General features: G+C 73.0%; 51 protein-coding genes, 1 pseudogene and 2 riboswitches (2 of these 54 running past the window's edge). Of the genes and pseudogenes, 23 read left to right on the top strand and 29 right to left on the bottom strand.

What is annotated here, in order from left to right:
* Nucleotides 1-1170: the 3' portion of an MFS transporter gene (locus ACFYE3_RS00540; protein WP_387605819.1), read on the top strand. 228 nt of this gene lie to the left of the window's left edge; 1170 of the gene's 1398 nt are visible here — the last part of the coding sequence; the start codon falls outside the window, past its left edge; its stop codon occupies nt 1168-1170.
* Nucleotides 1171-1393: 223 nt separating this feature from the next.
* Here ACFYE3_RS00540 and ACFYE3_RS00545 read toward each other — a convergent pair whose 3' ends face one another.
* Genes ACFYE3_RS00545 through ACFYE3_RS00555 form a run of 3 tightly spaced genes read right to left on the bottom strand, consistent with a single transcriptional unit; the run spans nt 1394 to nt 5194 of the window.
* Nucleotides 1394-2596 carry a M20 family metallopeptidase gene (locus ACFYE3_RS00545; protein ID WP_387605816.1) on the bottom strand — a complete coding sequence of 401 codons (1203 nt, stop codon included), beginning with the start codon at nt 2594-2596 and terminating at the stop codon, nt 1394-1396.
* Nucleotides 2597-2631: 35 nt separating this feature from the next.
* On the bottom strand, nt 2632-3924 hold the full coding sequence (locus ACFYE3_RS00550) for an aminotransferase-like domain-containing protein (RefSeq protein WP_387605814.1): 1293 nt from the start codon (nt 3922-3924) through the stop codon (nt 2632-2634).
* A gap of 7 nt (nt 3925-3931) precedes the next feature.
* A complete protein-coding gene (locus ACFYE3_RS00555; RefSeq protein ID WP_387605812.1) occupies nt 3932-5194 on the bottom strand; it encodes a M24 family metallopeptidase in 1263 nt (420 codons plus the stop codon).
* 135 nt (nt 5195-5329) lie between these two features.
* Between ACFYE3_RS00555 and ald the strand changes: the two genes are divergently transcribed.
* Entirely contained in the window at nt 5330-6424 is a 1095-nt protein-coding gene (ald, locus tag ACFYE3_RS00560; RefSeq protein WP_387605809.1) for an alanine dehydrogenase, read from the top strand.
* A 25-nt stretch (nt 6425-6449) separates the two neighbouring features.
* Here the strand turns inward: ald and ACFYE3_RS00565 are convergent, their stop codons facing one another.
* A complete protein-coding gene (locus ACFYE3_RS00565) occupies nt 6450-6950 on the bottom strand; it encodes a MarR family winged helix-turn-helix transcriptional regulator (protein ID WP_387605807.1) in 501 nt (166 codons plus the stop codon).
* 73 nt (nt 6951-7023) lie between these two features.
* Between ACFYE3_RS00565 and ACFYE3_RS00570 the strand changes: the two genes are divergently transcribed.
* A complete protein-coding gene (locus ACFYE3_RS00570) occupies nt 7024-8970 on the top strand; it encodes an ABC transporter ATP-binding protein (RefSeq protein WP_387605804.1) in 1947 nt (648 codons plus the stop codon).
* A 73-nt stretch (nt 8971-9043) separates the two neighbouring features.
* Here ACFYE3_RS00570 and metE read toward each other — a convergent pair whose 3' ends face one another.
* Together metE and ACFYE3_RS00580 are read right to left on the bottom strand one after the other, a co-directional pair.
* Complete coding sequence (metE, locus tag ACFYE3_RS00575) at nt 9044-11449, bottom strand: 5-methyltetrahydropteroyltriglutamate--homocysteine S-methyltransferase (protein WP_387605801.1); 2406 nt, start codon at nt 11447-11449, stop codon at nt 9044-9046.
* 56 nt (nt 11450-11505) lie between these two features.
* On the bottom strand, nt 11506-12432 hold the full coding sequence (locus ACFYE3_RS00580) for a methylenetetrahydrofolate reductase (protein ID WP_387605798.1): 927 nt from the start codon (nt 12430-12432) through the stop codon (nt 11506-11508).
* A 71-nt stretch (nt 12433-12503) separates the two neighbouring features.
* Nucleotides 12504-12610, bottom strand: a riboswitch (SAM riboswitch).
* A gap of 207 nt (nt 12611-12817) precedes the next feature.
* Here ACFYE3_RS00580 and ACFYE3_RS00585 point away from each other — a divergent pair.
* The 6 genes from ACFYE3_RS00585 to ACFYE3_RS00610 all read left to right on the top strand — a co-directional run bounded on the left by ACFYE3_RS00585 (nt 12818) and on the right by ACFYE3_RS00610 (nt 17071).
* Entirely contained in the window at nt 12818-13810 is a 993-nt protein-coding gene (locus tag ACFYE3_RS00585; protein ID WP_387605797.1) for a glycosyltransferase, read from the top strand.
* 65 nt (nt 13811-13875) lie between these two features.
* Nucleotides 13876-15216, top strand: coding sequence for a hypothetical protein (locus ACFYE3_RS00590; RefSeq protein WP_387605795.1), 1341 nt, complete (start codon nt 13876-13878; stop codon nt 15214-15216).
* Nucleotides 15217-15262: 46 nt separating this feature from the next.
* The gene (locus ACFYE3_RS00595; RefSeq protein WP_368822143.1) at nt 15263-15619 is read left to right on the top strand and encodes an ArsR/SmtB family transcription factor; all 357 of its coding nucleotides are present in this window, start codon (nt 15263-15265) and stop codon (nt 15617-15619) included.
* Nucleotides 15620-15622: 3 nt separating this feature from the next.
* On the top strand, nt 15623-16105 hold the full coding sequence (locus tag ACFYE3_RS00600; RefSeq protein ID WP_387605792.1) for an SRPBCC family protein: 483 nt from the start codon (nt 15623-15625) through the stop codon (nt 16103-16105).
* Between the two features lie 40 nt (nt 16106-16145).
* Nucleotides 16146-16643, top strand: coding sequence for an SRPBCC family protein (locus ACFYE3_RS00605; protein WP_387605790.1), 498 nt, complete (start codon nt 16146-16148; stop codon nt 16641-16643).
* A 2-nt stretch (nt 16644-16645) separates the two neighbouring features.
* The gene (locus tag ACFYE3_RS00610) at nt 16646-17071 is read left to right on the top strand and encodes a VOC family protein (protein WP_387605789.1); all 426 of its coding nucleotides are present in this window, start codon (nt 16646-16648) and stop codon (nt 17069-17071) included.
* 57 nt (nt 17072-17128) lie between these two features.
* Here the strand turns inward: ACFYE3_RS00610 and ACFYE3_RS00615 are convergent, their stop codons facing one another.
* On the bottom strand, nt 17129-18532 hold the full coding sequence (locus ACFYE3_RS00615; protein ID WP_387605786.1) for an amino acid permease: 1404 nt from the start codon (nt 18530-18532) through the stop codon (nt 17129-17131).
* Nucleotides 18533-18773: 241 nt separating this feature from the next.
* Between ACFYE3_RS00615 and ACFYE3_RS00620 the strand changes: the two genes are divergently transcribed.
* A complete protein-coding gene (locus ACFYE3_RS00620; protein WP_387605785.1) occupies nt 18774-20060 on the top strand; it encodes an adenylosuccinate synthase in 1287 nt (428 codons plus the stop codon).
* A 105-nt stretch (nt 20061-20165) separates the two neighbouring features.
* On the opposite strand, the gene ACFYE3_RS00625 is transcribed toward ACFYE3_RS00620, so the two are convergent.
* Both ACFYE3_RS00625 and ACFYE3_RS00630 read right to left on the bottom strand, forming a co-directional pair.
* Nucleotides 20166-20534 (bottom strand): DUF202 domain-containing protein, encoded by a 369-nt coding sequence (locus ACFYE3_RS00625; protein ID WP_387605783.1) that lies wholly within the window; start codon nt 20532-20534, stop codon nt 20166-20168.
* A gap of 1 nt (nt 20535) precedes the next feature.
* Nucleotides 20536-20922, bottom strand: coding sequence for a YidH family protein (locus tag ACFYE3_RS00630; protein WP_387605781.1), 387 nt, complete (start codon nt 20920-20922; stop codon nt 20536-20538).
* A 126-nt stretch (nt 20923-21048) separates the two neighbouring features.
* Here ACFYE3_RS00630 and ACFYE3_RS00635 point away from each other — a divergent pair, with 126 nt between their 5' ends.
* From ACFYE3_RS00635 to ACFYE3_RS00645, 3 genes are read left to right on the top strand one after another with little or no spacing between them, the layout of a single operon-like run.
* Entirely contained in the window at nt 21049-21855 is an 807-nt protein-coding gene (locus ACFYE3_RS00635; RefSeq protein WP_387605779.1) for a carbon-nitrogen hydrolase family protein, read from the top strand.
* Between the two features lies 1 nt (nt 21856).
* Nucleotides 21857-23404, top strand: a complete 1548-nt coding sequence (locus ACFYE3_RS00640; RefSeq protein WP_387605777.1) for a DUF2142 domain-containing protein — start codon at nt 21857-21859, stop codon at nt 23402-23404.
* 25 nt (nt 23405-23429) lie between these two features.
* The gene (locus tag ACFYE3_RS00645) at nt 23430-23795 is read left to right on the top strand and encodes a hypothetical protein (protein WP_387605774.1); all 366 of its coding nucleotides are present in this window, start codon (nt 23430-23432) and stop codon (nt 23793-23795) included.
* Nucleotides 23796-23837: 42 nt separating this feature from the next.
* Here ACFYE3_RS00645 and ACFYE3_RS00650 read toward each other — a convergent pair whose 3' ends face one another.
* The 7 genes from ACFYE3_RS00650 to paaA form a co-directional block, all read right to left on the bottom strand.
* A complete protein-coding gene (locus ACFYE3_RS00650) occupies nt 23838-25820 on the bottom strand; it encodes a M13 family metallopeptidase (RefSeq protein ID WP_387605772.1) in 1983 nt (660 codons plus the stop codon).
* Between the two features lie 124 nt (nt 25821-25944).
* Nucleotides 25945-26721: an enoyl-CoA hydratase/isomerase family protein gene (locus tag ACFYE3_RS00655; protein ID WP_387605769.1), complete on the bottom strand. Its 777-nt coding sequence runs from the start codon at nt 26719-26721 to the stop codon at nt 25945-25947.
* A gap of 126 nt (nt 26722-26847) precedes the next feature.
* Nucleotides 26848-28008 carry a 1,2-phenylacetyl-CoA epoxidase subunit PaaE gene (gene paaE / locus ACFYE3_RS00660; protein ID WP_387605768.1) on the bottom strand — a complete coding sequence of 387 codons (1161 nt, stop codon included), beginning with the start codon at nt 28006-28008 and terminating at the stop codon, nt 26848-26850.
* Nucleotides 28008-28553 carry a 1,2-phenylacetyl-CoA epoxidase subunit PaaD gene (gene paaD, locus ACFYE3_RS00665; RefSeq protein ID WP_387605767.1) on the bottom strand — a complete coding sequence of 182 codons (546 nt, stop codon included), beginning with the start codon at nt 28551-28553 and terminating at the stop codon, nt 28008-28010. The genes paaE and paaD overlap by 1 nt, the downstream gene beginning before the upstream one ends.
* 7 nt (nt 28554-28560) lie before the next feature.
* Complete coding sequence (gene paaC / locus ACFYE3_RS00670; protein WP_387605765.1) at nt 28561-29388, bottom strand: 1,2-phenylacetyl-CoA epoxidase subunit PaaC; 828 nt, start codon at nt 29386-29388, stop codon at nt 28561-28563.
* On the bottom strand, nt 29385-29702 hold the full coding sequence (gene paaB, locus ACFYE3_RS00675) for a 1,2-phenylacetyl-CoA epoxidase subunit PaaB (protein WP_017833090.1): 318 nt from the start codon (nt 29700-29702) through the stop codon (nt 29385-29387). Before paaB ends, paaC begins: the two co-directional genes overlap by 4 nt.
* A 2-nt stretch (nt 29703-29704) precedes the next feature.
* Entirely contained in the window at nt 29705-30721 is a 1017-nt protein-coding gene (gene paaA, locus ACFYE3_RS00680) for a 1,2-phenylacetyl-CoA epoxidase subunit PaaA (RefSeq protein WP_387605762.1), read from the bottom strand.
* A 211-nt stretch (nt 30722-30932) separates the two neighbouring features.
* Between paaA and paaI the strand changes: the two are divergent.
* The 3 genes and pseudogenes from paaI to ACFYE3_RS00695 all read left to right on the top strand — a co-directional run.
* Nucleotides 30933-31328, top strand: a pseudogene (gene paaI / locus ACFYE3_RS00685) (hydroxyphenylacetyl-CoA thioesterase PaaI); the annotation flags it as partial.
* Between the two features lie 109 nt (nt 31329-31437).
* Entirely contained in the window at nt 31438-32781 is a 1344-nt protein-coding gene (locus ACFYE3_RS00690; RefSeq protein WP_387605759.1) for a phenylacetate--CoA ligase family protein, read from the top strand.
* Nucleotides 32782-32886: 105 nt separating this feature from the next.
* The gene (locus ACFYE3_RS00695; protein WP_387605757.1) at nt 32887-33510 is read left to right on the top strand and encodes a TetR/AcrR family transcriptional regulator; all 624 of its coding nucleotides are present in this window, start codon (nt 32887-32889) and stop codon (nt 33508-33510) included.
* Between the two features lie 251 nt (nt 33511-33761).
* Here ACFYE3_RS00695 and paaZ read toward each other — a convergent pair whose 3' ends face one another.
* On the bottom strand, nt 33762-35852 hold the full coding sequence (paaZ, locus tag ACFYE3_RS00700; protein WP_387605754.1) for a phenylacetic acid degradation bifunctional protein PaaZ: 2091 nt from the start codon (nt 35850-35852) through the stop codon (nt 33762-33764).
* Nucleotides 35853-36005: 153 nt separating this feature from the next.
* Here paaZ and ACFYE3_RS00705 point away from each other — a divergent pair, with 153 nt between their 5' ends.
* Nucleotides 36006-36443, top strand: coding sequence for a hotdog fold thioesterase (locus ACFYE3_RS00705; protein WP_387605752.1), 438 nt, complete (start codon nt 36006-36008; stop codon nt 36441-36443).
* A gap of 24 nt (nt 36444-36467) precedes the next feature.
* Here the strand turns inward: ACFYE3_RS00705 and ACFYE3_RS00710 are convergent, their stop codons facing one another.
* From ACFYE3_RS00710 to ACFYE3_RS00725, 4 genes are all read right to left on the bottom strand, one after another.
* Nucleotides 36468-37178, bottom strand: coding sequence for a tyrosine-protein phosphatase (locus tag ACFYE3_RS00710; RefSeq protein WP_387605750.1), 711 nt, complete (start codon nt 37176-37178; stop codon nt 36468-36470).
* A gap of 144 nt (nt 37179-37322) precedes the next feature.
* On the bottom strand, nt 37323-38192 hold the full coding sequence (locus ACFYE3_RS00715) for a 3-hydroxyacyl-CoA dehydrogenase family protein (protein ID WP_387605749.1): 870 nt from the start codon (nt 38190-38192) through the stop codon (nt 37323-37325).
* Between the two features lie 13 nt (nt 38193-38205).
* Nucleotides 38206-38991 (bottom strand): enoyl-CoA hydratase/isomerase family protein, encoded by a 786-nt coding sequence (locus ACFYE3_RS00720; RefSeq protein WP_387605746.1) that lies wholly within the window; start codon nt 38989-38991, stop codon nt 38206-38208.
* The gene (locus ACFYE3_RS00725; protein ID WP_387605744.1) at nt 38991-40199 is read right to left on the bottom strand and encodes a thiolase family protein; all 1209 of its coding nucleotides are present in this window, start codon (nt 40197-40199) and stop codon (nt 38991-38993) included. The genes ACFYE3_RS00720 and ACFYE3_RS00725 overlap by 1 nt, the downstream gene beginning before the upstream one ends.
* 359 nt (nt 40200-40558) lie before the next feature.
* Between ACFYE3_RS00725 and ACFYE3_RS00730 the strand changes: the two genes are divergently transcribed.
* Nucleotides 40559-40939 carry a DUF1622 domain-containing protein gene (locus ACFYE3_RS00730; RefSeq protein ID WP_387605741.1) on the top strand — a complete coding sequence of 127 codons (381 nt, stop codon included), beginning with the start codon at nt 40559-40561 and terminating at the stop codon, nt 40937-40939.
* Between the two features lie 24 nt (nt 40940-40963).
* Here ACFYE3_RS00730 and ACFYE3_RS00735 read toward each other — a convergent pair whose 3' ends face one another.
* Both ACFYE3_RS00735 and ACFYE3_RS00740 read right to left on the bottom strand, forming a co-directional pair.
* Complete coding sequence (locus ACFYE3_RS00735; protein ID WP_387605740.1) at nt 40964-41236, bottom strand: hypothetical protein; 273 nt, start codon at nt 41234-41236, stop codon at nt 40964-40966.
* Nucleotides 41237-41345: 109 nt separating this feature from the next.
* Nucleotides 41346-42659 carry a condensation domain-containing protein gene (locus tag ACFYE3_RS00740; protein WP_387605738.1) on the bottom strand — a complete coding sequence of 438 codons (1314 nt, stop codon included), beginning with the start codon at nt 42657-42659 and terminating at the stop codon, nt 41346-41348.
* 88 nt (nt 42660-42747) lie between these two features.
* Between ACFYE3_RS00740 and ACFYE3_RS00750 the strand changes: the two genes are divergently transcribed.
* Nucleotides 42748-43551, top strand: coding sequence for an alpha/beta fold hydrolase (locus ACFYE3_RS00750; RefSeq protein WP_449274652.1), 804 nt, complete (start codon nt 42748-42750; stop codon nt 43549-43551).
* 51 nt (nt 43552-43602) lie between these two features.
* Here ACFYE3_RS00750 and ACFYE3_RS00755 read toward each other — a convergent pair whose 3' ends face one another.
* The 4 genes from ACFYE3_RS00755 to ACFYE3_RS00770 form a co-directional block, all read right to left on the bottom strand.
* The gene (locus tag ACFYE3_RS00755; protein ID WP_387605736.1) at nt 43603-45267 is read right to left on the bottom strand and encodes a thiamine pyrophosphate-binding protein; all 1665 of its coding nucleotides are present in this window, start codon (nt 45265-45267) and stop codon (nt 43603-43605) included.
* Between the two features lie 139 nt (nt 45268-45406).
* A complete protein-coding gene (locus tag ACFYE3_RS00760; RefSeq protein WP_387605734.1) occupies nt 45407-46816 on the bottom strand; it encodes an MFS transporter in 1410 nt (469 codons plus the stop codon).
* A gap of 323 nt (nt 46817-47139) precedes the next feature.
* Entirely contained in the window at nt 47140-48357 is a 1218-nt protein-coding gene (locus ACFYE3_RS00765) for a cobalamin-independent methionine synthase II family protein (RefSeq protein ID WP_387605732.1), read from the bottom strand.
* Nucleotides 48358-48397: 40 nt separating this feature from the next.
* Nucleotides 48398-49600 (bottom strand): cobalamin-independent methionine synthase II family protein, encoded by a 1203-nt coding sequence (locus ACFYE3_RS00770; protein ID WP_387605731.1) that lies wholly within the window; start codon nt 49598-49600, stop codon nt 48398-48400.
* A gap of 13 nt (nt 49601-49613) precedes the next feature.
* A riboswitch (SAM riboswitch) is annotated at nt 49614-49716 on the bottom strand.
* A 171-nt stretch (nt 49717-49887) separates the two neighbouring features.
* On the opposite strand from ACFYE3_RS00770, the gene ACFYE3_RS00775 reads away from it, so the two are divergent.
* A complete protein-coding gene (locus ACFYE3_RS00775) occupies nt 49888-50643 on the top strand; it encodes a 3-hydroxybutyrate dehydrogenase (RefSeq protein ID WP_387605729.1) in 756 nt (251 codons plus the stop codon).
* Between the two features lie 61 nt (nt 50644-50704).
* Here ACFYE3_RS00775 and ACFYE3_RS00780 read toward each other — a convergent pair whose 3' ends face one another.
* The gene (locus tag ACFYE3_RS00780; RefSeq protein ID WP_387605727.1) at nt 50705-51481 is read right to left on the bottom strand and encodes an IclR family transcriptional regulator; all 777 of its coding nucleotides are present in this window, start codon (nt 51479-51481) and stop codon (nt 50705-50707) included.
* Between the two features lie 142 nt (nt 51482-51623).
* Between ACFYE3_RS00780 and ACFYE3_RS00785 the strand changes: the two genes are divergently transcribed.
* The 3 genes from ACFYE3_RS00785 to ACFYE3_RS00795 are packed head-to-tail and all read left to right on the top strand — an operon-like array spanning nt 51624 to nt 54252.
* The gene (locus tag ACFYE3_RS00785) at nt 51624-52367 is read left to right on the top strand and encodes a CoA transferase subunit A (RefSeq protein WP_387605725.1); all 744 of its coding nucleotides are present in this window, start codon (nt 51624-51626) and stop codon (nt 52365-52367) included.
* On the top strand, nt 52364-53065 hold the full coding sequence (locus tag ACFYE3_RS00790; RefSeq protein ID WP_387605723.1) for a CoA transferase subunit B: 702 nt from the start codon (nt 52364-52366) through the stop codon (nt 53063-53065). The genes ACFYE3_RS00785 and ACFYE3_RS00790 overlap by 4 nt, the downstream gene beginning before the upstream one ends.
* A complete protein-coding gene (locus ACFYE3_RS00795) occupies nt 53062-54252 on the top strand; it encodes an acetyl-CoA C-acetyltransferase (RefSeq protein WP_387605720.1) in 1191 nt (396 codons plus the stop codon). The genes ACFYE3_RS00790 and ACFYE3_RS00795 overlap by 4 nt, the downstream gene beginning before the upstream one ends.
* 160 nt (nt 54253-54412) lie before the next feature.
* Here the strand turns inward: ACFYE3_RS00795 and ACFYE3_RS00800 are convergent, their stop codons facing one another.
* A protein-coding gene (locus tag ACFYE3_RS00800; RefSeq protein WP_387605718.1) for a hypothetical protein crosses the window boundary here: on the bottom strand, nt 54413-54922 show its 3' portion. Its footprint extends 93 nt past the window's final position; the window shows 510 of its 603 coding nt (coding positions 94-603); its start codon lies beyond the right edge, outside the window; its stop codon occupies nt 54413-54415.

The raw sequence follows: 54922 nt of genomic DNA on the forward strand, positions 1-54922 counted from the left end.
AGCACCTTCGCGTTCTCGTTCCTCGTCCGGCCGCTGGGCGGCCTGTTCTGGGGGCCGCTCGGGGACCGCCTCGGCCGCAAGCGGATCCTCGCGCTCACGATCATCCTCATGGCCGGCGCCACCTTCTGCATCGGCCTGATCCCCTCGGTCGAGACCATCGGGATCGCGGCCCCGATCCTGCTGATCCTGCTCCGCGCCGTGCAGGGCTTCTCCACCGGTGGCGAGTACGGCGGCGCCGCGACCTTCATGGCCGAATACGCCCCGGACAAGAAGCGCGGCTTCCTCGGCAGCTTCCTGGAGTTCGGCACGCTGGGCGGCTTCGCCCTCGGCTCGCTCATCGTCCTGTCGGGCGAGGTGGTGCTGGGCAACGACGCCATGAACGAGTGGGGTTGGCGCATTCCGTTCCTGCTCGCCGGGCCCATGGGTCTGGTCGGTCTCTACCTCCGGTCCAGGCTGGCGGACTCGCCCGTCTTCCTGGAGCTGGAGGAGGCCGGCCACGCCGAGTCCTCCGCCGGGACGGCGCTCAAGGACCTGCTCACCCAGTACTGGCGGCCCATGCTCACGATGACGGGTCTGGTGATCGCGCTCAACGTGGTGAACTACACCCTGCTGAGCTACATGCCGACCTACCTGGAGGGGCAGACCGGCATGGACTCCCGGACCGTGCTGACCATCATGTTCGTCGCACAGTTCGCGATGATGCTCGTCATCCCCTTCGCCGGGGCGCTGTCCGACCGGGTGGGGCGCAAACCCATGTGGTACTTCTCGCTGATCGGACTGTTCGTCCTGGCCATCCCCATGTACACGATCATGGCCAACGGGTTCTGGTGGGCCCTGATCGGCTTCGCGGTGCTCGGTCTGCTCTACATCCCGCAGCTGGCCACCATCTCCGCGACCTTCCCGGCCATGTTCCCCACCCACGTGCGCTACGCCGGCTTCGCGATCACCTACAACCTCGCCACCGCGGTCTTCGGCGGCACCGCCCCGCTCGCCAACGAAGCGCTCATCGAGGCCACCGGCACCCCGCTGGTCCCGGCGTTCTACATGATGGCAGCCTGCGTCGTCGGGCTCATCGCGGTCCGCACCATGAAGGAGACGGTCGGCGCGTCCCTGCGCGGCACCGAGATCCCGGAGACGAGGCCGCAGGACATCGTCCGCGCCCGTTCCTGACCTTCCCGCCGGAAGACCCCCGCACCTCGCTCGGAGGTGCGGGGGTCTCTGCCGTGTCCGTCCACGGGCCGCGACCACCACCGGCACGGGACCGGACGCACCATCGACACGGGACGACGGTCCCGGAGCCCGGAACGGCCTCTGCAGGATCTCGAGACGTGGTGCGGCGGCCGTGGGCGTCCGGGCGACGTCGTCGTCCCCCGGACGCCGGAGGGACCTGCGGTCAGGCGCCGAGGAGCCGCAGAGCGGTGAGGGCGTAGGCGCGCGCGGCGAGGACCAGCTCGTCCACCCCCACGGACTCGTCGATCTGGTGGGCCTGGTCGTTGAGGCCGCCGGGGCCCATGACCACCGTGGGCACGCCGTGGTCCCGGGCGATGAAGCCGCCGTCGCAGGCCGCGGTCCAACCGCCCACCGACGCGGGGCCGCCGAGGTCGGCGACGGCGCCGTGCACGGCGGTGACCAGGGGGTGGTCGAGGTCCGTGCGGAACCCCGGCATGGCCATGGTGACCTCGACGTCCACGGAGATGCCGTCCCCCGTGATGCCGGCCGCGTCCACGGCCGCCACCAGGTCCGCGGCGAGCCGGTGCGGGTCCTCGTCGGGCATCAACCGGCGGTCGAGCCACACCCGGCAGGACGGGGCGACCATCGAGGTGGTGCGCCCGCCCTCGATCCGCCCGACGTTCCAGGTGCCGGCGCCCAGCAGCGGATCGAGGTCCTGCTGCCGGCGGTCGTGGTCGGCGCGGACGAGCTCGAGCACCCGGGCCGCGGCGTCGATGGCGTTGCGTCCGTCCGCGGGCCGCCCGGAGTGCGCCGGCACCCCGGTGACCTCGAGCTCCAGGTAGGCGTCGCCACGACACGCCACCACCGTCTGGAGGTCGGTGGGCTCGGCGACCACGCAACCGCGGAAGCCCCGGCCGAGTCCCCGCCGCGTCAGGTGCCGGATCCCGAGGCCCAGGTCCTCCTCGTCCACGGTGCAGGCCAGCCGCACGGGGCCGAGCAGTTCCGCACCTGAGCGGCGCAGGGCGTCCATGGCCACCAGCACGGCCGCGAGCCCGCCCTTCATGTCGGTGGCCCCCCGTCCGTGCACCCGACCGTCCTCCACCACGGAGCGGAACGGCTCCCGGGTCCAGCCGGGCCCGGCGGGCACCACGTCGGAGTGCCCGAGGAAGAGCAGACCGGGCCCGGTCCCGACGGGCCCGCCGGGGACCAGCTCCACGTCCACGTTCGGCCGGCCCGGGGCGGCCGGGTCGGTGCGGACCTCGAATCCGCGGGCCCGGCCGGCCTGTTCCAGGACCTGTACGGTGTGCTCCTCGGTTCCGCCGGGATTCTCCCCGCCGGCGTCGACCAGGGCGCGGGTCAGTGCCACGACCCCGTCCGGGTCGATGAGGTCGAGAACGGCGTGCTCGAGCTCCTGCGCAGCCTGCATGACTCCTCCGGACCGGGCTGTGCCCGCGTCGTCGTTCAGCGGTCGAGCTCCGCGCGGGCGGTGTCCAGGGCGCGCGCCAGACGCTGCAGCCCCACCTCCGTGCGCTCCGGCGAGGTCGAGGCGAAGCAGAGGCGGAAGGCGTCCTCGAACCGGCCCGAGGGGGACAGCGCCGCGCCGGGGATGAAGGCGACGCCCTCGGCGAGGGCGATCTCGAACAGCCGCGAGGTGGAGACCCTGGCGTCCTCGCCCTGCAGCGTCACCCAGAGGAAGAAGCCGCCCTCGGGATCCGTGGTGGTCACGCGGGGGCCCAGGTGCCGGGCGATCGAGGCGTCCATGGCCTCTTTGCGGCGGCGGTACTCGGTGCGCAGACCGGCCAGGTGGTCGTCGTAGCCGCCCTGGAGTAAGAAGCGCTCCACGATGTGCTGGCCGGGCACGTTCGTGCAGGTGTCCATGGCCTGCTTGCCGGCGATCAGGAGCCGGCGCAGCTTCGGGTCCGCGTCCACCCACCCCACCCGCAGACCGGGGGCGAGGACCTTGGAGAAGGTTCGCACCGAGAACACGAGCGGATCGTCCGGGCTGATCTCGCGGAAGCCGGGGACATCCTGGCCGGCGAAGCGCAGGCCCCCGTACGGGTCGTCGTCGAGGATCACCGATCCCCACCGGTGGGCCAGCTCCAGGATGCGGACCCTGCGGGCCTCGCTGAGGGTGGTGCCGGAGGGGTTCTGGAAGTTCGGGATGGTGTAGATGACCCGCGGGATCCTGCCGGACTCGGCCACCAGGGTCTCCAGGGCGTCCACGTCCATGCCGTCCCGGTCCACCGGGACCTCGAGGATGTCCGCGCCGTAGCTGAGGGCGGTGCCCGAGCCGTTGGTGTACGTGGGACTCTCGACCACCACGAGGTCTCCGGGGTCCACGAACAGCTTGAACGCCAGGTCGAGGCCCTGCATGCCCCCGGAGGTGATCACGAGGCGCTCGGGTCGGGTCGGCTCCGGGGTGGTGGAGTGGTGCTCCACGACCGTCTCGATCAGCCCGGGCTCGCCCTCGGTGGCCCCGTAGGTGAAGGAACAGTCGTCGAGCACCTCGGCGGCGATGCGGCGGAACTCGGCAGTGGGGATCACCTCGGCGGCGGGGGCGCCCATCGCGAAGCGGACGATGTCGTGGGCCTGGGCGGCCAGCAGGGAGGTGGAGGAGTCGATGACGGAGCCGACGAGTCCGTCGGCACGCCGTGCCAGGGGCAGCAGGCCCTGGGCCGGGTCCCCGCTGATCCCCCGGGTGGGCTTGACGGCGAGGTTCTCGACGCTGGTGAGGGGAGTGGTGGTCGTCGTCATGGGTTTCTCACTTCCTGATGAGTGCTCGGGGGAACGAGGTGAAGGACTCCACCCCGGTGCGCGTGACGCGGATGGACTCGGAGACCTCGTATCCGTACCCGGTCATCCACATCCCGCAGATGACGTGGAAGGTCATGTTCTCGGCCAGCACGGACTCGTCCTCGGTGCGGATGCTGATGGTGCGCTCACCCCAGTCGGGCGGGTAGCCGATGCCGATGGAGTAGCCGAGCCGGCTGTGCTTCTCGAGTCCGTGCTCGGCCAGTGACCAGTTCCAGGCGCTGGCCAGCTCCCGGACCGGCACACCTTCGGCCACGGTGTCGAGGACGGCCTGCAGACCCCCGGCCACGGCCGCCTCCAGGCGCAGCAGCTCGTCCGAGGGCGGGCCCAGCATCACCGTGCGGGCCAGAGGGACGTGGTAGCGGCGGTGCGCGCCGGCCAGTTCCACGACCACGGCGTCGCCCTCCCGGAGGACGCGGTCGGACCACGTCAGGTGGGGGGTGTCGGCGGAGGCGCCCGTCGGCAGCATGGGCACGATCGCTGGGAAGTCGCCCCACGCGTCGCCGACTCCTTCGGCCTGGGCCCGGGCGATCTGGGCCGCCACCCGGTTCTGGGGCACGCCGGGTTCGATCGCGTCGATCGCGGCCTGCATCGCCGCCGTGGTGACCCGGGCCGCGGTGCGCATGTACTGGATCTCGGCGTCCGACTTCACGGCACGCGCCCAGTTCACGAGTTCGAACGAGTCGACGAGCGTCCACTCCGGCAGCGCGTTGACCAGTGATCGGTACCCCTTGGGGGAGAAGAAGTGGGAGTCCATCTCGAGACCGACGCACCCGCGGGCGGCCGGGGCGATCCGGCCGCGCCGGCGCAGGGCGAACGCGACCCAGTCGAAGGGGTGCAGGTGTGGGCGGTGCACGTACCGTTCCGGGTAGCCGACGATCTGGTCGGACGGCAGCCACGACGTCCGGAAGGCGCCGTTGGCGTCCATCTCCCGCAGGAAGAGCAGCATGTCCCCCTCGTCCGGCACGAAGAGCATCTGTGGGGTGTAGAAGGACCAGGCGTCGTAGCCGGTGAGGTAGAAGATGTTCGCCGGATCCGTCACGACCAGCGCGCTGAGGCCCTGGTAACCCATCTTCCGGCGCACGGCCTGCAGGCGGCGGTCGTACTCCGCGGGGGAGAACAGCGCGGGGCGCACGTCCGGGGTCGCGGAGCACGCAGCGAGGCGGGGGTCCACCGGGTCGGCGGGCTGGGTGTTCGGCAACGAAGTGGTCATCCTTCATCATGGAAAGCGAATTGCAGATTGTCAACAATACGCCGGGGGCGTACGGTGGCGGCATGAGCCGCGCGCGGCGGCGATGACGCCGCGGTGCCGCCCGGGGCCCGCGGCCACGAGAGGAGAGCACAGACCATGCGCGTCGCAGTTCCCAGAGAGATCAAGCCGGCCGAGCGGCGGGTGGGTCTCGTGCCCGCCGGGGTGACCCAGCTCGTGCGGGACGGCCACGACGTGTTCGTGGAGACCGGCGCGGGGGAGGGCTCCGGGTTCGACGACGACGCCTACACCGCCGCGGGGGGACAGGTGGTCGACCGGTCCACCGTGTGGGAGCGGGCGGAGCTGCTGGTCAAGGTGAAGGAGCCGGTGGCCGAGGAGTACGGATTCCTGCGCTCCGACCTCACGCTCTTCGCCTACCTGCACCTGGCCGCCGACCGGCCGCTGACCGAGGCGCTGCTCGGGGCGGGCACCACCGCCGTGGCGTTCGAGACCGTGCGCGCCGGCCGGATCCTGCCCCTGCTCCAGCCCATGTCCGAGATCGCGGGCCGGCTCGCCGCCCAGTCCGCCGCCCACCACCTGCAGTCCAACGCCGGCGGCCCCGGGCTGCTGATGGGCGGGGTCCCCGGCGTCGCCGCGGCCAAGGTCGTGGTGGTCGGCGGCGGGACCGTGAGCACCCAGGCCGCCCTCATGGCCTCGGGCCTGATGGCCGACGTCACGGTGCTGGACGCCAACGGCGCGCGGATCCGCGAGCTCACCGACCTGCTCGGGCACCGGGCCCGCGTGCTGATGAGCGACGAGCACGTGCTCGAGGAGGAGATCTCCGGGGCGGACGTGGTGATCGGGGCGGTGCTCGTCCCGGGGGCGGCGGCGCCCAAGCTCGTGCGCCGCGAGCACCTCGGGGTGCTGCACGACCACGCCCTGCTCGTGGACGTCGCCATCGACCAGGGCGGGTGCTTCGAGACCTCCCACCCGACCACCTACGACGACCCGACGTTCGAGGTGGACGGCATCACCCACTACTGCGTGGCGAACATGCCCGGAGCGGTGCCGCGCACCGCGACCCGGGCCCTCGCCAACGCCACCACGCCCTATCTGCGGCGCCTGGCCCGCGGCCCGGAGCGGGCCCTGGCCGCCGATCCGGAGTTCGCGGCCGGGCTCAACACGGCCGCCGGCAGCATTCGGCACGCCGGGGTGGCGGAGGCCTTCCCGGACCTGCCGGCGCAGCTGGACTGAGTCCCGGCGGACGTCCCGCCGGGACTCAGTCCGGCGCGGGGCCGTCCGTCGTGAGCATGCGGAGCAGCCGCTCCAGCTCGACCCGGTCCGCCGGGTCCAGCCGCGAGAAGTACTCGTCGGACTCCCGGCGCCGGTCCTCCCGCACCTGCTCGCGCAGGGCGGCGCCCCGGGGCGTCAGTGCCACCAGCGTGGCGCGCCGGTCGGAGGGGTCCGGCACCCGCTCCACGAGCCCCTTCCGCTCGAGCAGGTCCACCACCTCCGTGGCGGACCGGGGGGCGATGCGCAGGGCGTCGGCGAGGTCCTTCACGCGCAGGCTGCCGGACCCGCCGCCGTGGCGGCAGTTCCCGGCGGGGCCGTGCCGGTGCCCTGTCCCGCCCGGGCACCCCGCGAGGGCGTCGAGCGCCCGGAACTGGTGCGGGGTCAGCCCGAAGGGGGCGAGCTGCTCCGCCCAGCGGCGGCGCAGCCGGCGGAAGACGGCGTGCAGGAGGTCCCCCAGCCGGGCCGGATCGGGATCGTCGTAGGGCATGGCGCCATCCTATCCCCATTGCGGGCTACCTCATAGAGAGGTAACCTCCTTGATAGTTCCCGAGGAGGATCCCATGGCGACGACCTATCGCACCGCACGCGTCCGCACCCCGGCGCACGACGGCGGAGGCACCCCGGCCGGCGGACCCGGCGTCCTGCCCGGTGCCGGCGCCGGCGGCGGCGGCGGCGGAGGAGGGGCCCGCGCCGCCCGCCCCGACCCCGCGGACCGGAAGCAGCTCGCCCGGCACCCCGTCGGCCCGCGCCGGATCGCGGCGCTGTTCGCCCCGCACCGCGGCACGATCGCGCTCGTCGTCGTGCTCATCACGGCGTCCTCGGTGGTCAACCTGGCCCAGCCGTTCCTGGTCCGCGGCGTCATCGACGACGCCCTGCCGAACGGCGACACCCGACTGCTGCTGGTGCTGACCGCCTCGATGGTGGGGGTCGCGGCGCTGACCGCCGTGATCGGCGTGGTCCAGACCTGGATGGCCACCACCATGGGGCAGCGGGTCATGCACGCGCTGCGCGTGCAGCTCTTCACCCACCTGCAGGCCCAATCCCTGGGGTTCTTCACCCGGACCCGGGGCGGGGAGGTGCAGTCGCGGCTCACGCACGACATCGCCGGGATGCAGTCCGTGGTCACCAGCTCCGCCACGGGCGTGGCGTCCAACCTCACCACCGCCGTGGCGACGGCCGTGGCCATGGTGGCGCTGTCCCCGGCGATGAGCCTCGTCTCCCTGCTGGTGCTGCCGCCGGCCGTCTGGCTCTCCCGCCGCGTGGCGCTGATCCGCCGGGACGTGACCGACGAGCGCCAGCGGGAGCTCGCCGCGCTCCACACCCAGGTCGAGGAGGGCCTGTCCGTCTCGGGGGTCCGGCTCGCCAAGACCCTGGGCACCACCGCGCGGGACGCGTCCCGCTTCACCGAGCGCTCCGACCGGCTCGTGGGCCTGGAGCTGCGCAGCCAGCTGGCCGGGCGCTGGCGGATGGCCACCATGCAGATCGTCTTCGCCGCGATCCCCGCCGTGATCTACCTGGCCGCCGGCTTCCCGGCCACGAGCGGCGGGATGACCATCGGCACCCTGGTGGCCTTCACCGCCCTGCAGGGAGCCATCTTCCGGCCCGTGATGGGCCTGCTGAACATCGGCGTGCAGTGGGTGTCCGCGCTGGCCTTCTTCAGCAGGATCTTCGAGTACCTCGACCTGGAGCCGCAGCTCGTCCCGCCCGCCGCGCCCGTCCGGCTGGACCCGGCCGGCGTGCGCGGGGAGGTCCGGTTCGAGGGCGTGCGCTACGCCTACGACGACGGGGCCGACGTGCTGCGCGACCTCGACCTGGTGCTGCCGGCGGGCACCACCACGGCGGTGGTCGGGCCCACCGGCTCGGGGAAGAGCACCCTCGGCTCCCTGCTGCCGCGGCTCAACGACGTCACGCAGGGGCGGGTGACGATCGACGGCGTCGACGTGCGGGAGATCGATCCGGCGGACCTCGCCCGGATCGTGGGCGTCGTCTCCCAGGAGACCTACCTGGTGCACGCCACGGTGCGCGCGAACCTCCTGCTCGCCGATCCGGACGCCTCCGACGCCGCACTGTGGCGCGCCCTGGGCACCGCGCGCATCGCCGACACCGTCGCCGGGCTGCCGGAGGGGCTGGACACCGTGGTCGGCGCCCGCGGCCACCGCTTCTCCGGCGGGGAGCAGCAGCGCCTGGCCATCGCCCGGACCGTGCTGCGCAACCCGCCCGTGCTGGTCCTCGACGAGGCCACCAGCGCGCTGGACAACACCACCGAGGCGCAGGTCCAGGAGGCCCTCGACCGGCTGGCCGCCGACCGCACGACCCTGACCATCGCCCACCGGCTCTCCACGGTCGAGGACGCCGACCAGGTGGTGGTGCTCGAGGGCGGCCGCGTCGTCGAGCGGGGCGCGCCGGGGCGGCTGCGCGCGGCCGGCGGCCCGTTCGCCCTGCTGGCCGCGCGGACCGGCCGGGAGGACGTCGCCGGCCGGCGCACCGGGTCCTCCGTCGCCTCCTGACCCGAGGGAGCCCGCACGACCACGACAAGGCGTGGTCGTGCGGGCTCCCGCGGATCGGTCGGTGCGGTCCGGGTCAGCCGCGCGTGCCGTGCTGGACGATCAGCGGCCGCCCGGTGGGCTGTGCCACGCGCTCGCGCGCGGTCCGGGCCGCCGCCACGAGGTGCTCCAGCGACGCCGTCGTCTCCGCGTAGCCGCGGGTCTTCAGGCCGCAGTCCGGGTTGACCCACAGGGTCCGCGCCGGGACGTGCTCGAGGGCCCGCTCGAGCAGCTGCTCGATCTCCTCCTGGGAGGGCACGCGCGGGGAGTGGATGTCCCACACGCCGGGCCCGATGCCCCGGGAGAAGCCGGCGGCCTCGAGATCGGTCAGCACCTCCATCCGGGACCGGGCGGCCTCGATGCTCGTCACGTCGGCGTCGAGGCCGTCGATCGCCCCGACCACCTCGCCGAACTCCGAGTAGCACAGGTGGGTGTGGATCTGGGTCTCGTCCCGCACCCCCGAGGTGGCCAGGCGGAACGCGTCCACCGACCAGCCGAGGTAGGCCGGCTGCTCCGCGCGGCGCAGCGGCAGGAGCTCCCGCAGCGCCGGCTCGTCCACCTGGATGATCCCGATCCCGGCGGCCTCGAGGTCCGCGACCTCGTCGCGCAGCGCGAGCGCCACCTGGTTCGCCGTCTCCCCGAGCGGCTGGTCGTCGCGCACGAAGGACCACGCCAGGATCGTCACCGGGCCCGTGAGCATGCCCTTGACCGGCCGGTCGGTGAGGGACTGGGCGTGGCCGATCCACGGCACCGTGAACGCCTCGCCGCGCAGGCCCTCGCCCTCCCGGCTGACGTCGCCCCACAGGATCGACGGGCGGGTGCAGCGGGAGCCGTAGGACTGCACCCAGCCGTGCACGGTGGTCGCGAAGCCGTCGAGGTGCTCGGCGAAGTACTGGACCATGTCGTTGCGCTCCGGCTCGCCGTGCACCAGCACGTCCAGGCCCAGCTCCTCCTGCAGTCGCACGACCCGCTCGATCTCCTCCCGCAGGAAGGCGTCGTACTCGGCGTCCGTGAGGGCGCCCGCGCGGTGCCGGGCGCGGGCCGCACGGACCTCGGCGGTCTGCGGGAAGGAGCCGATCGTGGTGGTGGGCAGCGGGGGCAGCGGTCCGGACGCCGTGAAGGACCGGCCCTCCTGCGCGGCCCGGCGGACCTCCGCCGCCGTCCGCCCGATGTCCGCGGCGGTCAGCGACCCGGAGCGCTCGCGGACGGCCGCGTCGCGGACCCCCGCCGCGTCCTGCCGGGTGCGGCGGGCCTCGGCCGCGTCGGCCAGCTCCTGCGCGACCGACTCCGTCCCGGCGGCGAGACCGCGGGCCAGGGTGACGATCTCGCCGACCTTCTGGTCGGCGAACGCGAGCCAGCTCCGCAGCTGCGGGTCCAGCCGGGTCTCCTCGGCCACGTCGTGCGGGACGTGGAACAGGGACGTGGAGGAGGCCACGGACACCTGGGCGCCCCCGCGGGCCAGCTCCCCGAGCTGGTCGAGCCGGCCGGCGAGGTCGGCCCGCCACACGTTGTGCCCGTCCACGGCGCCGGCCACGAGCACGGCGGAGTCCTCGCCCTGGAAGAACTCGAGCTCCTCGGGCGTGGGGGCCGCGCCCCTGACGAGGTCGAGGTGCAGGGCCTCCACCCCGGAGCAGGCCAGGGGGTGCAGCAGCGGCCCGGGGGAGCCGTAGGAGGTGGTGACGAACAGCTGCGGGCGCGCCGTCACGGCGGTCAGGGCCGTGTAGGCGTCCCACACGGACACGGCGAGCTGCTCGGCGGGGACGTGCTGGTCCGCCACGAGGGCCGGCTCCTCCAGCTGCACCCAGTCCGCGCCGGCCGCGGCGAGCTCGCCCAGCAGCTGCGCGTACACGGGCAGCAGCTCGGGGAGCCGCTGCAGCGGGTCGAAGCCGGCGGGGGCGTCGTCGTCGGCCTTGGCGAGGAGGAGGAAGGACACCGGGCCCACGAGGACCGGGCGGACGGTGAAGCCGTGCGCGGCGGCGCGGCGGACGTCGGCCACGAGCCGGTCGGCGGTGGCGCGGAACGGGGTCTCCGGGCCGATCTCGGGCACGAGGTAGTGGTAGTTGGTGTCGAACCACTTGGTCAGCTCGAGCGGAGCGCGCCCGGCGTCACCGCGGGCGAGCACGAAGCTCGCGTCGAGGTCGAGCCGGCCCTCGGCGTCGGCGAGGTCGGCGAAGCGGGACGGGACCGCCCCGAGGGCCACGGTGGTGTCCAGCACCTGGTCGTAGAGGGGGAACGCCGCGGGCAGCGACGAGTCCTGGGCGCCGAGGCCCAGCTCCACGAGCCGGCGGTGGGTCGCGAGCTGCAGGTCGGCGGCCGTCGACTCGAGCTCCTCGCGGCTCGAGCGCCCGGCCCAGTAGGCCTCGAGGGCCGTCTTCAGCTCGCGGCGGCGGCCGATCCGGGGGTAGCCGGTGATGGTGGCGGCGGGGAACGGGACAGTGGTCATGGTGATCTCCTGAAAAGGGGTCGAGAGGTCGTGCGGAACGGTGGGGCAGTGCGTGCTCAGGCGGGGAGCAGCAGGTCGTCGAGCGGGACGGGCACGTGCGGGACGCGCGGGAGCTCCACGTGCTCCAGCAGGTCGAGCGCGGCCCGGTGCTCGTTGAACGTGTAGAGGTGGATTCCGGGGGCACCGGCGTCCAGGGCGGCGCGGGCCAGCCGCGCCGCGAAGGCCACGCCGGCGCGGTGCCGCTCGGTGGGACCGGGCGCGTCCTCCAGCGCCGCGGCCAGGCCCGGGTGGGGCGCCAGGCCGGCCAGCCGGCACAGCGTGCGCAGCCGCCGCGGGTCGGAGACCGGCATGATCCCCGGGACGATCGGGATGGTCACCCCGGCCGCGCGCGCCGCCGCGACGAGGCGCTCGTAGCGCTGCGGGCGGAAGTAGACCTGCGTGATCGCGAAGTCCGCCCCGGAGCGCTGCTTGGCCAGCAGCACCTCGACGTCGTGCCGGAACGAGGGCGACTCCGGGTGCCGGGTCGGGTAGGCGGCCACGCCCACGGCGAGCCGGCCGGCCGCCAGGGCCGCGGTGTGGCGCTGCTCGACCTCCCGCACGAGCTCCACGAGCTCGCCGGCGTACCGGAGCTCGCCCGGCTCGGCCCCCGGCTCCCGGTCCCCGCGCAGGGCCAGGACGCCCCGGACGCCGCGGCGGACCAGCGCGGCCACGGTCTGCTCCAGCTCGGCCCGGGTGCTGCCGACGCACGTCAGGTGCGCCAGGGGCCGCAGGCTCGTGCGGGCCAGGAGGTGGTCGAGCAGGGCGAGCGAGCTGTCCCGGCGCTGCTCGTCCCCGCTGTACGTCACCGAGACGTGGTCGGGCCGAGTGGGCTCGAGCTCCTCGATGGTCCGCAGCAGCGTGTCGGCGCTCGCCGCGCTGCGCGGTGGATACAGCTCGTAGGACAGGGACGGCGGCGCCGGCCGGGGGATCGGGGGTGGTGTCACGTTCTTCCTCCAAGGGTCACCCCGAGGGAGGGCGGCAACCGTCCCGGGGTGGACCCGGGAGGGAAGCGACAGCTCCATCGGTCCTGGCGGGAGCACCGTTCCGCGCACCCCGTGGCGGGGGCGCGGATGGTTGCTGCGGCGTCGACGAGCCAGGTCTCTCGGCCGCTCTGGATAGATGCAGGACCCATTCCAGCGGCTGCCCCGCCGTGCTGCCAAGTGCGGGCGCCCAGAAGACGCCGGTGCGCCGACTGTGACGACCGGGACGTCACAGGACGCAACACGGACGCACGGCGACGCACCGGCGGGGGACCACGGTCCTGCGCCCCGCGCCCACTCGCCATAATGGACGAGCCACCCCCGCCCCCGACCGCAGGAACGAGTGCCCATGCTCTCCACCCCCCGCATCGTCGCCGTCGTGCCCTGCCACAACGAGGAGACGGCCGTCGCGCGGGTCGTGACCGACCTGCACGCCGCGGTGCCCGGCATCGAGGTGCACGTCTACGACAACTGCTCGACCGACGGCACCGCCGAGGCCGCCCGGCGTGCGGGGGCGCACGTGCGGCGCGAGGACGAGAAGGGCAAGGGCAACGTGGTCCGGCGGGCCTTCGCGGACCTGGACGCCGACGTCTACGTGCTCATCGACGGCGACGACACCTACGACGTGGCCGACGTCCCCCTCCTGATCGAGACGCTGCTCGCCGGACCCTACGACCACGTGGTGGGCGTGCGCCGGCAGGTCACCAGCACCGCCTACCGGTCGGGGCACGAGTCCGGCAACAGGTTCTTCAACGCGCTCGTCACCTTCGCCTTCCGCCGGAGGGTCTCCGACATGTTCAGCGGCTACCGGGTCTTCTCGCGCCGCTTCGTCAAGTCCTTCCCCGGTCTCTCCCGCGGGTTCGAGATCGAGACGGAGCTGACCGTGCACGCCGTCAACGCGCGGATGCCGCAGACCGAGGTCGCCGTCGGCTTCCGTGACCGGGCGGAGGGGAGCGAGAGCAAGCTGCGGACCTACCACGACGGCTTCCGGATCCTGGGCGTCTTCGGGCAGCTGCTCTTCCACGAGCGCCCGTTCTTCGTCACCGGCGCCGTCTCGCTGGCGCTGTTCCTGCTGGGCCTGGTACTCGGCCTCCCCGTGGTCGCGGAGTTCGCCGGCACCGGACTCGTCCCGCGCTTCCCGACGGCGTTCCTGGCCGCCTCCCTGATGATCCTGTCCGGGGTGTTCCTGCTGATGGGCGTGCTGCTCAGCGGCCAGGCGAAGATCCGCCGGGAGACCTCCCGGCTGTTCTACCTGCGGCAGCCGGCTCCCCCCTGGAACGGCGGGGACGGCCAGGACCGGACCGGGTCCGGCGGCACGGAGCGCCGGCGGCAGCTCCCGTGAGCGCGGGACGGGAGTGGCCGCGGTCGCGACTGCTCCCTCTGCTGCCCTGGGCACAGGGGCTGGGGATGCTCCTGGTCCTGCAGTTCGCCCTGTTCGGGCTGCTGACGGCGGGCCAGGCGGTGCCGGACCGGCCCATCGTCGAGAACCTGCTGGCGGCGGTCGAGGACGGCACCTACGGCCCCCACGGGACGATCGACCGGATGGGCGGCCCCGCCGACACCTTCACCGAGTGCGTCGTGGCGGGCACGGGCCTGGGCGCGTCCCCGGAGGAGTCGGCGTTCAGCCGTGCCGTCCGGATGCCCCGGCTCGCCACCTGCGGCGGCGGCCCGGAGCAGCTGCGGGCCCTCTCCGAGGGGGCCGTGCTCACCGACAACGACTACTACAAGTACTGGGCCGGCTACACCGTGCTCACCCGTCCCGTGCTGGCGCTGACCGGTCTCGAGGGCCTGCGGATCGTCTCGGGCACCCTCATGGTGCTCGCCCTGGGCGGGGCGTTCCTCGCGGTCCGCGCGCGGACGTCCACCGCCGTGGCGCTGGCCCTGGTCCTGCCCTACCTGGTGGGGACCAACCTGCTGTCCACGCCCTCGACGTCCTTCAGCCAGTCGATCTCCATCGCCTTCATCTTCCTGTCGGTGGTCCTCGCCGCGCTCGGGGCGGGGCGCTCGCCCCGGACGGCGTACGCGGGAGTGGCGCTGGGCGCGGCGCTGTTCTGCTTCGTGGACCTCCTCACGACCCCCGCGGTGCCCTGGGCGATGTCCGCGTTCGTGGTCGGCGCGGCGGTCTGGTGCCGCACCGGGGCCCTGCGGGAGACCGCCACTGCGGTGCTGGTGAGCGGTCTGGTCTGGCCTGTGGCCTTCGCCGTCACCTGGCTCGCGCGCTGGGTCGTCGCCGGCGCCTTCCTGGGCGTCCCGGAGACCTTGGAGGTGGTCCGCCGCAACGTGGGGATCCGGACCGGAGGCGACCACACGGGGGTCTCCGAGGCGTTCGGCGCGGGCGTGCGCCGCAACCTCACCTACTGGTGGGAGGTCGTGCCCACCTCCGGGCTCGTGCTGACCGGCTGCCTGCTCGCGGCGGGCGTGGGCCTCGTCCTGGCGCTGCGCCGGGGAGGGCCCGCCCGGTGGGGGGCCGCCGCGGTCCTCGCCCTGCCCGCCCTGGCCGTGCCCTTCTGGTACACGGTGCTCAGCAACCACTCCCAGATCCACGCGTTCTTCGTCAACCGCGGGGTGGCGGCCGCGCTGGCCGTCCTCACCGCCGCCTGCCTGGCCGCGGCCGTGCGGCCGCGCGCGGGAACCGGGGCGTCGCGGGCCGGGTCGCCGCAGCCCTCCGAGGAGCGCGCAGCACCTGGGGAGGCCTCCGCCCGTCACGATCCGGTCACGGACCTTGCCGGGGCGGCGCGGGAGTCCTAGCCTTTAACAACCAACAGGTTGATCAAGGATTTAGTTGACAAATACCGTGGACCCCGGCGACGACGACCTCCTCGACAAGGCCTTCCTGGCACTCGCCGACCCGGTCCGCCGCCGCATCGTCGCCCGGCTCAGCCGCGGACCGGCCACGGTCACCGAACTGGCGGAACCCTTCGCGATCTCCCTGCAGGCGGTCTCGAAGCACATCCAGGTCCTCGAGCAGGCGCAGCTCGTCACGCGCACCCGTGACGCCCAGCGCCGGCCCGTCCACCTCGACCCCGCACGGCTCGAGGCGCTCACCACGTGGATCGACCGGTACCGGCTGGTCCGGGAGGAGCAGTTCCGCCGCCTCGACGCCGTGCTCGACACCCGAGCCGCGGACCGCGGCGAGCACACCCAGGACTGAACCATGGGACACCCACTGCACCTGACCGTTCCCGACGGCCTGCCGTTCATCGACTTCGAGCGCGAGTTCGACCACCCCGTGGCCGACGTCTTCCGCGCCCACGCCGATCCCGCCCTGCTGCGCGAGTGGCTCGGCCCGCGCGGCACGCACGTGGAGGTCGACTCCTACGACTTCCGCACCGGCGGCGTCTACGAGTACCACCACACCGGCCCGGACGGCGTCTCCTACGCGTTCCGCGGCATCCTGCACACCGTGCGCGAGAACGAGCTCGTCGTCCAGACCTTCGAGTTCGGGGGCTACCCGGACGTGGTCGACCTCGAGTTCCTGCGCTTCGAGGACCTCGGGGACGGACGGTGCCGGCTGGTCGGCCACGCCGTCTACCCCACCCAGGAGGCCCGCGACGGCACGGCCGGTTCGGGCATGGAGACCGGCATGTCCGACGGCTACGAGCGGCTCGAGGAGCTGCTCACCGCCCGGGTCCGCTGAGCAGTCCACCACCGAGGAACACTCCACCGAGGAGCACGTCATGGCCAACACCCTGCACGTCACGGCGCCCGAGGGCGTCCCCTGCGTCGACTACGCCCGTGAGTTCGACGCCCCTGCCGCCGAGGTCTTCCGCGCCCACGCGGACCCGGAGCTGTACCGGCAGTGGATCGGACCGCGCGGGCTCGAGACCCGGATCGACGGCTTCGACTGCCGCAGCGGCGGGTCCTACCGGTTCGTCCAGCGCGGCGCGGAGGGCGGTGACGAGTACGCCTTCCGCGGCGTCTTCCACACCGTCCGGCAGGACGCCCTCATCGTCCAGACGTTCGAGTTCGAGGGCTGGCCGGACCTGGTCACGCTCGAGTACTCGACGTTCGAGGACCTGCCCGGCGGGCGCTCCCGGCTCACGGGACGATCGGTCCACCCGTCCGTCGAGTCGCGCGAGCAGTACCTGGCCACCGGCATGGAGTCCGGGATGGCCCAGGGCTACGACCGGCTGGAGGAGCTGCTGACCGGGCGGCCCGCGCAGGACGGGGCCTGACCGTGGACTGGACGCTCGAAGTGGTCCTGCTGCCGGTCGCGGACATCGACCGCGCGATCGCGTTCTACCGGGACGGTGTCGGCTTCCGCCTCGACCACCGCACGGCCACGGAGCAGATGGACATCGCCCAGCTCACCCCGCCCGGGTCGGGGTGCTCCATCGTGGTCGGCAACCTCCCCGCCCACCGGGAGATGGCCCCCGGGTCGCTGCGCGGGCTGCAGCTGGTCGTCCCCGACGCCGGGGCGGCGCGCGAGGAGCTGCTCGCCCGCGGCGTGGAGGCGGGCGAGATCACCGTGGTGGACGAGCGGGACGGCGGCACGCTCTTCGGGTTCAGCGACCCGGACGGCAACACGTGGGTCGTGCAGCAGCTGCGGGCCCGGGCCGAGCAGCCGCTGATCCCACGGCAGCGCCCGGCGCCCGGGCCCTGACCCACCACGATGCCCCTGGCCCACGGCGATCTTCCCGGCCGGCCGGGAGGCCCGTGCTCAGCCGCGGGGGAGGTGCTCCGCCCGCCGGCCGAGGGTCCGCGCGGCGAGCGCGATGAGCAGCACCAGCCCGGCCGTGAGCAGGAGCTGGCCCCGCACGGCGTCGTCGAGCACCCCGAGCAGGACGATCCCGGCGAGGAGCGCCAGCGCCAGGTAGGACAGCCACGGGAAGGCCCACATCCGCAGCGGCAGCGCGGTGCCGTCCCGGTCCGCGCGGCGGCGCAGGACGATCTGCGAGACCAGCGCGAGTCCCCAGACGACCAGGCACGTGGCGCCCACGGTGTTGAGCATCCACAGCAGCACGGTCTCCGGCCACCGGTAGTTGAGCACCACCGCGGCGAAACCGAAGGCCACGGAGACGACCACCGCGGTCCGGGGCACCCCGCGGTCGGAGACGTCGGCGAAGGCCTGCGGCGCCGAGCCGCGGCGGGCCAGCGACCAGAGCATCCGGGACGCGCCGTAGATGTTCGCGTTGAGGGCCGAGAGCAGCGCCAGGACGATGACCACGGCCATCACCACGTCGGCGCCGGGCACCCCGGCGGTCTCCAGCACGGCCACGAACGGGCTGACCGAGAGCTGCTCGTCGTTCCACGGCAGGACCAGGACCATGACGGTCACGGCGCCCACGTAGAAGACGAGGATCCGGACCAGGATGGTGCGCACGGCGCGGGCCACGTTGCGCTGCGGGTCCTCGGTCTCCGCCGCGGCGATGGTCACGAGCTCCGTGCCGCCGAACGCGAAGACCACCACGAGCAGCGCGGCGGCCACCCCGGTCGGGCCGTTGGGCAGGAAGCCGCCGTGGGCGGTGAGGTTCCCGAGCCCCGGGGAGGGCGCGTCGGACAGGCCCAGCAGCACGGCGACCCCGACCGCCAGGAAGGCCAGCACCGCGAGGACCTTCATCAGCGCGAACCAGAACTCGGTCTCGCCGAGCGTGCGCACCTTCACCAGGTTGACCGCCGTGAACACCACCATGAACAGCAGCGCCAGCACCCACTGCTCCGTCACGGGCCACCGCTCCGTGAGGAGCTGGGCGGCGGCCGTGGCCTCCGCCGCGACCACCACCACGATCTGCGCCCACCACAGCCAGCCGAGGGTGCGGCCCACGGTGCGGCCCATGGCCTTCTCGGCGTAGGTCGAGAACGCGCCGGGGGACGGGTCCGCGGCGGCCATCTCGCCCAGCGCCCGCATCAAGAGCACCAGCAGCAGGCACGCCACCAGGAAGGACAGCAGCACCGCCGGCCCGGCGGTGCGGATCGCGGCGCCCGTGCCGATGAACAGGCCGGTGCCGATCGCGCTGCCGAGGGCCATCATCACGAGGTGACGGGCCGTGAGGTGGGTGCCCGGGACGGCCGCGGGCGCGGAGGACGGGGACCCGGTCGGGGTCCACGTGGAAGGGGAGCTCATGAGCACCGAGGGTATCGGACCGCGGCGGTCCCCGGACGGGGCGGCGAGTGCCTGCCCCGGGTCACGGGCCGCTAGACTTGCACGGTACGAGCCCCTGGGTCTCCTCCTGCCGGCGCCGCGCCTCCTCGGGCGTGCGGACGGGAGCGGGCCGACGCAGGGGCGTTGTCGTGCCCGGCCGGTGCGCGCCTCCGCCGGGTCCCGCGGGAGAAGTCCCGCTTCATCCAGGCAGGAGAGTCGTTCAATGCCAGCAATCGTGATCGTCGGCGCCCAGTGGGGCGACGAGGGCAAGGGCAAGGCCACCGACCTGCTGGGAGGCCGCGTGGACTACGTGGTCAAGCCCAACGGCGGCAACAACGCCGGGCACACCGTGGTGGTGGGCGGAGACAAGTTCGAGCTCAAGCTCCTGCCGGCGGGCATCCTGAGCCCCAACGCCGTCCCCGTGATCGGCAACGGCGTCGTCGTCAATCCCCAGGCCCTCTTCGAGGAGATCGACGGTCTCGAGGCGCGGGGCGCGGACACCTCCCGGCTGCGGGTCTCCGCGAACGCCCACCTGGTGGCCCCGTACCACCAGACCATGGACCAGGTCTCGGAGCGCTTCCTCGGCAAGCGGGCGATCGGCACCACGGGCCGCGGCATCGGCCCCGCCTACATGGACAAGGTCGGCCGGCTCGGCATCCGCGTCCAGGACGTCCTGGACGAGTCGATCCTGCGGCAGAAGATCGAAGGGGCCCTGCGGCAGAAGAACGAGCTGCTCGTGAAGCTCTACAACCGCCGGGACATCGACGTCGAGGAGGTCGTGCAGTACTTCCTGGGCTACGCCGACCGGCTCGCCCCGATGATCGTGGACTCCACCTACCTGCTCAACCAGGCGCTCGACGAGGACAAGGTGGTCCTCATGGAGGGCGGCCAGGCAACCTTCCTCGACGTGGACCACGGCACCTACCCGTTCGTGACGTCCTCCAACCCCACGGCGGGCGGCGCGTCCGTGGGCTCGGGCATCGGGCCGACCCGCATCACCCGGGCGATCGGCATCATCAAGGCCTACACCACCCGCGTGGGCGCCGGGCCGTTCCCCACCGAGCTCTTCGACGAGATGGGCGAGCAGCTGCGCACCACCGGCGGCGAGTTCGGCGTGAACACCGGCCGTCCCCGCCGCACCGGCTGGTACGACGCCGTGATGGCCCGCCACGCCTCCCGGATCAACGGCTTCACCGACTACTTCCTCACCAAGCTCGACGTCCTCACCGGCATCGAGCAGATCCCGGTGTGCGTGGCCTACGACGTCGACGGCGTCCGGCACGACGAGATGCCGATGACCCAGACCGAGTTCCACCACGCCAGGCCGATCTTCGAGCACTTCGACGGGTGGGAGGAGAACATCACCGGCTGCCGCACCCTGGAGGACCTGCCGGCGAACGCCCGGGCCTACGTCGAGGCGCTCGAGTCGATGAGCGGCACCCGGATGTCCGCGATCGGCGTGGGCCCGGACCGCGACGACACCATCGTGGTGCGCGACCTCATCAACTGACCCCTCTCCTCCTCCGCTCCTCGTCCGCGAGGGTGCACGTGCCGGCGACCGGCGCGCCTCGAGGACACGTGGTCGTTGCAACCTCGCGGGCTGGGGAGGTGGGGCTCAGACGAGGATCAGCACCACCCAGATGCCGAGGCCGCCGAGGGCGAGCACCGCGCCCGACGTGGCCAGCACGGCGCCGACCTCCGGCTCGGTGCCCTCCTCGACGATGCCGCGGGCGCTGCGGACGTAGCGGGGCCGCTGCGTGAGGTAGATCGCCGCCGCCGTGAGGACGGCCAGGCCGAACATCACCAGCACGAACGGCCCGTGGTGCGGCAGCCAGCGCAGGAAGACCGCGGAGACCACCACGAAGGACATCAGGGTCCGGCCCCACGCCATCGTGGTCCGCTCCGGCTGCAGCCCGGGGTCCCCGTGCGGCGGCCGCGGGGGAGCCGGCGGCCCCGGCGGGGGGCCGGGCCGCGGGCGCGGCATCTCAGCCCTGCAGGACGACGACGACGAGCACTCCCGCCGCGATCGCCCCGCCCACCGCGAGCACCGGTGCGATCAGGGGCAGGGGCAGCGGGGCCTGGCGCCGCATGCTCCGCTCCACCCCGATCCAGCGGAACGTGGCGCCCGCGCTGAGGAGCATGCTCAGCACCAGCAGGACGATCGCGAGGAACTTCCGCACGCCGTCGTCGAACAGGTCCGCGGTGAACGCCTCGATGGCGATCCCGCCGGCCAGGAACGCGAGCGCGGTCCGGATCCAGGCGAGGAACGTGCGCTCGTTGGCCAGCGTGAACCGGGGATCGGGAGCGACCCCGCCGCCGAGCACGCGCTCGGACAGCCGGCGTCGCCCCGGCGTCTCGGACTGCTCGCCCATCGCCTGCCCTTCGCTCGCGCGGTCGTCCCACGACCCATCCTGTCACGGGCAGCGCCGCGAGCGAGGGGGCACGGGCCGGTCGCGGATACAGTGGGAGCTCCAGCCGCGACCCCGAGGAGGACACCCGTGAAGATCGCCGTCGGACAGTTCGCACCCACCGCCGACACGGCCGAGAACCTGCGGACCATGCGCCGGCTGGCCGAGCAGGCCGCGGCCGGCGCGGTGCAGCTGGTGGTGTTCCCGGAGGAGGCCATGTTCTCCGAGCAGCTCCTCGGGGAGGACTTCGAGGACCTGGTGCTGCGCGGCTGGTCGGGTTTCGTCCAGCAGCTGTCCTTCCTGGCCGCGGAGACGGGTGTCGCGGTGATCGCGGGCGGCTACGAGGGCTCCGCCGACGGACGCCCCTACAACACGCTCGTGGCCGTGGACGCGCAGGGCGCGATCCTCGGCACCTACCGCAAGCTCCACCTCTACGACGCTTTCAGCCACCGGGAGTCCGACCGGATCCGCCCGGGGGACAAGGGCGTCACGGTGGTGCGGATCGGGGAGCTCGCGGTCGGCATGATCACCTGCTACGACCTGCGCTTCCCCGAGATCTGCCGCGCCGTGGTCGACGCCGGCGCGGAGCTGCTCACCGTGCCCGCCGCCTGGTTCGCGGGTGAGCACAAGGTGGACCACTGGCAGGCGCTGCTCAAGGCCCGCGCCATCGAGAACACCGTCTGGGTCGCGGCCGCGGACACCTGCTCCGAGCACACGGTGGGCCGCTCCGCGGTCCTCGACCCGCTCGGCGTGGTGGTCGCCGAGGCCGGGGAGGACGAGACCGTGCTGACCGCCGACGTCACGCGTGAGCGCATCGCCGAGGTCCGGGAGACCGTGCCCGTGCTCGCCAACCGCCGCTTCGGCGCCGCGGAGCTGCTGCCCGCGGACGAGGGCTGAGGTGGCCACCGCTGTCCTGGCGCCCGACCGGGCCCCCGAGGACGTCCTCGGCCCGAGCCCCCGCCCGGGTCTGCGCCCCCGCACCGTGGTGGCCCTGTTCACGGGCCTGTCCCTGCTCTTCGGGGCGGTCTTCGCCGCCGTGGTGCCGGCGGCATGGGGCCCGGACGAGAGCTCCCACTTCAAGCGCGCCTACCAGGTCTCCCAGGGAGGTCTCGCCCCCGAACGGCTCCCGGACGACGGCCCCTACCCGGTCTACGGCGGGTCCGTCCCCGTCGCCGCGGCGGAGCTGATGACCGGCCACGGCGGGCCGCCCAGGACCAAGGAGCGCGGCTCCGACCCCCTGTTCGTCCCGTCCGAGGCCCGTGACCGGGCGCTCGCGGCGCCGCTGGGGGACGAGCACGTGCAGACCTCGTTCTCCAACACCGCGGCGTACTCGCCCGTGCCCTACCTGCCCTCGGCCCTCGGGGCGCGCATCGCCACCGCCGCGGACCTCGGCGTGGGCAGCACCTGGGCCCTGATGCGGGTCCTGCAGGTTCTCTCCTACACGGCGGTGGTCGCCGTGGGGCTCTGGGCCCTGCGCCGCACCCGCTTCCTGTGGGCGGGGTTCTGCGTGGCCCTGGTGCCCACCGCGCTCTACCAGTCGGCGGTGATCTCCGCCGACTCCGTCACCAACGCCGTGGTGTTCACGTTCATCGCACTCGTGCTGCGGGCCACGGTGCTGAACCGCTCCGAGGAGCCGCTCTCCCGGTTCGAGCTGGGAGCGGTGCTCGTGGGCGCGTGCGTCCTGCCGCTGATGAAACCCACCTATGTCATCCTCTCCCTGCTGCTGCTGGCGGTCCCGCTGCGGCGGTATCCGCTGCCCCGCCGCGCCGACGGGCGGCCGGTGGCCGCCGCGCTGGTGCTCACCGCCTGCCTGCTGCTGACCCTGCTGGGCTTCGCGGTGTGGATGTCGCTGGCCGCCGGCACGACCGAGGCGATGGGCATCCTCCGCGGCCCGGAGGAGCGGCACATGGTGCGCCCCGACGACCAGCTGGCCTTCGTGCTCAGCGAGCCGGTCGCCGTCCTGGGCGTGGCGGCGCGGACGATCCTGACCCTGGACTGGCAGTACGCGGCGGGCGTCGTGGGGCAGATGGGCTACGGGCCGGGCGGGAACATCAACGGACCGTTCGTGGGCGCGGTGTGCTGGTTCGTCGCCGTGGGCGCGGCCTTCCTCCACGGGCCCCGCGGCCGGGCGTCGCGCCGGGTCGTCGTCTGGTTCGCGGTGGTGCTGCTGCTCAACGTCGCGGCCATCTTCGGGACGCTGTACCTGAGCTTCGCCCCCGTGCAGTCCGGGATCGTCAACGGGGTGCAGGGCCGCTACTTCGTCCCGCTCGCCCTGCTGCTGCTGGGGACGCTCGTCCCGCTGGTGAGCGCACGACTCCCCACCACCCCGCAGGCGTTGCGCAGGGTGGACACGACCGTGCTCGTGCTCGTGCCGCTCTCGGCCGCGCTGGCCGTGGCCGGCTACGCCACCGTGGTCCACGTCACGGGCCACTACGCGCTGCCCTGACCGATCACCGACCCTGGAGGACCCCGTGGACGACCGATCCGACGACACCCCGCGCCCGGGCGGCCCCTCCGGACCGCCCCCGGGCCCCACAGCGCCGTGGGACCCGGGGGCGTGGCAGCCGGTCCCGCCGTGGCTCGCGGACCGGTACGCCAGAGGCCGCAGCCATGCCGAGACCGCGCTGATCCTCGGCATCCTCGGGGTGGTGCTGCTGCCGGTGCTGGCGCCGTTCGCGATCTGGCAGGCGCGCGAGGCCGAGAAGCTGGGCGTCCCGGCGACGGCCGGCCGGGTGCTCGGCTGGGTGGGCACCGTGCTGCTCGGGGTCTTCCTGGTGTTCCTCGTGCTGTGGCTGGTGGCCGCCGCGTTCCTCCTCGGCTCCGGCGGGGGCGGCTGAGCCCGGTGGCCGGGACCTGCCCCCGGCCACCGGGCGCCGAGGTCACCAGATGCTGACGCGCTCCACCTCGGGCAGCCACAGCGCGTCCGACTCCACGACCTCGAACGCCTCGTAGAAGGCGGGGACGTTGCGGACCACCTGGTTCGCCCGGAACTCGTTGGGGGAGTGCGGGTCGGTGGCGATGCGGTGGCGCAGCGCCTCGTCACGGGACTTCTGCTGCCACACGTAGGCCCAGGACAGGAAGAGCCGCTGCTCGGGGCTGTAGCCGTCGATCAGCTCCCCGGGGCCGAAGGCGCTGCCGGTCTCCCGGGACATCCGCCACGCCTTGTGGGCGATGGTGAGTCCGCCCAGGTCCCCGATGTTCTCGCCCAGGGTGAGCTCGCCGTTGACGTGCGTGCCCTCGTCCTCCAGCTGCTCCGGGACCAGGCGGTCGTACTGGCGCACCAGCTCCGCCGTGCGCTCCTCGAAGGCCTGCCGGTCGGCGTCGGTCCACCAGTTGCGCAGCCGGCCGTCGCCGTCGCACGTCGAGCCCTTGTCGTCGAAGCCGTGGCCGATCTCGTGGCCGATCACGGAGCCGATCGCGCCGTAGTTCACGGCGTCGTCGGCGTCCTCGTCGAAGAACGGGGGCTGCAGGATCGCGGCCGGGAAGACGATCTCGTTGCGCAGCGGGTGGTAGTAGGCGTTGACCGTCTGCGGGGTCATGAGCCACTCGTGCTTCTCCACCGGGTGGCCGGCCTTGCGGACCAGCTCGGCGAGCCGGAACTCCGTGGTGCGGATCCGGTTGCCCACGAGGTCCTCGGGGCTGATCCGCAGGGAGGAGTAGTCCTTCCACTGCTCCGGGTAGCCGATCTTCGGGGTGAACTGGGAGAGCTTCTTCAGCGCCTCCTGGCGGGTCTGCTCCGTCATCCAGTCCAGGCCCGTGATCGAGACGCGGTAGGCCTCCAGGAGGTTGGCCACGAGCTCGTCCATCCGCTCCTTGGCGGTGGGGGAGAAGTGCGCCGCGACGTAGAGCTCGCCCACGGCCTCGCCGAGGACCCCGTTGACGAGCTCGACCCCGCGCTTCCAGCGGTCCTTGAGCCGCGGGGTCCCCGAGAGCACGGTGCCGTAGAACGCGAAGTCCTCCTCGACGAACGCGGAGGACAGGTAGGAGGCGCGCGCGGAGACCAGGTGCCAGCGGGCCCAGGAACGCCACGCCGGCAGCAGGTCGTCGACGAGCAGCTCCTCGACCCCGGTGAAGAAGGACGGCTGGGCGTTGACCACGGTGCGCAGCGCCGTCCCGGGCAGCTCCGCGCCCTCGGCCAGGAGCCTCCAGTCGAGGACCGTGCCGGAGGCCGCGAGCTCCTCGAAGCTCATGGGGTTGTACATCTTGGTGAGATCGCGGACCGTGACCTTGTCCCAGTGCCGGGAGGCGATCCGCGTCTCGAGCTCCACCACCGCGCGGGCCTGCTCCTCGGCGTCCTCGAACCCGGCCAGGGACAGCATGGTCCGCACGTGTTCCAGGTACTTCCCGCGGATCGCGGCGTGCTGGTCGTCCCGGTAGTACTCCTCGTCGGGCAGGCCCAGCCCCGACTGCCCCACGAACACGAGCTGGCGCTCGGGGTCGCCCGGGTCGGCGTCGACGTCCACGCCGACGAGCCCGCCCGCACCGCGCCGGATCATCCGGCCCAGGTGGCGGACCAGCCCGGGCACGTCCGCCACGGCGTCGACCTCCGCGAGGTCGGGGGCGAGGGGGGTGGCGCCGAGCGCCTCGATCCGCTCCTCGTCCATGAAGGACGCGTAGAGGTTCGCGATCTTGGACTCGACCGCCTCGGGGTCCCCGGCCCGGGCCCGGGTGATGAGCTCGCGCACGGCGGCCTCCGCCTGGTCCCGCAGCTCGATGAACGCGCCCACGGACGGCTTGTCGTCGGGGATCTCGGTCCGGCGCTGCCACGTGCCGTTGACGTGGCGGTAGAGGTCGTCCTGGGGGCGGACGGAGCGGTCGAAGCCGGAGAGGTCGAACACCGAAGAGGTCACCGTAGATGTCATGCCCACCACGTTAACCGGCTCCGGGGGGAGCGGGCAGGCTGTTCCCCGACCGCTTAACCCCGCTCGCCCCGCGGCCGTGCCGGGCTCGTCCCGGGGCCGTCCCCGGTGGGGCCGTCCTCCCGGGTCAGCCCCGGCCGCCGGTGAACCGCGGCGGGCGCTTCTGCTGGAACGCGGCGAAGCCCTCGGCGTAGTCGGCGCTGCGGCACAGCTCGCCCTGCACCCGGTTCTCGTTCTCCACGGACTCCCAGAGCCCCAGGCGCTCGTCGCGGATCTGGGCCACGAGCTCGCGGGAGGCGAGGAACGCGCCCGTCGCCCCCTCCGCCACGGCCGCGGCCTTGGCCCGGGTGAGCTCGAGCAGCTCGTCGGCGGGCACCGAGCGGCTGAACAGCCCGGAGCGCACGGCCTCCTGTCCGCTCATCAGCTCGGCCGTGTAGATGAGGTCCAGGGTCCGGTGGGCGCCGAGCCGCTCGGTGAACAGGGCGTGCCCGCCCGAGTCGAGGGTCGCCCCCAGACTGGCGAACGGGGAACCGATCTTCGCGCTGTCCGCGACGTAGACCACGTCCGTGGCGATTGCGAGGCCGAGCCCCACGCCCAGGCACGGGCCCTGCACGGCGGCGAACGTCGGGGCCGGGAACCGGGTCATGGCGCGCAGCAGCGGGGTGACCTTCCCGGCCAGGTAGCCGTGGGCGTCGTCGGTCGCGGGATCCACAGCGGAGATGTCGCGGCCGGCGCAGAAGCCGCGGCCCTCGCCGCGCAGCACGAGGGCCCGGACGCCGGCCCTCCCGGCCTCGGCGTAGGCGTCGCCCAGCTCGGCGAGCGCGGCCTCGTCCAGGGCGTTCATCCTCCCGGGCGCGTTCAGCACCACTTCGGCCACGGATCCGTCGATGGTCAGGTCGATCACTGCTGCTCCTCGGTGAGGTCGGGGACTGGGAGGTCGGGACCCGGTGCGGGGACCGCGGTCGGGGCCCGGGTCGGGACGGCCCGGGGCCCGGCACCGCTCAGGTGCCGGGCCCCGGGACCGCGCGGCTCAGGCGTCGAAGTCGACGACGAGCTGCCCGGAGGTGGGACGGGTCTGGCAGGTGAGCACGTAGCCCTTCTCGATCTCGTCCTTCTCGAGGGCGTAGTTCTCCTCCATCACGAACTCCCCGGAGACGACCTTCGCGCGGCAGGTGCCGCACACCCCGCCGGCGCACGCGAACGGGACGTCGGGGCGGACCCGCAGGGCCGCGTTGAGGACCGTCTCCTGGGCGTTCTTCGGGGACTCGATCGAGGAGGAGAGCCCGTCCAGGTTGAACGTGATGTCGTAGCTCTCGCCCGAGGGGTCCGCCGGGACCACGCGTCCCTGCTGGCCCTGGGGTGCCTCGGGGCGGCCGGTGCTGAACAGCTCGAAGCGGATCCTGTCCTCCGGCACGCCGCGCTCCGCGAGGGTGTCCCGGCACAGCTGGACGAGCTCGAAGGGCCCGCACAGGAACCACTCGTCCGTCCGGTCCACCTGGAGCACCTCGTCCAGGATGTCCTTGAGCTTGTCGGCGTCGATCCGCCCGGACATCAGCGGGCTGATCCGCTGCTCGCGGGAGAGCACGTGGTGGATCGCCAGGCGGGACGGGTACTTGTCCTTGAGGTCCCCGAGCTCCTCGGCGAACATCACCTCCATGGCGGAGCGGTTGGCGTAGACGAGGTCGAACGTGGAGGACTCCGAGGCGCGCAGCACGGCCTTGGCGATCGCCATGATCGGGGTGATCCCGGAGCCCGCGGCGAAGGCCACGAGGTGCACCGACGCGTTCTTCGCGACCTCCTCGGCGGCGAGCCTCTCGGGGTCGTTCATGCTCGTGAGCCCGAGCTTGGAGGTGAACGCGCCCTGCGGGTTCATGACGTCGAGCGTGTCGCCGGCCTTCAGGGACTCGTTGGCCCACGTGGAGAAGACCCCGCCGAGGTCCTGCTTGATCGCCACCCGGATCTCGCCCGGCCGGGGCTCCGCGCAGATCGAGTAGGACCGGCGGACCTCCTGCCCGTCGATGTGTGCGCGCAGCGCCACGTACTGCCCGGGCAGGTAGTCGTAGTCGTCCACGAGCTCCGGGGGCACCGCGAAGGCGACCTCCACGGAGTCCGCGGTGAGCTTGCGGACCTGGGAGACCTCGAGGGTGTTGAACGTGGCTCGGCGCCGGGCCGGGGCGGTGATCTCGGTCATCAGTGCACCTTGAAGTAGTCGAAGGGTTCCAGGCACTCGTTGCAGACGTGGAGCGCCTTGCAGGCGGTGGACCCGAAGCGGGTCAGCTCGCGGGTGTTCAGGGAGTGGCAGCGCGGGCACTTGACGGTGAGCCCCAGCCGGACGGGACCGGCAGCGGCCCGGCCGCTGGGCGGGGCGATGCCGTACTCGTCGAGCTTGCGCTTGCCCTCGTCGCTCATCCAGTCCGTGGTCCACGCGAGCTGCAGCACGAGGTCGACCCGCACGTCGTCGTAGCCCTGCGCGTTGAGCGCCCGGGTGACGTCCGTGGTGATGGTCTCCATCGCGGGGCACCCGGAGTAGGTCGGGGTGATGACGACGACGGCGCGCCCGCCCTCGACCCGGGCGTCCCGCAGGATGCCGAGGTCGGCGATGGAGAGCACGGGGACCTCCGGGTCGTTCACCGTGGCGGCGACGTCCCAGACGCGGCCGGCGGCCTCGTCCCGGGGCCGCAGCTCCCGGCCGGTCACCTGCGTGGTGCCCGCCTGCTCGGAGTCGGTCATCGCCATCGCCTCTTCACCAGGTGGCGCCGGGGTGCTGGCGGGCCAGCACCTGCATCTCGGCGAGGATGTGGCCGCGCTGCTCGCTGAACTGCCCCGAGCGGTCCCCGCCGTAGGCGCCCAGGACCTTGGGAACGGACAGCCCCGCCTCGTCGAGGATCGCCGTGATCCGCCGGTCGAAGTCGGCGCGCAGGGAGGACGGGCGCACGGCGGCGTCCCCCAGGGACTCGACGAGCTCGTCGTCGTGGAACAGCTCGTCCACGTAGGGCCACATGTAGTACAGGCCGGCCTGGACGCGGCGCTTGGACTCCTCCGTGCCGAGGCCCAGGCGCAGGATCCACTGGCTCGCGTGGTCCTGGTGGTACTCGACCTCCTTGAGGGCCTTGTCCGCGATGGCGGCGAGCGTCGGGTCGGTGGAGCGGACCAGGCGGCGGTAGAGCTCGTACTGGTAGTAGGAGAAGATCAGCTGCCGGGCGATGGTCTGCCCGAAGTCGCCGTTCTCCTGCTCCACGAGGCGGCAGGAGCGGAACTGCTCCTCGTCGCGGAAGTAGGCGAGGTCGTCCTCGGTCTTCCCCCACGCGGTGCCCGCGTAGGTGAGGAGGAAGCGGGCGTGCCCGAGCAGGTCCAGGGCGATGTTCGCCAGCGCGATGTCCTCCTCGAGCTCCGGGGCCCGGGCGATCCACCAGCCGAGGCGCTGGGCGAGCATCAGGGCGTCGTCGCCCAGGGACAGGGCGTAGCGGGCCACGTCCTCGGGGGCCTTCGCGCCGCCGGCCTGGATGTCCTCCGCGGTGATCGCGTCGCCCGCGCTGATCCTGGTGGCGGACTCGTGGGATGCGTAGCTCACAGGTGCTTCACCCCTTCGCTCTTGGTGTAGTACGTGGCGTGGCGGTAGCTCTTGCCCTGCGCGGACTCGAAGAACCCGCCCTTGGAGTCGGGGTCCGAGGCGGTGATGGCCGCGGAGGGCACGACCCACACGGAGGTCCCCTCGTTGCGGCGGGTGTAGAGGTCCCGGGCGTTGCGCACGGCCATCGTGGCGTCCGGGGCGTGCAGGGACCCGGCGTGGACGTGGGAGAGTCCGCGCGAGGACCGCACGAACACCTCCCACAGGGGCCACTCGTCCGAGGGCGCGCCGATCGGGCTCACGGTGTTCTCGCTCATGCTCAGGCTCCGATGAGTTCGGCGGAGGCGCGCTCCGCGGCGGTCTTGCGGGCGTAGGCGGCGGCGGCCTCGCGGACCCAGGCGCCGTCCTCGTGCGCCGTGCGGCGGCGCTGCATGCGCTGGAGGTTGCACGGGCCCCGGCCGCCGACGACGGCCTTGAACTCGTCCCAGTCCAGCGGTCCGTAGTCGTAGTGGCCGCGATCCTCGTTCCACTTGAGGTCCGGGTCCGGCAGCGTCAGGTCCAGCGCCGCGGCCTGCTCCACGATCATGTCCACGAAGCGCTGGCGCAGCTCGTCGTTGGAGAAGCGCTTGATGTTCCACGCCATGGACTGCTTCGAGTTGGGCGAGTCGTCGTCCGGGGGGCCGAACATCTGCAGGGAGGGGCCGTAGAAGCGGTTCACGGCGTCCTGGGCCATCTGCTTCTGGGCGGGCGTGCCGTGGGAGAGCTCGTAGAGGATCTCCCAGCCCTGGCGCTGGTGGAAGGACTCCTCCTTGCAGATCCGGACCATGGCCCGGCCGTAGGGGCCGTAGGAGGCCCGGCACAGCGGGACCTGGTTGGCGATCGCCGCGCCGTCCACGAGCCAGCCGATGGCGCCCATGTCGGCCCAGGTGCGCGCGGGGTAGTTGAAGATCGAGGAGTACTTGGCCCGGCCGTCCAGCAGCTGCTGGTTGAGCTCGGAGCGGGGGGTGCCCAGGGTCTCGGCGGCGGAGTAGAGGTACAGTCCGTGGCCGGCCTCGTCCTGCACCTTGGCCATGAGGATGGCCTTGCGCTTGAGGGACGGCGCCCGGGAGATCCAGTTGCCCTCCGGCTGCATGCCGATGATCTCGGAGTGGGCGTGCTGCGAGACCTGGCGGACCAGCGTCTTGCGGTAGGCCGCGGGCATCCAGTCGCGCGGCTCGACCCGGGAGTCCTCGGCGATGATGCGGTCGAAGTGCTCCTCGCCCGCGCGGTCCAGTTCGGCCTGCTCGGCCGCGTCCGCGGCGGGCACGGCGTGGAGGCCGGTGTTCTGCGTAGTCATGGTGTCCCTCTTCCGACGAGATGGTGCCGCGGGGCGGGAGGGCCGCACGCGACTAACTGACCGTTCGTTCAGAATATAAGTCCACGGGGACGGCGTCAACAGCTCGTCCCCAGGGGCTGTCCGGAGATCCTTCGAGGCGGCGCGGGTTGACACGGGCGGCGGAGTGGGATTGTCTACTGAACATTCGGTCGTGAACTGTGAGGAGAGTTACATGTCCCAGGGCCATCCGATCCTCGCGGGGGACCACACCTCGCGATGGATGGGCATCACCGTGGACCGTGCCGACTACGGCCACGCCCAGATCCGCATGACGCTGCGGGAGGAGATGCTCAACGGGTTCGGCATCGCCCACGGCGGCATGGTCTTCGCCTTCGCGGACACCTGCTTCGCCCTCGCCTGCAACGACCCCGCCGGTGACGGCAGCACCATCACGGTGGCCGCAGGGGTGGACATCAACTTCCTCGCCTCGGCCCGCCGCGGGCAGGAGCTCACCGCCGTGGGGACCGTGCGCGCCCAGGCGGGACGCAGCGGTGTCTACGACATCCAGGTCCTGGCCGACGGCCGGCTCATCGCCGAGTTCCGGGGCCGCAGCCGCACGATCCCGAACCCCGCCCGCCGCGCGGCGCCGCCCGCGGAGCGGCCGGCCGGCGATCCGGCCGCGCAGCCCGTCCTGCAGTCCGCCCCGCCGTCCGCCCCGCAGCCCGAGGAAGTCTGACATGACCGAGTGCTCCGTCCCCAGCCCCTACACCCCCGCACCCGCCCCCGCGGACCGGTCGCAGCCGGACCCCGAGGAGACGATGAGCCGGGACCAGGTCGAGTCCCTGCAGGTCGAGCGGCTGCGCTGGACCCTGCACCACGCCTACGAGAACGTTCCCGCCTACACCGAGCTCTTCGACGGCCACGGAGTGCACCCCGGCGACTTCAAGGAGCTCGAGGACCTCCGGCTCTTCCCGTACACGGACAAGGAGTTCCTGCGGAAGGCGTACCCGTTCAAGTCCCTCGCGGTGCCGATGAGCGAGATCCGGCGGATCCACGCCTCCTCCGGCACCACCGGGCAGCCCACCGTGGTGGCCTACACCCAGAGCGACATCGACACCTGGGCGGGCCTCGTGGCCCGCTGCTTCCGGATCTCGGGCGTGCGGCCCGGCGACAAGGTGCACAACGCCTACGGCTACGGGCTGTTCACGGGCGGGCTCGGCGCCCACTACGGCGCCGAGCGCCTGGGCTGCGCCGTCATCCCGATGTCCGGCGGACAGACCGAGAAGCAGGTCCAGATGATCCGGGACTTCGAGCCCGAGGCCATCCTCTCGACCCCCACCTACCTGCTGACCATCGCCGACGGCTTCAAGAAGCTCGGCCTGGACCCGCGCGAGACGTCGCTGCGCACCGCGGTGCTCGGGGCGGAGCCCTGGACCGAGCAGATGCGCCGCGAGATCGAGACGGCCTTCGACGTGGACGCGTGCGACATCTACGGACTCTCGGAGGTCATGGGCCCCGGTGTGGCCGGGGAGTCCGCCGCCTCCAAGGACGGCTCCCACATCTGGGAGGACCACTTCCGCCCCGAGATCATCGACCCGTTCACGGACGAGGTCCAGGAGACCGGCCGGCCCGGTGAGCTCGTGTTCACGGCGCTCACCAAGGAGGCCCTGCCGATCATCCGCTACCGCACCCACGACCTGACCCGCCTGCTGCCCGGCACGGACCGGCCCGGGCACCGGCGGATGGGCCGGATCACGGGCCGCTCCGACGACATGATCATCCTGCGCGGGGTCAACCTGTTCCCCTCCCAGATCGAGGAGCTCGCCCTGCAGGTGCCGGAGCTGAGCCCGCACTTCACGCTCGAGATCACCCGCCCGCACCGGATGGACCAGATGACCATCAACATCGAGCGGCGCGAGCAGGTGACCGTCGAGGCCGCCGAGGCCGGCGGCCAGAAGCTCCTGCACGCCATCAAGACGAAGATCGGCTCCTCCGCCTCGATCCGGATCGCCGAGCCGGGAACCCTCGCCCGCTCCTCCGGCAAGCTGCGCCGCGTCTACGACCACCGCAAGGACGCGTGACGTCCGCGCGCCGACCCGTGCCGCGACCGGCCCCCGAGACCGCTCGGGGGCTCGTCGCGTCATAAGATCGTTGTCCTGCCCGTCCCCATCGAGATCGAGGTCCCCATGACGCACGCACCGGCGCCCGCTCCTCCGGACAGCGCGGCCCCGCGCCGTGGCCGGCCCGGCTACGACCGCGAGACGCTGCTCGACGTGTGCGTGGAGGTCTTCAACGTCCACGGCTACGACGCCACGTCGATGGGCACTCTCTCCAAGCACCTGGGGATCTCCAAGTCCGCGATCTACCACCACGTGGAGTCCAAGGAGGAGATCCTCGAGCAGGCGCTGAACCGGGCCCTCGACGCGCTCGAGGAGGTCCTGGCCACCGCCGAACGGACGGAGGCCCCGGCGGTCGAGCGGCTCGAGCAGGTGATCCGCGGGACCGTGCACGTGCTCGTGGAGCAGATGCCGTACGTGACCCTGCTGCTGCGGCTGCGGGGCAACTCGGAGGTCGAGACGCAGGCGCTCGAGCGCCGCCGCACGGTCACCCGCCGGGTCGGCGCGCTCATCGAGCAGGCCCAGGAGGAGGGCGACCTGCGCCGCGACCTCAGCGCCCGCTCCGCCTCGCGGCTGCTCCTGGGCATGATCAACTCCATCGTCGACTGGTACCGGCCGGACCCGGACAAGACCGACGACGGGCTGGCCGACACCGTGGTCGCCCTCGCCTTCTCGGGGCTGCGGGCCCCCTGACCCGTCGGCCGGCCGTTCCGCCGAGTCCCGGCGGTCCCTCCCCCCGATGTCCGCCGAGTCCCCAGGTTCCCTGCAGCCTCTCTGCCGAGTCCCCACGATGCACGCAATCCCCCACGCCGGCGCGTGGGGGATTGCGTGCATCGTGGGGACTCGGCAGCCCGGAGCCTGCCCCGGGTGGGGACTCGGCAGCCCGGAGCCTGCCCCGGGTGGGGACTCGGCGGTCCGGGGCGGGTCCCGCCCGGGTCAGCCGCTCAGGCGGTGGGCCAGGTCTTCGCGACCAGGGTCAGCACGTCGTAAGTCGCGACGATCTCGTCGTGCTGGTTGTGCAGGATCGCGTCCCAGCAGACCTCGCCGTACTCGTCGGTCACCCGCGGGGTGATCTGCTTGGCGGTGAGGGTCACGCGGATGTGGTCGTCGTAGGTCACCGGCGTGATGAAGCGCAGGTTCTCCAGCCCGTAGTTCGCCAGGACGGGGCCGGGGGCCGGCTCCACGAACAGCCCGGCCGCCCAGGAGACGAGCAGGTAGCCGTGGGCCACCCGGCGCGGGAAGAACGGGTTGGCCGTGGCGGCCTCCTCGTCGGTGTGTGCGTAGAAGGTGTCGCCGGTCTTCTCGGCGAACTCGGTGATGTCCTCGAGGGTCACGGTGCGCAGCTCGGAGGCGAACTGGTCGCCGATCCGCAGGGTCTCCAGGGACTTGCGGAACGGGTGCTCGCCGGTGCCGTTCTCGACCGCCTCACGGGTCACGGTGTTCGCCGCGGCGCCCCGGTGCCACACGCCGGTCACGGCCGTGAGGATGTCCGGGGGGCCCTGGATGGCCGTGCGCTGCATGTAGTGCTTGACGCCGCGCACGCCGCCCAGCTCCTCGCCGCCGCCGGCGCGGCCGGGGCCGCCGTGGACCAGGTGCGGCATGGGGGAGCCGTGGCCGGTCGAGGTCCTGGCGTCCTGGCGGTTGAGGAAGTGCACCCGCCCGTGGTGCGAGCCGATGCCCGCCGTGAACCGGGCGGCGGTCGCGCCGTCGTTCGTGCACACGGTCGCCACGAGCGAGCCGCCGCCGAGCGCGGCGAGCCGCACGGCGTCGTCGACGTCGGTGTAGCCCAGCACGGAGGTCACGGGGCCGAAGGCCTCGACGAAGTGCACCTCCGGGGTGTCCGGGTCGTCGAAGGACAGCACCGTGACGGGGAAGAACGCGCCCGCCCCGGTGTCCGCGTCACCGACGGACGCGTCCGGGCCGCCCAGTCGGACGGTGCCGCCGGCGGCGACCAGGCGCTCCACGGCCTTGCGCACCTCGCTCTGCTGCTCCTTGGAGGCCAGGGCGCCCATGGTGACGCCCTCGGTGCGGGGGTCGCCGATGACCACGCGCTGCTGCACGCGCTCGGCGACGGCCGCCACGACGTCCTCCACGCGGTCCTGCGGGACGATGACGCGGCGGATGGCCGTGCACTTCTGCCCGGCCTTGGACGTGATCTCGACGAACACCGCCTTCACGAACGCCTCGAACTCCGGGGTCTCCGGGGTGGCGTCGGGGCCCAGGATCGCCGCGTTGAGGGAGTCCGTCTCGGCGGTGAAGCGCACTCCTCCGTTGATGACGTTGTCGTGGTGGCGCAGCGACTGCGCGGTGCCGGCGGAGCCGGTGAAGGCCACGTGGTCGCGGTAGTCCAGGTGGTCGAGCAGGTCCCGGGCGGAGCCGGAGACCAGCTGGAGGGAGCCCTCGGGGAGGATGCCGGAGTCGAGCATGAGACGCACGCAGGCGGCCGTGACGTAGCCGGTCGGCGTGGCCGGCTTGACCAGGGTCGGCATGCCGGCGATGAAGGCGGGGGCGAACTTCTCGAGCATGCCCCACACCGGGAAGTTGAACGCGTTGATCTGCACGGCGACGCCGGGCATGCGGGTGTAGATGTGCTCGCCCAGGAAGGACCCGTCCTTGGAGAGCTGCTCCACCGCGCCGTCCACGATGACGTTGGCGTTGGGCAGCTCCCGCCGGCCCTTGGAGGAGAACGTGAAGAGGGTGCCGATGCCGCCGTCCACGTCGAAGAAGTGGTCCTTCAGGGTGGCGCCCGTCGAGTAGGAGACGTCGTAGAGCTCCTGCTTGTGCTCGGTGAGGTGCTGGGCGAGCTCCTTGAGCTTGAGCGCCCGCTCGTGGATGGTGAGCTCCCCGAGCGAACGCTGGCCCACGGTCCGGCCGTGGTCCACGGCGGAGGCGATGTCGATGCCGTCCGTGGACACGCGCGCCACCACCTCGCCTGTCGAGGCGTCGGCCACCTCCGTGACCTTCTGCGGGTTCTCCGGCGTCCACCACCGGCCCCGCAGGTAGCTGGGGAGGATGGTCTGGGTCTGTGCTGCCACGGTGCGTGGTCCTTTCGCTCGGGTGCCTGCGGGCGGTCCGCTGCCCGCATCCTGACCGATCGTTCGGTATTATGACCACGATAACCTACGTCACACCTCAGGACCACTGCCCCACGGTGGTCCTGTCACGCCGCCGAGCTCCCGAGGAGTGCCATGATCACGACCGAGACCCACGAGCCCTGGCGCATCGTCCTGGGCGAGCTCGACGAGAAGATGGGCGTCACCGTCCTGGAGGAGTCGGCGGAGCGCGTGGTCGCCTCCATGCCCGTCGAGGGCAACCGTCAGTCGCTGGGCCTGCTCCACGGCGGTGCCATGGTGGCCCTCGGCGAGGCCGTGGGCTCCTGGGCCGCGGTGATCCACGCGTCCACGATGGGCAAGGTCGCCGTGGGCGTGGACGTCAACGCCACCCACCACCGGTCCTCCCGCACGGGCACCGTGACCGCCACGGCCACCGCTCTCCAGCTCGGCCGCTCCCTCACGTGCCACGAGGTGGTCGTCGAGCACGAGGACGGCACCCGGCTGTGCACCGTGCGGATCACGAACTTCCTCAAGGAGAGGCCGCAGCAGGCCGGGAACCCGGCCGAGAGCTAGGCGGGAGACAGGCCGGGGAACGGGTCAGGACGGGCGGTCGAGCCGCCGGCGCAGAGAGGCCAGCTCCTCGGGCGCCAGCCCGGCGTCCACGAGCCAGCGCTCGGCGTCGAACTCGGCCAGCAGCTCCTCGAGGGCCGCGCGGCGCTCCGCGAGCAGCGCGGCGAGCTCGTGCTCGGGGTGATGGCGCTCGACCGGGTGGGGGACGGGCGAGACGCGGTGCCACTCGTTGATCCCGCGCGCGGCGGCCTCGTCCTCCGCGACGAGACGCTCCGGGGGCGCTCCGGCCAGTCCGAGGAGCAGCAGCGCGAGCACCCCGGTGCGGTCGCGGCCGGCCGAGCAGTGCACCACCACGGCGCCCTCGGCGGTCGCCACCGCCCGCACCGCCTCGGCGAGGAGGCCCGGGAACAGCCGCAGGTAGTCGCGGTAGCCGCGCGGATGGTTGAGGTAGGGCGTGCCCACCAGCGGGAACTGCGGATGGGCGGGGTCCTCGGTGGGGCGGTGCAGCACCGTGATGCCGGCGCGGGCGGCCGGCTCGTCCACGGGATCCGTGGGCCGGCGCTGCCGCTCGTCCGCGTTGCGCAGGTCCACGACCGTGCGCACGCCGTCCGCCGCGGCGGCACGCCAGCCCGCGGGGCTCAGCCGCTCGGAGCGGCCCATCCGCCACACGTCGCCCGCCAGGCGCCGCGCGTTGAGTGCACCGTCCCACGTGGCGGGGGTCCCGGGCTGTGCATGCATGCCCCCACGATAGGACCCGCGTCCGACGGCGCGCCCCTCCACCTCACCCCCCGACAAGAACCCACAGGCCCTGCCCGAGACGCCGGCACTGTTCATGCGGTCTCGGGCGGAACCGGTGAGGTCGGGGGCAGGAAGGGGCGGCTGCTACTGGTCGTAGGTGAAGAAGCCCTTGCCGGCCTTGCGGCCCAGCTCGCCCCGGGCCACCATGTCCCGCATCAGCTGCGGGGGGGCGAAGCGCGGGCCGAGCTCCGACTCGAGGTACTCCGCGATGCCCAGGCGCACGTCCAGGCCCACGATGTCCGTCAGGGCCAGCGGGCCGACCGGGAACTTGTAGCCCAGCACCATGGCGCTGTCGATGTCGGCGGGAGAGGCCACACCCTCCTCGACCATGCGGATGGCCTCGAGGGCGATCGCCACGCCCAGTCGCGACGAGGCGAAGCCGGGGGCGTCGTTGACGACCACCGGGGTCTTGCCGAGGCCCTCGACCCACTGCACCGAGAGCCGCTTGAGCTCCTCGCCGGTGTGCTTCGAGTTCACGACCTCCACGAGCTTCGAGGCCGGCACGGGGTTGAAGAAGTGCAGCCCGCAGAACCGCTCGGGGCGTCCCAGCTGCTCGGCCAGCCCGTCCACGGACAGCGAGGACGTGTTGGTGGCCAGCCACGCGGTCGCGGCCAGCTGGCGCTCGACCTCCTGCAGGGCCGAGACCTTCAGGTCCCACACCTCGGGCACCGCCTCGACGACGAGCTCGCACGGGACGAAGTCGGCGTGGTCGAGGGAGACGGTGAGGTTCTCGGACCACTCGTCCAGGTTGCCGTCCACGCTCCCGCGCTCCAGGGACTTGGCCAGGTCCCGCTCGATCCGCTCCCGCGCGGCCTCCGCGGCCTGTCCGTCCCGCTCCACCACGGTCACCTCCGCCCCGGCGAGCAGGAAGGCGTGGGCGATGCCCGCGCCCATGCGGCCTCCGCCCAGGACGCCGACGACGGCGGGAACGGCCAGTGCGTGCTTCTCGGTCATGGTCGGGATGCTCCTACTTCTTGTGCTTCTTGCGGTCCAGGAAGGACTGCATGCGGTCGAACTTCGCCTGCGACTCGAAGAGCACGGCCTGGGCCAGCTCGTCGATGTGCGGGTGGGCGGCCGGCGGGGCCGCGAAGACCCGCTTGGAGATCCGCACGGCCAGGGGGTCCTGGGCGCCGATCCGGTCGGCGAGCGCGTGCGCGGCGCCGACGAGCTGCGCGGGCTCGTGCAGCTCGGTGACCAGGTGCAGGGCCAGGGCCTCGTCCGCGTCGAGGATCCGGCCGGCGAGCAGGATGTCCAGGGCGATCGCCTCGCCGACCAGCTCCTTGAGCCGCCACAGGCCGCCGGCGGCGGCGATGATCCCCAGGTTGGTCTCGGGCTGGCCGATCTTCAGCTGCGGGGTGGCGATGCGGAAGTCCGCGGCGTAGGCGAGCTCCGCGCCGCCGCCCAGGGCGTAGCCGTCGACCGCGGCGATCACGGGCATGGGCAGCTTGTGGATCCGGTCGAAGATCCGCGAGTTGATCCCGGCCAGGGCGTCGTCGCGGCGGCGCTCGCGCAGCTGGGCGATGTCGGCGCCGGAGGCGAAGACTCCCTTGCCGTTCACCTCGGTGCCCGAGAGGATCAGGATCTTGGGGTGCCGCTCGAGGTGGCCGCACACGGTGTGCAGCTCCTCGACCATGGTCGCGTCGATGGCGTTGCGCACGGCGGGACGGTCCAGGACCACGTGCAGGCGGTCCTCGCGCTCCTCGAGCCGCAGGGCGGTGAACTCCGCGCCGAGGATCTCGCTGGGGCCGACCATCAGAGCTTCTCCACGAGCATCGCAGTGCCCTGGCCGACGCCCACGCACATGGTGGCGAGGCCGCGGTCCGCGCCCTCGCGCTCCATCCGGCCCAGCAGCGTCACGACCAGCCGGGAGCCGGAGGAGCCGAGCGGGTGGCCGAGCGCGATCGCGCCGCCGTCGTTGTTGACGATCCCGGCGTCGAGGCCGAGGCGGCGGATGCAGGCGAGGGACTGGCTGGCGAACGCCTCGTTGAGCTCGACCGCCCCGAGGTCGCCGATGCCCCACCCGGTGCGCTCGAGCACCTTCTGCGTGGCGGGGACGGGCCCGAGGCCCATGATCTCCGGGGCCACGCCGGCGGAGGCGCCGTCGACGATCCGCGCCCGGGGGGTCAGCCCGTACTTCTCGGCGGCGCGCTCGGAGACCACGAGGATCGCCGAGGCGCCGTCGTTGAGCGTCGAGGAGTTGCCGGCGGTGACGACCGTCCCGTGGTCGACCACCGGGCGCAGCCTGGCGAGCACCTCGGCGGTGGTGCCGGGGCGGGGGCCCTCGTCGGTGTCGACGACGGTCGTCGCACCCTTGCGGCCCTTGACGGTCACCGGGACGATCTCAGGGGCGAAGCGCCCGGCGTCGATCGCGGCGATGGCCCTCTCGTGGGAGGCCGCGGCGAACGCGTCGGCGTCCTCGCGCGAGATCTTGTCGACGATCGCGACCTCCTCGGCCGTCTCCGGCATCGAGTAGGTCATCTTGTCGTGCTTCTTGAACTCGGGGTTGGTGAAGCGCCAGCCGATGGAGGTGTCGAAGACGTCGCCGGGCTTGGCGAAGCCCTTGGCCGGCTTCTCCATGACCCAGGGGGCGCGGGACATCGACTCCACCCCGCCGGCGACGACGATGTCCGCGGCCCCGGCCTTGATCATGTGCGAGGCCATGATGATGGCGGACAGCCCGGAGGCGCACAGGCGGTTGACGGTGATGCCGGGGACGGTGTCGGGGAAGCCGGCGAGCAGCCAGGCCATGCGGGCGACGTTGCGGTTCTCCTCGCCGGCGCCGTTGGCGTTGCCGAGGATCACCTCGTCGACGTCGTGCGGGTCGATCCCGGCGTCGGTCACTGCGCGGCCGACGACGAGGGCGGCGAGATCGTCGGGGCGCACACCGGAGAGTGCGCCGCCGTACCGGCCCACGGGGGTGCGGGCGCCGCCGACGAGGAGGGCCTGAGGGATGGAGGGCATGGAAGGAACTCCTGTCGCGACGGGAAGCGGCCGACATCCGGGCGTCGTCGCCCGACTTTACTGACCGATCGTTCATCAAACCATCCCACGCGTGCGCCCGTGGGGTCAACAGAGCACGCCGCCACGAAGGACCGTGGCCGGCTCCACGCATCGAGATCCTGGCCCACGGTGACCTTCCGGGACCAGCGGACCAGCGGCAGAACGGCCGACCCGGACGGCACGAGAACGAGGAGGGCGGCACGTGGGAGACCGCGCCCCAGGAGGTCGTCGCCGCCGGATGACGTCGGAGCCGTGAGATCCTGGCGTCCTCATCACAGACTCGAGCCGGCGCGTCCCGCCGGGGTCACCGGAGGTGCAGGATGTCGTTCCAGGAGTCCATGGAGCTCGTCGGAGAGGCCGTCGACGTCGCCGGCGTCGTCGCCATCGTCATCGGGACGGTGGTCGCGACCCTCCTGGCCGGGCGGGACCTGCTGGGGCGCCGGGGCGGGGAGCGCGACACCTACGAGAGCTACCGGCAGCGGCTGGGCCGCTCGATCCTCCTGGGCCTGGAGCTGCTCGTGGCCGCGGACATCATCAAGACCGTCGCCATCACCCCCACGTTCGAGTCGGTGGGGGTGCTGGCGCTCATCGTGCTCGTGCGCACCTTCCTCAGCTGGTCCCTCGAGCTCGAGATCAGCGGGCGGTGGCCGTGGCAGAAGGCGCACGAGAAATCCGCGCCCCTGCCCGAGCGGACCGTGTAGGCCCGCCGGGTCCCGGCCGGGCGCTCAGGCCTCGGGCGGGTACTCCTCCGGGCGCAGGTCCCGGCTGCACGGCACCCGGTGGCCGGGCACGAGCTGGTTGGCGGCCCTCGCCAGGGTGTCCCGGTCCCGGGGCGGCAGGTACAGGGCGTGGTGCAGGTAGGCGTCGAGCTCCAGCTCCCCGACCTCCCCGCCCAGGTGGACGTACCGCAGCCACAGGTCGCGCCCACCCAGCCCGGTGCTCGTCAGCGCGGTGCGGATCAACCTGGCCTGCGTCCTGGCGATCGTCCGATCGTCCATCTGACCCCTTCTGCCCGCTGCCACCAGGATAGTCGGGGGACCGGGACGGAGGCAGCTCGCGCGGGCACGCGGACCGAGGACCCGTGGGCGTCCGGGGCCGCGGGACGGGCTACCCGCGGTGCGGCTCCGGGCACGCGTGCGCGCGCAGCCCCGCGCCGACGGCGGACAGCCACGCCGCCACCGACGAGCGGGCCTCCTCGGTGCCCGGGTGGCGGGCGCGCAGGTGCAGGCCTCCCTCGCCCACCACGAACCACACCTGCACCCCGGTGGTCGGCGCCGACGCGGAGATGTGCTGTGCCCGCAGCTCGGGCGCCAGGGCCGCGGGCAGCCGCCGGTAGTCGAGGTAGGACAGCATGAACATGCCCGGCGGGACGGGCAGGCCGCCGTGGGGCCGCAGGATCGGCTCCAGGGCGTGCGAGCCCAGCTCCAGCGCCTCGCGCACGGCGGCGCGGCAGGCCTGCGGATCGGGGTCCGAGCACTCGAGCACCGCATTGGTGATGAACCAGCCCACGGCGTCGCGCCAGCGCGGTGCGGTGCGGCTGTGCACGGGCAGGACCGCGCGCAGGGGCCGGCCGGCCAGCTCGGCGGTCGCCCGCGTCAGCACCGAGACCACCAGGACCAGCAGCCGGACGTGGAGCGCGTCCGCGCGGGCCTCCAGACGGGCCAGGCCCTCGGCGTCGAGGACGTCGTGCGTGGTCACCGTCTCGGGCGCCGGGGCGCCGAGGTCGCCCAGGGGCAGGGGGAAGACGGGCAGGGCGCCGTCGCCGTCCGCGAGGATCCGCTCCCAGCGCCGCACGACCTGCGGCGGGGCCGGGGGACCCGCGGCGAGCTCCCGCGTGTGCTCGGCGAAGGACGCCGCCGGCGCCCGGCCCGCACCGGGTGGGCGCCCGGCGCGGACGTCGTCCAGCCCGTCGAGCAGGTCCCGGGCGAGCAGGGGCAGGGACCAGGCGTCCACGTGGGCGTGGTCGGCCGCGAGCACGACGACGACGGGCCCGGCCGCGGGCTCGATCAGGCACAGCCGGTGCGAGGGCCGGGCCAGCGGGGAGCAGGCGGCGTCGGCCACTGCCCGCAGGGCCGCCCGCGTTCCGGCGGGGCCGACCTCGTGCCGGGTCCACACGGGGTGCACGGCGTCGGCGATCTCGTGCAGCCGGACGCGGCCGTCGTCGTCGGCGGAGAAGACGGTGCGCAGCGTGTGGTGCCGTCGCACGACACCGGCCCAGGCCTCGCCCAGCTCAGTGGAGCTCACCGGATCGGTGAGCTCCACGGCCACGGCCATCCAGGACCCCGGACGGGGACCGGCGCCCACGTGCAGGCCCTGGTCGAAGGACACCGGCAGCGGCCGGCCGGAGTCCGTGGCGGGGACCGTGCAGCTGGACAGGCGGCCCTCGGGCAGCCGGGCGTGCGTGATGCTGGTCAGCCGCATGCGCACCTCCTGATCGGGCCGGGACGGTCCGGCCGCCGAGGACGCGCCCGGCCCACCGGTGGTCACAATCTACGCGTACCGTGGCGGCATGCCGACGCTCGAGCTCCCCCGCTGCCGCCTGACCTACGACGTGACCGGCGCCGGCCCGCCGGTCGTCCAGCTGCACGGGCTGCTGTCCGACCAGGCCGCCAACACCGCCGGCGGCCTGGACCTGGCCTCCGCGCTGAGCGGGCACCGCACGGTGCGCTACGACGCCCGCGGCCACGGCCGCTCCGCGGCGGAGCCCGTGGCCGAGGACTGGGCCTGGCCACGGCTGGCCGAGGACCTGCTGCACCTGCTGGACGTCGTGGCGCCCGGTGAACCGGTGCACGGCATCGGCCCGTCCATGGGGGCGGCCACGCTCCTGCACGCCGCCCTGGCCGAGCCCCGGCGGTTCCGCTCGCTCACGCTCTGCGTGCCGTCGACGGCCTGGGCCTCGCGCCGCGACCAGGCGGGGGCGTACCGGCGGAGCGCGGACCTGGTGGAGCGCCACGGCCTCGAGGCCTACCTCCGGGCCGGGCGGGCCGCGGTCCGGCCGCCCGCGGTGGCGGACCGCCCGGCGCACCCACCGCGCGTCGACCCCGGTCTGCTGCCCGCCGTGCTGCGCGGGGCGGCCGGCACCGACCTCCCGCCGGTCGACGAGCTGTCGCGGATCGGCGTCCCGGCCCTCGTGCTGGCCTGGTCCGACGACGCCACCCACCCGCTGTCCACGGCCGAGGCGCTGCGCGCGGCCCTGCCCGGCGACGGCCTGCACGTGGCCGGCACGCCCGCCGAGCTGGCCGAGTGGCCGCGCCGGTGCGCCGCCTTCGTGCGGGCGGTGGAGGCGGGCCGGCAGGCCGGTCCGGCCGTCTGAGCCGCACGGCCCCCCCCGGGGGGGCCGTGCTCCGTCGGGGCCTGCTGGGGGTCAGAGCCGGCGGCCGGCGGTGAGGGAGGCGCTCATGAACTCGGCGATCACCTTCTGGGAGATCGCGACGTCGAGGACGAACACGCCCTCCTCGTGGCCGGCCAGCCAGTCCGTGAGCACCTGCAGATCGGCCAGGGAATGGATCTTGGCCCCGTCCGCGCCCATCGCCCGGCCGATGGCGGCGAAGTCGACCTCGTCGATGAGCATCGCGGTGGGGTCCAGGCCCTTGGACGCGTACTGGTGCAGCTCGGCGCCGTAGGCGGAGTCGTTGAGCACCACGATCACCCCGCGCCGGGTGGCGCGCAGGAAGGTCTCGAGGTCGGCCAGGCCCATCAGCCCGCCGCCGTCGCCGGAGACGAACACGGTGGTGCGGTCGGGACGGGCCACGGAGACCCCGGCCGCGGAGCCGAAGCCCAGCCCGATGGACTGGAAGGCGGTGCCGACCAGGACCATGGCCTGCGGGTCGGGCACGGACAGGTACATCGGGGCCCAGCCGATGAAGTGGCCGCCGTCCATGACCACGGAGCGGTCGGCGGGGAGGATCGCCTCGAGGGCGGAGACGACGGCCCGGGGGTTGAGCCGGCCGTCGGGGCCGAACTCGGCCGGGTCCTCGACCGGGGCGGAGCCGCGGAAGGCGGCGGTGGCGACCTCGGGGGCGGCCGCCCGCCAGGTGTCCTCCGGGGCGGTGGCGGAGATCCGGCCGGTGAGGGCCTGGAGGAACGGTCCCAGGTCCGCGCGCACGTAGTCGGTGACCGGGGGCGTGAGGTCCTCGGGTTCGTTGTCGATGCGGATCACCTGGGTGCCGGGAGCGAAGAGGGTGCCGTAGCGCAGCTGGAAGGCGTTCAGCGAGGCCCCGGCGACCAGGACGACGTCGGCCTGCCGGGCCAGCTCCAGGCGGTGGGCGCGGGTGAAGCCGCCGGCGATGCCGAGGTCCCACGGGGAGTCGAAGACCCCGGTGGCCATCGCGGAGGTCATGAACAGCGCCCCGAGCCGGTCCCCGATCTCGGTGATCGGGGTCGTGGCCCCCGCCAGGAGCACCCCGCGTCCGGCGAGGACCAGCGGCCTGGCCGCGGTGCGCAGGATCCCGGCGATGCGGTCGAGGTCCTCGGTGGAGGCGGTGAACGTGGGCTTGACCGGCAGCGGGTCCAGGGGTGCCGGGGCGGTGAGGGGGGCGGTGGTGTGGTCGTAGGGGAGGGCCAGCACCACCGGCTGGACGGTCTGGGCGGCGAGGTCGAAGGCCCGGTGGGCGATCGCGGTGGCGTTGTCCGGGGCCGCGACCAGGGTGGTGACCCCGGCGGCGGCGGCCGCGGTGGTCTGGTCGATGTCGAAAGCCCGCCGCCCCGTGGTCGGGGCGTCGCCGACGACCAGGACCAGAGGGATCCGTGCCAGCCGGGCCTCGGCCAGGGCCGTGTAGGTGTTGGTGAACCCGGCCCCGTAGGTGGTCGTGGCGGCCCCGATCCGCCCGGTGGCCCGGTGGTAGGCGTCGGCCATGGCCACGGTGGCGGCCTCGTGCCGGGCGGAGGTGAAACCGAAGCCGCGGGAGGTCAGCGAGCTGATCAGGTGGGCGTTGCCGTTGCCCATCAGGCCGAACAGGTGGTCGGTGCGCTCGGCCAGCACATCGGCCACTGCCGTCGAGACGGTGGGGAGCAGGGGATCGGTGGTCATGGAGGAGTCCTTTCGGCGGGGCTCCGGTGGGAGTCCCGGGTGGGAGCGGGGTGTGCTCGGGGGCGGCCCGCACGAGCGGAGCCGCCCGCCCGCACCCGTGGGTGCCGGCGGGCGGCTCCGTCGTCGGCCGCAGCGACGCTCAGTCGCGCTGCTTCTCGGCGGCCTCGGAGGCCGCGAGGATCTCGGCGGCCTCCGGGTGCTCGGCGACGTAGTCCTCGTGCACCTCCTGGACGTGCAGGTCGATCTCCTGGATGTCCTTGGGGACGAGGGACACGGCGATGAAGGAGACGATCGCGATGCCGGCGATGTAGACGCCGATCGTCCAGGACATCCCCGTCTCGTTGAGCAGCAGCTGGGCGATCATCGGGGCGAACGCGCCGCCGATGATGGAGCCGAACGCGTAGCCGATCGAGACGCCGGAGTAGCGCACGCGGGCCGGGAACATCTCGGCGTAGAGCGCCGACTGCGGGCCGTAGGACGGGCCGAGGCCCACGGTGAGGATCACGATGGCCAGGGCGAACAGCGGCAGCGAGGCGGTGTCGAGCAGGAACCACATCGGCACGGCCCACAGGATGATGATGGCGTAGCCGATCTGGAAGGTGCGCACGCGCCCGATCTTGTCCGAGATCCAGCCGCCGAACATCGTGAAGACGAGCCAGCCCACGCCGCCGATCAGGGAGGCGATGAGGGTCTGCGAGCGCGGCATGCCCAGCACGTTGGAGCCGTAGGAGGCGAAGAACGCGATCACGAGGTAGCCGGCGGCGTTGTTGGCGGCGAAGATCAGGGCCGCGAGGGTGACCGGCTTCTTGTGGTGCTTGAACAGCTGGCCCAGGGGAGCGGAGGACTCCTTCTTGCGCAGCTGCATCTCCTTGAAGACCGGGGACTCGTCGACGGTCTTGCGGATGAGGTAGCCGACCACGATCAGCACCACGGAGGAGAGGAACGGGATGCGCCAGCCCCACGCCTGGAAGTCCTCGGGGGACATCATCGAGGTGAGGGCGAACATGAAGGACGTGGCGAGCAGCATGCCCAGCGGCACGCCGATCTGCGGGTAGGCGCCGAAGAGGCCGCGCTTGTTGCGCGGGGCGTGTTCGACGGACATCAGGGCCGCCCCGCCCCACTCGCCGCCGGCCGAGAAGCCCTGCATGACGCGCAGGACCACCAGGAAGATGGGGGCCCAGATGCCGATCGTGGCGTAGGTGGGGAGCATGCCGATCAGCATCGTCGCGGCCCCCATGCCCACGAGGGTGAGGACCAGGACGATCTTGCGGCCGTACTTGTCGCCGAGGTGGCCGGCGACCACCGCGCCGAGGGGCCGGAAGAGGAAGCTGATGCCCAGGGAGGCCCACGCCACCACCTGGGCCAGGCCGGCGTTCTCCTCGGACAGCGGCGCGAAGTACAGCGGGGCCAGGACGAAGGCCGCCGCCTGGGCGTAGATGAAGAAGTCGTACCACTCGATGGTGGTGCCCACGAGGGTGCCGACGAGGACCTTGCGCTCCTCGCGCGAGATCTCGTGCCGCCCGGCCGGGGCGGATGAAGTGTGCGCCATGTGCTCTCCAGTGGAATCGGGGACGGCGACGTCCTCGGCGGCCGAACGGATCATGACCGAACGTTCGGTAGTTCAGGGGAATACTACGGGGAGAAGTGATGCCTGTCACCCTCCGGGCGGAATGATCGAACCGTGTATCACGAATGTGACACGGACCACCCCCAGGGGGTCCGGGGGCGGCCACGCCCGGGCCGCGCGGCCCGCACCTGTGCCGCCCTCGCCCGGCCGGAACGCCGCCCTTCCCCGGCCGGAACGCGGCCGGGCCCGGCCCTCCGAGGAGGACCGGGCCCGGCGGCGCGGCGGGGGCGTGCGGGAGCGGCGGCTCAGCGGTAGAGCCGCTCCGAGGCCAGGCGCGCGCCCGCCACGAGGGACTCGAGCTTGGCCCACGCGATCTGCGGGTGCAGGCGCCCGCCCAGTCCGCAGTCGGTCGAGGCGACGACGTTCTCGCGGCCCACCACGGAGGCGAACTGCTCGATCCGGTCCGCGACGAGCTCGGGGTGCTCCACGACGTTCGTCGAGTGCGAGACCACCCCGGGGATGATGACGCGGCCCTCGGGCAGCTCGTGGTCCCGCCACACCTTCCACTCGTGGGCGTGCCGGGCCGAGGCGCCCTCGAAGGTGTAGCCGCCGGCGTTGATGGTCAGCATCAGGTCCACGAGGTGCTTCAGCTCGAGGTCGGTGGTGTGCGGGCCGTGCCAGGAGCCCCAGCACAGGTGGAAGCGGACCTGCTCCTCCGGGATCCCGCGCAGCGCGTGGTTGAGGGCCTCGACGCGCAGCCGCGTGAACGCCAGGTAGTCCTCGACCGTGGGCTCGGGGTTGATCTGGTCCCAGGACTCCGCGATGGACGGGTCGTCGATCTGCACGGTCAGCCCGGCGTCCGTGATCGCCAGGTACTCCTCGCGCATCGCGTCGGCGCAGGCGTAGACGAGCTCCTCGTCGGTCCGGTAGTACTCGTTGGTCACGCGCGCCGCGGAGCCGGGGGAGAGGGCGGCGACGAATCCGGTCTCCGCCCCGGTGGCCGCCATGGCGGCCCGGAGGTTGCGGACGTCCGAGGCCACCGCCTCCTGGCCGGTGTAGGTCAGCGGTCCGGTGATCTTGGGCTGTTTGGTCGAGGAGCGTCCGGTGAGGATGCCCGACGCCGGGTCCTCGTACGCCTCCCGGAAGCGCTCGCGGTCCCGGCGGTCCGGGAAGCTCGTGAGCACGATGTGGCCGGGCGAGGAGCGCTTCTTCTCCGTGGACGCCCACCGGTCCTCGTCGGAGGGGGTGAGGCCGCCGAGGCGGGAGAAGGAGTAGTTCCACCACGCGCCGTAGTCGACCGCGCTGGACATCGTGTGCCCGTACTCGCCGTCGTTGACGACGTCCACGCCGATCTCGCGCTGCCGGCGGACCACGTCCTCGACGCCCACGGCGAGCTCGTCGGTGAGCTGCTCGAAGGTGGTGGCGCCGTCGGCGTGCCGCTGGTTGGCCTCGAGCAGGCGCGGGGTGCGCGGCAGGGAGCCCACGTGGGTGGTCTGCACGTGATCGGTGTTCTGCATGGTCATGCGTGTCCTCCTGGGGATCTGCGGGAAGGTCGGGGGCCGGTCAGGACCACAGCCGGCGGGAGGCGAGCTCGGCCCCGCGGGCGAGGGTCTCGAGCTTGGCCTCGGCGATCTGCGGGTGGATCCGCCCGCCCAGGCCGCAGTCGGTCGAGGCGATGACGTTCTCGCGGCCCACCTGGCGGGCGAAGCGCTCGATCCGGTCGGCCACGAGCTCGGGGTGCTCCACGACGTTGGTGGCGTGGGAGACGATCCCCGGGATGATGACCTTGCCCTCGGGCAGCTCGTGGTCCTGCCAGACCTTCCACTCGTGCTCGTGCCGGGCGTTGGCGGCCTCGAAGCTGTAGCCGCCGGCCCTGATGGAGAGCATGAGCTCCACCAGGTGCTCGAACCCGAGGTCCGTGGTGTGCGGACCGTGCCAGGAGCCCCAGCACAGGTGGAAGCGGACCTGCTCCTCCGGGATGCCCTCGAGGGCGTAGTTGAGGGCCTCGACCCGCTTGCGCGTGAACGCCAGGTAGTCCTCCACGCTGGGCTCGGGGTTGACCTGGTCCCAGTTCTCCGCGATGGACGGGTCGTCGATCTGCACGATCAGCCCGGCGTCCGTGATCGCCCGGTACTCCTCGCGCATGACCTCGGCGCACGCGGTGAGCACCTCGTCCTCGTCCGCGTAGTGGGTGTTCTCCAGCCGGGCGCACGAGCCCGGGGACAGCGCGGCGAGATAGCCCTCGCTCGCGCCCGTGGCCTCCAGGCCCGCCCTGAGGTTGCGGATGTCGGCCTCCAGCGCCGCGTGGCCCGTGTACTCCAGCTTCCCCGTGATCTTCGGGAACGGCGCCTGCTTGCCCGTGGTGATGCCCGAGGCAGGATCCATGTACGCCTCGTGGAAGATCCGGCGGTCCCGGCGGTCCCCGAAGCTCGTCAGCACCACCCGGCCGGGGGAGGAGCGCTGCGGCTCCTGCTCCCACAGGTCCACCTCGCCGGGGGTGAGGCCCGAGATCCGGGCGAAGATGTAGTGCCACCAGGCGCCGTAGTCGACCTCCGCGGCCATGACGTGGCCGTACTCGCCGTCGTTGACCACGTCGATCCCGAGCTCGTCCTGCCGGCGGACCACGTCGACCACGGAGTCCTGCAGGAGCCGGTCGTACTCGGCCTCCGGGACACCGCCCTTCACCCGGTTCGCCTCGAGCAGCGCCGGGGTCCGGGGGAGGGACCCGGCGTGGGTCGTGCGGATGCGGTCGGCACTGTGCAGCATGGGGCGTACGTCCTTTCCATCGGTCCTGGCGGTAGCACCGGAGGCGGGACGGGGAACCGTCGCCCGGGTTGCTGCGGCGTCGTCGAGCCAGATCTCTCGGCCGCTCTGGATGGTGACCTCCCCATCCAAGCGCACCGGCGGGCGCCGCGCCATTCGGTGCCCGCGTGACGGGCATGACGGATTGTGACACGCGCGGTCCTGCTCGCCGTCGTGGTCCGGATCACATACCGTGACGGTGAGCGGTGCCCCGGACCCGGCGGGCACCGCGGACGGAAGGAAGGATCCCCATGTTCCAGGACAACGGCCTCGAGGGGCGCACCGCGCTTGTGACGGGCGGAGCGAGCGGCATCGGCCTGGCGGCCGCCCGAGCCCTCTCCGGCGCGCACGCCCACGTGGTGGTGGCCGACGTCGACGAGGCCGGCGCGCAGCGCGTCGCCGGCGAGCTCGGCGGGCGGGCCTGGGCCGTGGACCTGCTCGACACCGGGGCGCTCGCCGAGCTGAGCCTGGAGGTCGACGTGCTGGTCAACAACGCCGGCATCCAGAAGGTGTCCCCCCTGCAGGAGTTCGATCCCGCGGACTTCCACCGCATCCTCGTGCTGATGCTCGAGAGCCCGTTCCTGCTGGTGCGCGCGGCGCTGCCCCACATGTACGAGAAGGGCTGGGGGCGCGTCATCAACGTCTCCTCCGTGCACGGGCTGCGGGCGTCCCCCTACAAGAGCGCCTACGTCTCGGCGAAGCACGGTCTCGAGGGGCTCTCCAAGACCATCGCGGTGGAGGGCGCGGCCCACGGGGTGACCAGCAACTGCATCAACCCCGGCTACGTGCGCACCCCGCTCGTCGAGAAGCAGATCGCCGACCAGGCGAAGGTGCACGGCATCCCCGAGTCCGAGGTGGTGGAGCGGATCATGCTCGGCGAGACGCCGATCAAGAAGCTCGTGGACCCGGAGGACGTCGGCAGCCTCGTCGCGTGGCTGGCCGGGCCGCACGCATCCATGGTCACCGGGGCGTCCTACACGATGGACGGCGGCTGGACCGCGCGCTGAGCCCCGTCCCCGCGCCGGTGGCGTGCCTCGTCCGGGCCGTCCGGCGCCGGCCCGGGGCCGCTCAGCGGTGGCCCAGCTCCCGGGAGAGCCGGTGGGCCTCCGTGAGCAGGGCCCGCCCCAGGGGCTGCCGGCGCTCGCCGGTGAACCGTGGCTCGATGCCCGTGAGGCTCAGCGCGTAGACCGGCGCGCCCGTCGCGTCGAAGACTGCCGCGGCCATGCCCCAGCTGCCCTCGACGATCAGCCCCGGGTTCACCGCGAAGCCCTCCCGCCGCACGTCCGCGAGCAGCTCCCGGACCCGCTCGGGCGTGTGCAGGGGACCCCACTCGGCCCGGGCCCCGGCCGTGGCCGCGAGGACCCGGTCCACCTCCGCGTCCGGGAGGTGGGCCAGGATCGCCAGCCCCGCCGAGGCCACGCCGAGCGGGAGCCGCAGCCCCTCGTAGAGGACGTGGGAGCGGATGGGGAAGGCGCCCTCCACGCGCGCCAGGCAGACGGTCTCCAGCCCGCGGCGGACGGAGAGGAAGGCGCTCTCGCCGGTGGCCTCCGCGAGCCGGCGCAGCGAGGGCCCGGCCAGTTCCCGGATCGGGTAGCGGTGGGCGGCCACCGCGCCCAGCACGTACAGCTCCGGGCCCAGCTGCCAGGCCCCGGTGCCGGCATCGCGGTCCACGAGACCCTCCTCGGCGAGTCCCGTGAGCAGCCGGTGCACGGTGGGGCGGGTCAGCCCGGTCTCGGCCGCGAGCTCGGCGACCGTGCTGCCCTCCTCCCGCCCGGCGACGGCCCGCAGCAGCTGCCCCACCCGGTGGACCACCTGGGTGCCCGCGCTCGTCCGCTCCTGTGCCATGACTCCACTATATGGACAGTCGGGGCACGAATGGCCGGATGCTGAGGATATCTACCGTCATTCCGGGAGAGCTGTTGACCGGTATGTGGAGGCTCCCTAGATTGAGTGCTGAGTCACCGTCGCACGAGAGGGAGGGACAAAGGTGTCCAAGGTCAGAGACAACGCTGTGGAGCTGCTGGCGGAGAGCCTGCGGGACGGCATGACGCTCGCCGTGGGCGGGTTCGGGCTGAGCGGGATCCCCCGGGATCTCATCGACGCGGTGCGGGACTCCGGGGCCACGGGCCTGACGGTGGTCTCCAACAACATGGGCGTGGACGGCAAGGGCCTCGGGGTGCTGCTCGAGAACCGCCAGGTGCGGAAGGTCCTCGCCTCCTACGTGGGCGAGAACAAGCGGTTCGCCCAGCAGTACCTGGACGGCGAGCTCGAGGTCGAGTTCAATCCGCAGGGCACCCTCGCCGAGCGGCTCCGGGCCGGCGGCGCGGGCATCCCCGCCTTCTACACGAAGACCGGCGTGGGCACCCTCGTGGCCGAGGGCAAGCCGCACGCCGAGTTCGACGGCGAGACCTACGTGCAGGAGCGCGGCATCGTCGCCGACATCGCCCTGGTCCACGCCCACACCGGGGACGCCGACGGCAACCTCGTCTACCGCTACACCGCGCGCAACTTCAACCCGATCGTCGCGACCGCGGGGAAGGTCACCTTCGCCGAGGTCGAGCACCTCGTGCCGGTCGGCGAGATCCACCCCGACCACATCGTGACCCCCGGCGTCTACGTCCAGCACGTCGTGCAGTACAGCGGTGCGCCCAAGGACATCGAGCAGCGCACCGTCCGTCCCCGGCCCGCCATGGCCGGGCAGTCCTCCCAGCAGAACGGAGACCAGGCATGAGCTGGACCCGCGACGAGATGGCGGCCATCGCCGCCGTCGAACTCTCCGACGGCGACTACGTCAACCTCGGCATCGGCATCCCCACCCTCGTGGCCAACAACCTCCCCGAGGGCGTCAACGTGGTGCTGCAGTCCGAGAACGGCGTGCTCGGCATGGGCCCGTTCCCCTACGAGGGCGACGAGGACCCCGACCTCATCAACGCCGGCAAGCAGACCATCACGCTGCTGCCCGGGGCCTCCATCTTCGACTCCGCCACCTCCTTCGGGATGATCCGCGGCGGCCACGTCAAGATCGCGATCCTCGGCGCCATGCAGGTCTCCGGCACCGGCGACCTCGCCAACTGGATGATCCCCGGCAAGATGGTCAAGGGGATGGGCGGCGCCATGGACCTGGTGGCCGGCACCCCGCGCGTCGTCGTGCTGACCGAGCACGTGACCAAGGACGGCTCCGCCAAGATCAGGACCGAGTGCGACCTCCCGCTCACCGGGGTGCGCGTCGTCGACCGCATCGTCACGGACCTGTGCGTGTTCGACGTCGAGGACGGCGGGCTCGTGCTGCGCAGTCTCGCCCCCGGCGTCACCGAGGACGAGATCCGCGAGAAGACCGAGGCGTCCTTCCGCACCGACCTGCAGGACGTCACCCCCGACACCGTCCCCACCGAGACCGCCGCCCCCGGCGGCGCTGAGGAGAACCGATGAGCACCGCCACCGACGTCGTCGTCCTGTCCGGCGCCCGCACGCCCCAGGGCAAGATCCTGGGCCACCTGGCGTCCTTCACCGCGGCCGAGCTGGGCGCCCACGCCATCCGGGCCGCGCTCGAGCGCGGCGGGATCGCCCCCGAGCAGGTGGACTACGTGGTCATGGGCCACGTCCTGCAGGCCGGCGCCGGGCAGAACCCCGCCCGGCAGGCGGCCGTCACCGCGGGCATCCCCCTGAGCGTGCCCGCCGAGACCGTCAACAAGGTCTGCCTCTCCGGGCTCGTGGCCATCACCAACGCCGCCCGCATGATCCGCGCGGGCGAGGCCGAGATCGTCGTGGCCGGCGGCCAGGAGTCCATGACCAACACCCCGCACCTCGCGACGGGGGTGCGGCAGGGCAAGAGCTACGGCGACCTCAAGCTCGAGGACGCCGTGGCCAAGGACGGTCTGGTCGACGTCGCCGCGTGCGTGTCCATGGGCTCGCTCACCGAGTCCGGCAACGGCGAGCGCTCGATCTCCCGCGAGGAGCAGGACCAGGTCGCGGCCCAGAGCCACCAGCGCGCGGCCCGCGCCACGGAGGACGGCGTCTTCCGCGACGAGATCGCCCCCGTGACCGTCCCGCAGCGCAAGGGCGACCCGCTGGTCGTCGACACCGACCAGGGCGTCCGGCCGGAGTCCACGGCGGAGTCGATGGCGAAGCTGCGCCCGGCCTTCGCGAAGGACGGCACCATCACGGCCGGCAACTCCTCGCCGCTGTCGGACGGCGCGGCCGCCGTGGTGCTGACCAGCCGGGAGTACGCCGAGCGCCACGGCCTCGAGTACCTGGCCGTGGTCGGGGCCCCCGGCCAGGTGGCCGGCCCCGACACCTCGCTGCACTCCCAGCCCTCCCGGGCGATCGAGGCCGCCGTCGAGAAGGCCGGCTGGTCCGTGCAGGACCTCGACTTCATCGAGATCAACGAGGCGTTCGCGTCCGTGCTGATCCAGTCGCTGCGGGACCTCGACTACCCGTGGGAGAAGGCCAACATCCACGGCGGCGCCGTGGCCGTCGGCCACCCGATCGGCGCCTCCGGGGCGCGCCTGGCGCTGCACGCGGCGTTCGAGCTCTCCCGCCGCGGGTCCGGGAGGGCCGCGGTGTCCCTGTGCGGCGGCGGCGGCCAGGGCGAGGCGCTGCTGCTCTACCGCGACTGACCCCCGTCCCGCGCCTCGACCCCGGGACAGCCCCAGCGCGGTGGCCGGCCCCACCGGGCCGCCGGTGCCCGCCCGGACGTGGTGCCGGCCGTGGTGCTCGTGGTCCCGGGCCCGGTGTTCGGGGCGACCCTGCTGCGCGTCGGCGCGGGCTGAGCCGGCGTCAGCCGCGGCGCCGGGCCAGGGCCCGCCCCGCGGCGACCGCGGCGCCGCCGGCCAGGACCCAGGGCCCGGCGACGACGACCGGGTCCAGCCACGTGTGCGAGAGGTCGGCGCGCGTCGACCCGAGCCGCGAGGAGACGCCGTGCCGGGAGAACTCGCTGAGCACCCCGGTCTCGGTGACCGGGTTGTCCGGGCGCGGGCTCGCGAAGGAGACGAGGTGGCTCTCCCAGACGTCGACCCGGTCGGCCGCCAGCAGGATCAGCCAGTGCGCGGCCCGGGCCTCGCTGTACCTGCGGTAGGCGTGCCGGCGCAGCACCCCGGAGAGACCCTTCGGCGGGCAGGAGGTGCCGAAGACGGGCGTGAGCCCGGCGTGCTCGACCGACCGCTCCCGCGGCCGCTTCTCCTCCTGGCGCTCGGGGACGTCCCAGTGGGCACCGGTCGCACCCGGGTCGTAGCGCAGCTTCGGCACGGACGGGCGGTCGGCAGGATCCAGGTCCGCGCCCCAGCCGGG

Source organism: Kocuria arenosa (assembly GCF_042879215.1).
Taxonomy (GTDB): domain Bacteria; phylum Actinomycetota; class Actinomycetes; order Actinomycetales; family Micrococcaceae; genus Kocuria; species Kocuria arenosa.

Bases quoted from the DNA above. Each gene is read 5' to 3' on its own strand.
- ACFYE3_RS00770 (WP_387605731.1), bottom strand. From the start codon at position 49,600: ATGCTGCACAGTGCCGACCGCATCCGCACGACCCACGCCGGGTCCCTC.
- ACFYE3_RS00760 (WP_387605734.1), bottom strand. From the start codon at position 46,816: ATGGCGCACACTTCATCCGCCCCGGCCGGGCGGCACGAGATCTCGCGC.
- ACFYE3_RS00625 (WP_387605783.1), bottom strand. From the start codon at position 20,534: ATGCCGCGCCCGCGGCCCGGCCCCCCGCCGGGGCCGCCGGCTCCCCCG.
- ACFYE3_RS00545 (WP_387605816.1), bottom strand. From the start codon at position 2,596: ATGCAGGCTGCGCAGGAGCTCGAGCACGCCGTTCTCGACCTCATCGAC.
- ACFYE3_RS00710 (WP_387605750.1), bottom strand. From the start codon at position 37,178: ATGCATGCACAGCCCGGGACCCCCGCCACGTGGGACGGTGCACTCAAC.
- ACFYE3_RS00740 (WP_387605738.1), bottom strand. From the start codon at position 42,659: ATGCGGCTGACCAGCATCACGCACGCCCGGCTGCCCGAGGGCCGCCTG.
- metE (WP_387605801.1), bottom strand. From the start codon at position 11,449: ATGACCACTGTCCCGTTCCCCGCCGCCACCATCACCGGCTACCCCCGG.
- ACFYE3_RS00600 (WP_387605792.1), top strand. From the start codon at position 15,623: ATGGGACACCCACTGCACCTGACCGTTCCCGACGGCCTGCCGTTCATC.
- paaD (WP_387605767.1), bottom strand. From the start codon at position 28,553: ATGGCGATGACCGACTCCGAGCAGGCGGGCACCACGCAGGTGACCGGC.
- ACFYE3_RS00605 (WP_387605790.1), top strand. From the start codon at position 16,146: ATGGCCAACACCCTGCACGTCACGGCGCCCGAGGGCGTCCCCTGCGTC.
- ACFYE3_RS00775 (WP_387605729.1), top strand. From the start codon at position 49,888: ATGTTCCAGGACAACGGCCTCGAGGGGCGCACCGCGCTTGTGACGGGC.
- ACFYE3_RS00755 (WP_387605736.1), bottom strand. From the start codon at position 45,267: ATGACCACCGATCCCCTGCTCCCCACCGTCTCGACGGCAGTGGCCGAT.
- ACFYE3_RS00715 (WP_387605749.1), bottom strand. From the start codon at position 38,192: ATGACCGAGAAGCACGCACTGGCCGTTCCCGCCGTCGTCGGCGTCCTG.
- ACFYE3_RS00730 (WP_387605741.1), top strand. From the start codon at position 40,559: ATGTCGTTCCAGGAGTCCATGGAGCTCGTCGGAGAGGCCGTCGACGTC.
- ACFYE3_RS00630 (WP_387605781.1), bottom strand. From the start codon at position 20,922: ATGGGCGAGCAGTCCGAGACGCCGGGGCGACGCCGGCTGTCCGAGCGC.
- ACFYE3_RS00720 (WP_387605746.1), bottom strand. From the start codon at position 38,991: ATGGTCGGCCCCAGCGAGATCCTCGGCGCGGAGTTCACCGCCCTGCGG.
- ACFYE3_RS00705 (WP_387605752.1), top strand. From the start codon at position 36,006: ATGATCACGACCGAGACCCACGAGCCCTGGCGCATCGTCCTGGGCGAG.
- ACFYE3_RS00590 (WP_387605795.1), top strand. From the start codon at position 13,876: ATGCTCCTGGTCCTGCAGTTCGCCCTGTTCGGGCTGCTGACGGCGGGC.
- ACFYE3_RS00695 (WP_387605757.1), top strand. From the start codon at position 32,887: ATGACGCACGCACCGGCGCCCGCTCCTCCGGACAGCGCGGCCCCGCGC.
- ACFYE3_RS00570 (WP_387605804.1), top strand. From the start codon at position 7,024: ATGGCGACGACCTATCGCACCGCACGCGTCCGCACCCCGGCGCACGAC.
- ACFYE3_RS00555 (WP_387605812.1), bottom strand. From the start codon at position 5,194: ATGACCACTTCGTTGCCGAACACCCAGCCCGCCGACCCGGTGGACCCC.
- ACFYE3_RS00650 (WP_387605772.1), bottom strand. From the start codon at position 25,820: ATGACATCTACGGTGACCTCTTCGGTGTTCGACCTCTCCGGCTTCGAC.
- ACFYE3_RS00565 (WP_387605807.1), bottom strand. From the start codon at position 6,950: ATGCCCTACGACGATCCCGATCCGGCCCGGCTGGGGGACCTCCTGCAC.
- ACFYE3_RS00585 (WP_387605797.1), top strand. From the start codon at position 12,818: ATGCTCTCCACCCCCCGCATCGTCGCCGTCGTGCCCTGCCACAACGAG.
- ACFYE3_RS00725 (WP_387605744.1), bottom strand. From the start codon at position 40,199: ATGCCCTCCATCCCTCAGGCCCTCCTCGTCGGCGGCGCCCGCACCCCC.
- ACFYE3_RS00780 (WP_387605727.1), bottom strand. From the start codon at position 51,481: ATGGCACAGGAGCGGACGAGCGCGGGCACCCAGGTGGTCCACCGGGTG.
- ACFYE3_RS00550 (WP_387605814.1), bottom strand. From the start codon at position 3,924: ATGACGACGACCACCACTCCCCTCACCAGCGTCGAGAACCTCGCCGTC.
- ACFYE3_RS00620 (WP_387605785.1), top strand. From the start codon at position 18,774: ATGCCAGCAATCGTGATCGTCGGCGCCCAGTGGGGCGACGAGGGCAAG.
- paaA (WP_387605762.1), bottom strand. From the start codon at position 30,721: ATGACTACGCAGAACACCGGCCTCCACGCCGTGCCCGCCGCGGACGCG.
- ACFYE3_RS00690 (WP_387605759.1), top strand. From the start codon at position 31,438: ATGACCGAGTGCTCCGTCCCCAGCCCCTACACCCCCGCACCCGCCCCC.
- ACFYE3_RS00615 (WP_387605786.1), bottom strand. From the start codon at position 18,532: ATGAGCTCCCCTTCCACGTGGACCCCGACCGGGTCCCCGTCCTCCGCG.
- paaE (WP_387605768.1), bottom strand. From the start codon at position 28,008: ATGACCGAGATCACCGCCCCGGCCCGGCGCCGAGCCACGTTCAACACC.
- ACFYE3_RS00795 (WP_387605720.1), top strand. From the start codon at position 53,062: ATGAGCACCGCCACCGACGTCGTCGTCCTGTCCGGCGCCCGCACGCCC.
- ACFYE3_RS00790 (WP_387605723.1), top strand. From the start codon at position 52,364: ATGAGCTGGACCCGCGACGAGATGGCGGCCATCGCCGCCGTCGAACTC.
- ACFYE3_RS00750 (WP_449274652.1), top strand. From the start codon at position 42,748: ATGCCGACGCTCGAGCTCCCCCGCTGCCGCCTGACCTACGACGTGACC.
- ACFYE3_RS00765 (WP_387605732.1), bottom strand. From the start codon at position 48,357: ATGACCATGCAGAACACCGATCACGTGCAGACCACCCACGTGGGCTCC.
- ACFYE3_RS00735 (WP_387605740.1), bottom strand. From the start codon at position 41,236: ATGGACGATCGGACGATCGCCAGGACGCAGGCCAGGTTGATCCGCACC.
- ald (WP_387605809.1), top strand. From the start codon at position 5,330: ATGCGCGTCGCAGTTCCCAGAGAGATCAAGCCGGCCGAGCGGCGGGTG.
- paaB (WP_017833090.1), bottom strand. From the start codon at position 29,702: ATGAGCGAGAACACCGTGAGCCCGATCGGCGCGCCCTCGGACGAGTGG.